This window comes from Corynebacterium tuberculostearicum (assembly GCF_046097255.1).
Classification (GTDB): Bacteria; Actinomycetota; Actinomycetes; order Mycobacteriales; family Mycobacteriaceae; genus Corynebacterium; species Corynebacterium tuberculostearicum_J.
In genome coordinates, this window is the sequence record NZ_CP175770.1 from 55,878 (window position 1) to 112,020 (window position 56,143).

The 56,143-nt window shown below is 61.6% G+C and carries 54 protein-coding genes and 1 pseudogene (1 of these 55 running past the window's edge); 12 read left to right on the plus strand and 43 right to left on the minus strand.

What is annotated here, in order from left to right:
- Nucleotides 1-976 carry the 5' portion of a DNA polymerase Y family protein gene (locus ACKFRY_RS00275; protein WP_408922965.1) on the minus strand. The gene continues 548 nt to the left of window position 1, outside the view, so 976 of the gene's 1,524 nt are visible here — the first part of the coding sequence; it begins with the start codon at nt 974-976; the stop codon falls past the left edge of the window.
- Complete coding sequence (locus tag ACKFRY_RS00280) at nt 973-1,569, minus strand: hypothetical protein (protein WP_408923435.1); 597 nt, start codon at nt 1,567-1,569, stop codon at nt 973-975. The genes ACKFRY_RS00275 and ACKFRY_RS00280 overlap by 4 nt, the downstream gene beginning before the upstream one ends.
- 130 nt (nt 1,570-1,699) lie before the next feature.
- Between ACKFRY_RS00280 and ACKFRY_RS00285 the strand changes: the two genes are divergently transcribed.
- Together ACKFRY_RS00285 and ACKFRY_RS00290 are read left to right on the plus strand one after the other, a co-directional pair.
- Nucleotides 1,700-2,119, plus strand: coding sequence for a hypothetical protein (locus ACKFRY_RS00285; RefSeq protein ID WP_150851532.1), 420 nt, complete (start codon nt 1,700-1,702; stop codon nt 2,117-2,119).
- A 137-nt stretch (nt 2,120-2,256) separates the two neighbouring features.
- Entirely contained in the window at nt 2,257-3,294 is a 1,038-nt protein-coding gene (locus ACKFRY_RS00290) for an HNH endonuclease signature motif containing protein (protein ID WP_005326818.1), read from the plus strand.
- Between the two features lie 67 nt (nt 3,295-3,361).
- On the opposite strand, the gene guaA is transcribed toward ACKFRY_RS00290, so the two are convergent.
- A complete protein-coding gene (guaA, locus tag ACKFRY_RS00295) occupies nt 3,362-4,936 on the minus strand; it encodes a glutamine-hydrolyzing GMP synthase (RefSeq protein ID WP_005322684.1) in 1,575 nt (524 codons plus the stop codon).
- Nucleotides 4,937-4,969: 33 nt separating this feature from the next.
- Here guaA and ACKFRY_RS00300 point away from each other — a divergent pair, with 33 nt between their 5' ends.
- Complete coding sequence (locus ACKFRY_RS00300) at nt 4,970-5,341, plus strand: hypothetical protein (protein ID WP_005322686.1); 372 nt, start codon at nt 4,970-4,972, stop codon at nt 5,339-5,341.
- Between the two features lie 111 nt (nt 5,342-5,452).
- Here the strand turns inward: ACKFRY_RS00300 and ACKFRY_RS00305 are convergent, their stop codons facing one another.
- A complete protein-coding gene (locus ACKFRY_RS00305; protein WP_250408761.1) occupies nt 5,453-6,616 on the minus strand; it encodes a GuaB3 family IMP dehydrogenase-related protein in 1,164 nt (387 codons plus the stop codon).
- Between the two features lie 7 nt (nt 6,617-6,623).
- On the minus strand, nt 6,624-8,144 hold the full coding sequence (gene guaB / locus ACKFRY_RS00310; protein WP_408922966.1) for an IMP dehydrogenase: 1,521 nt from the start codon (nt 8,142-8,144) through the stop codon (nt 6,624-6,626).
- Nucleotides 8,145-8,263: 119 nt separating this feature from the next.
- On the opposite strand from guaB, the gene ACKFRY_RS00315 reads away from it, so the two are divergent.
- Entirely contained in the window at nt 8,264-8,635 is a 372-nt protein-coding gene (locus ACKFRY_RS00315; RefSeq protein ID WP_005326826.1) for a DUF5319 domain-containing protein, read from the plus strand.
- A gap of 3 nt (nt 8,636-8,638) precedes the next feature.
- On the opposite strand, the gene ACKFRY_RS00320 is transcribed toward ACKFRY_RS00315, so the two are convergent.
- Nucleotides 8,639-9,394 carry a hypothetical protein gene (locus ACKFRY_RS00320; RefSeq protein WP_250408759.1) on the minus strand — a complete coding sequence of 252 codons (756 nt, stop codon included), beginning with the start codon at nt 9,392-9,394 and terminating at the stop codon, nt 8,639-8,641.
- Between the two features lie 65 nt (nt 9,395-9,459).
- Nucleotides 9,460-10,032, minus strand: a complete 573-nt coding sequence (locus tag ACKFRY_RS00325) for an RNA polymerase sigma factor ShbA (RefSeq protein ID WP_250408757.1) — start codon at nt 10,030-10,032, stop codon at nt 9,460-9,462.
- 306 nt (nt 10,033-10,338) lie between these two features.
- Here ACKFRY_RS00325 and ACKFRY_RS00330 point away from each other — a divergent pair, with 306 nt between their 5' ends.
- Nucleotides 10,339-10,641 (plus strand): WhiB family transcriptional regulator, encoded by a 303-nt coding sequence (locus ACKFRY_RS00330; RefSeq protein ID WP_005326832.1) that lies wholly within the window; start codon nt 10,339-10,341, stop codon nt 10,639-10,641.
- A 9-nt stretch (nt 10,642-10,650) separates the two neighbouring features.
- Here ACKFRY_RS00330 and ACKFRY_RS00335 read toward each other — a convergent pair whose 3' ends face one another.
- Nucleotides 10,651-10,848 (minus strand): daunorubicin resistance protein, encoded by a 198-nt coding sequence (locus ACKFRY_RS00335; RefSeq protein WP_179387409.1) that lies wholly within the window; start codon nt 10,846-10,848, stop codon nt 10,651-10,653.
- Between the two features lie 345 nt (nt 10,849-11,193).
- Here ACKFRY_RS00335 and ACKFRY_RS00340 point away from each other — a divergent pair.
- A pseudogene (locus ACKFRY_RS00340) lies at nt 11,194-12,455 on the plus strand (IS3 family transposase).
- A 63-nt stretch (nt 12,456-12,518) separates the two neighbouring features.
- On the opposite strand, the gene groL reads toward ACKFRY_RS00340, so the two are convergent.
- The 4 genes from groL to ACKFRY_RS00360 form a co-directional block, all read right to left on the minus strand.
- Entirely contained in the window at nt 12,519-14,135 is a 1,617-nt protein-coding gene (groL, locus tag ACKFRY_RS00345; RefSeq protein WP_005326837.1) for a chaperonin GroEL, read from the minus strand.
- An 8-nt stretch (nt 14,136-14,143) separates the two neighbouring features.
- Complete coding sequence (gene groES / locus ACKFRY_RS00350) at nt 14,144-14,437, minus strand: co-chaperone GroES (protein ID WP_005322702.1); 294 nt, start codon at nt 14,435-14,437, stop codon at nt 14,144-14,146.
- 186 nt (nt 14,438-14,623) lie between these two features.
- Nucleotides 14,624-15,865 carry an FtsX-like permease family protein gene (locus ACKFRY_RS00355; protein WP_250411585.1) on the minus strand — a complete coding sequence of 414 codons (1,242 nt, stop codon included), beginning with the start codon at nt 15,863-15,865 and terminating at the stop codon, nt 14,624-14,626.
- Entirely contained in the window at nt 15,849-16,454 is a 606-nt protein-coding gene (locus tag ACKFRY_RS00360) for an ABC transporter ATP-binding protein (RefSeq protein WP_408922967.1), read from the minus strand. The genes ACKFRY_RS00355 and ACKFRY_RS00360 overlap by 17 nt, the downstream gene beginning before the upstream one ends.
- A gap of 112 nt (nt 16,455-16,566) precedes the next feature.
- Here ACKFRY_RS00360 and ACKFRY_RS00365 point away from each other — a divergent pair, with 112 nt between their 5' ends.
- Nucleotides 16,567-17,709, plus strand: a complete 1,143-nt coding sequence (locus ACKFRY_RS00365) for a sensor histidine kinase (RefSeq protein WP_408922968.1) — start codon at nt 16,567-16,569, stop codon at nt 17,707-17,709.
- The gene (locus ACKFRY_RS00370; RefSeq protein WP_408922969.1) at nt 17,706-18,341 is read left to right on the plus strand and encodes a response regulator; all 636 of its coding nucleotides are present in this window, start codon (nt 17,706-17,708) and stop codon (nt 18,339-18,341) included. Before ACKFRY_RS00365 ends, ACKFRY_RS00370 begins: the two co-directional genes overlap by 4 nt.
- An 18-nt stretch (nt 18,342-18,359) precedes the next feature.
- Here ACKFRY_RS00370 and ACKFRY_RS00375 read toward each other — a convergent pair whose 3' ends face one another.
- The 10 genes from ACKFRY_RS00375 to ACKFRY_RS00420 all read right to left on the minus strand — a co-directional run bounded on the left by ACKFRY_RS00375 (nt 18,360) and on the right by ACKFRY_RS00420 (nt 28,259).
- Nucleotides 18,360-19,820, minus strand: coding sequence for a fibronectin type III domain-containing protein (locus ACKFRY_RS00375; RefSeq protein WP_408922970.1), 1,461 nt, complete (start codon nt 19,818-19,820; stop codon nt 18,360-18,362).
- 122 nt (nt 19,821-19,942) lie between these two features.
- Complete coding sequence (locus tag ACKFRY_RS00380) at nt 19,943-20,371, minus strand: hypothetical protein (RefSeq protein WP_005322709.1); 429 nt, start codon at nt 20,369-20,371, stop codon at nt 19,943-19,945.
- Between the two features lie 91 nt (nt 20,372-20,462).
- Nucleotides 20,463-21,506, minus strand: coding sequence for a tRNA (adenosine(37)-N6)-threonylcarbamoyltransferase complex transferase subunit TsaD (gene tsaD / locus ACKFRY_RS00385; RefSeq protein WP_005326850.1), 1,044 nt, complete (start codon nt 21,504-21,506; stop codon nt 20,463-20,465).
- Between the two features lie 9 nt (nt 21,507-21,515).
- Nucleotides 21,516-22,004: a ribosomal protein S18-alanine N-acetyltransferase gene (gene rimI / locus ACKFRY_RS00390; RefSeq protein ID WP_005326852.1), complete on the minus strand. Its 489-nt coding sequence runs from the start codon at nt 22,002-22,004 to the stop codon at nt 21,516-21,518.
- The gene (gene tsaB, locus ACKFRY_RS00395; protein ID WP_005326854.1) at nt 22,001-22,708 is read right to left on the minus strand and encodes a tRNA (adenosine(37)-N6)-threonylcarbamoyltransferase complex dimerization subunit type 1 TsaB; all 708 of its coding nucleotides are present in this window, start codon (nt 22,706-22,708) and stop codon (nt 22,001-22,003) included. The genes rimI and tsaB overlap by 4 nt, the downstream gene beginning before the upstream one ends.
- The gene (locus ACKFRY_RS00400; RefSeq protein WP_005326856.1) at nt 22,708-23,217 is read right to left on the minus strand and encodes a hypothetical protein; all 510 of its coding nucleotides are present in this window, start codon (nt 23,215-23,217) and stop codon (nt 22,708-22,710) included. Before ACKFRY_RS00400 ends, tsaB begins: the two co-directional genes overlap by 1 nt.
- A gap of 163 nt (nt 23,218-23,380) precedes the next feature.
- Nucleotides 23,381-24,970 carry an aspartate:alanine exchanger family transporter gene (locus tag ACKFRY_RS00405; protein WP_408922971.1) on the minus strand — a complete coding sequence of 530 codons (1,590 nt, stop codon included), beginning with the start codon at nt 24,968-24,970 and terminating at the stop codon, nt 23,381-23,383.
- A gap of 89 nt (nt 24,971-25,059) precedes the next feature.
- Nucleotides 25,060-25,560 (minus strand): tRNA (adenosine(37)-N6)-threonylcarbamoyltransferase complex ATPase subunit type 1 TsaE, encoded by a 501-nt coding sequence (gene tsaE, locus ACKFRY_RS00410; protein WP_200435863.1) that lies wholly within the window; start codon nt 25,558-25,560, stop codon nt 25,060-25,062.
- The gene (gene alr / locus ACKFRY_RS00415) at nt 25,550-26,653 is read right to left on the minus strand and encodes an alanine racemase (protein WP_200435869.1); all 1,104 of its coding nucleotides are present in this window, start codon (nt 26,651-26,653) and stop codon (nt 25,550-25,552) included. Before alr ends, tsaE begins: the two co-directional genes overlap by 11 nt.
- Nucleotides 26,654-26,735: 82 nt before the next feature.
- A complete protein-coding gene (locus ACKFRY_RS00420) occupies nt 26,736-28,259 on the minus strand; it encodes an ABC-F family ATP-binding cassette domain-containing protein (RefSeq protein ID WP_408922972.1) in 1,524 nt (507 codons plus the stop codon).
- A 666-nt stretch (nt 28,260-28,925) separates the two neighbouring features.
- Here ACKFRY_RS00420 and ACKFRY_RS00425 point away from each other — a divergent pair.
- Nucleotides 28,926-29,999, plus strand: coding sequence for an IS30 family transposase (locus ACKFRY_RS00425; protein WP_234447260.1), 1,074 nt, complete (start codon nt 28,926-28,928; stop codon nt 29,997-29,999).
- A gap of 118 nt (nt 30,000-30,117) precedes the next feature.
- On the opposite strand, the gene glmS is transcribed toward ACKFRY_RS00425, so the two are convergent.
- Complete coding sequence (gene glmS / locus ACKFRY_RS00430; RefSeq protein WP_408922973.1) at nt 30,118-31,989, minus strand: glutamine--fructose-6-phosphate transaminase (isomerizing); 1,872 nt, start codon at nt 31,987-31,989, stop codon at nt 30,118-30,120.
- Nucleotides 31,990-32,084: 95 nt separating this feature from the next.
- Entirely contained in the window at nt 32,085-34,889 is a 2,805-nt protein-coding gene (locus ACKFRY_RS00435; protein WP_408922974.1) for an FAD-binding and (Fe-S)-binding domain-containing protein, read from the minus strand.
- Between the two features lie 206 nt (nt 34,890-35,095).
- Here ACKFRY_RS00435 and ACKFRY_RS00440 point away from each other — a divergent pair, with 206 nt between their 5' ends.
- The gene (locus ACKFRY_RS00440) at nt 35,096-35,929 is read left to right on the plus strand and encodes a dienelactone hydrolase family protein (protein WP_200436228.1); all 834 of its coding nucleotides are present in this window, start codon (nt 35,096-35,098) and stop codon (nt 35,927-35,929) included.
- 4 nt (nt 35,930-35,933) lie between these two features.
- On the opposite strand, the gene ACKFRY_RS00445 is transcribed toward ACKFRY_RS00440, so the two are convergent.
- From ACKFRY_RS00445 to eccCa, 11 genes are all read right to left on the minus strand, one after another.
- The gene (locus tag ACKFRY_RS00445; protein ID WP_150851285.1) at nt 35,934-36,194 is read right to left on the minus strand and encodes a hypothetical protein; all 261 of its coding nucleotides are present in this window, start codon (nt 36,192-36,194) and stop codon (nt 35,934-35,936) included.
- Nucleotides 36,194-37,993 (minus strand): hypothetical protein, encoded by a 1,800-nt coding sequence (locus ACKFRY_RS00450; protein WP_408921512.1) that lies wholly within the window; start codon nt 37,991-37,993, stop codon nt 36,194-36,196. The genes ACKFRY_RS00445 and ACKFRY_RS00450 overlap by 1 nt, the downstream gene beginning before the upstream one ends.
- Nucleotides 37,990-38,304, minus strand: coding sequence for a hypothetical protein (locus ACKFRY_RS00455; protein WP_408921513.1), 315 nt, complete (start codon nt 38,302-38,304; stop codon nt 37,990-37,992). The genes ACKFRY_RS00450 and ACKFRY_RS00455 overlap by 4 nt, the downstream gene beginning before the upstream one ends.
- Nucleotides 38,305-38,416: 112 nt before the next feature.
- Nucleotides 38,417-39,760 carry a phosphoglucosamine mutase gene (gene glmM / locus ACKFRY_RS00460; RefSeq protein ID WP_179387396.1) on the minus strand — a complete coding sequence of 448 codons (1,344 nt, stop codon included), beginning with the start codon at nt 39,758-39,760 and terminating at the stop codon, nt 38,417-38,419.
- Between the two features lie 48 nt (nt 39,761-39,808).
- Nucleotides 39,809-40,135 carry a type II toxin-antitoxin system HicB family antitoxin gene (locus ACKFRY_RS00465; protein WP_005322743.1) on the minus strand — a complete coding sequence of 109 codons (327 nt, stop codon included), beginning with the start codon at nt 40,133-40,135 and terminating at the stop codon, nt 39,809-39,811.
- A 256-nt stretch (nt 40,136-40,391) separates the two neighbouring features.
- Nucleotides 40,392-40,925 carry a 30S ribosomal protein S9 gene (gene rpsI, locus ACKFRY_RS00470; RefSeq protein WP_204610198.1) on the minus strand — a complete coding sequence of 178 codons (534 nt, stop codon included), beginning with the start codon at nt 40,923-40,925 and terminating at the stop codon, nt 40,392-40,394.
- On the minus strand, nt 40,925-41,368 hold the full coding sequence (gene rplM, locus ACKFRY_RS00475) for a 50S ribosomal protein L13 (RefSeq protein ID WP_034668278.1): 444 nt from the start codon (nt 41,366-41,368) through the stop codon (nt 40,925-40,927). Before rplM ends, rpsI begins: the two co-directional genes overlap by 1 nt.
- 359 nt (nt 41,369-41,727) lie before the next feature.
- The gene (locus ACKFRY_RS00480; protein ID WP_005322746.1) at nt 41,728-42,015 is read right to left on the minus strand and encodes a WXG100 family type VII secretion target; all 288 of its coding nucleotides are present in this window, start codon (nt 42,013-42,015) and stop codon (nt 41,728-41,730) included.
- Nucleotides 42,016-42,084: 69 nt separating this feature from the next.
- The gene (locus ACKFRY_RS00485) at nt 42,085-42,399 is read right to left on the minus strand and encodes a WXG100 family type VII secretion target (protein WP_005328030.1); all 315 of its coding nucleotides are present in this window, start codon (nt 42,397-42,399) and stop codon (nt 42,085-42,087) included.
- A gap of 142 nt (nt 42,400-42,541) precedes the next feature.
- Nucleotides 42,542-43,666, minus strand: coding sequence for a type VII secretion-associated protein (locus tag ACKFRY_RS00490; protein WP_408921514.1), 1,125 nt, complete (start codon nt 43,664-43,666; stop codon nt 42,542-42,544).
- On the minus strand, nt 43,667-47,386 hold the full coding sequence (gene eccCa / locus ACKFRY_RS00495; RefSeq protein WP_408922975.1) for a type VII secretion protein EccCa: 3,720 nt from the start codon (nt 47,384-47,386) through the stop codon (nt 43,667-43,669).
- A gap of 154 nt (nt 47,387-47,540) precedes the next feature.
- Between eccCa and eccD the strand changes: the two genes are divergently transcribed.
- Together eccD and ACKFRY_RS00505 are read left to right on the plus strand one after the other, a co-directional pair.
- Nucleotides 47,541-48,968: a type VII secretion integral membrane protein EccD gene (gene eccD / locus ACKFRY_RS00500; RefSeq protein ID WP_005322755.1), complete on the plus strand. Its 1,428-nt coding sequence runs from the start codon at nt 47,541-47,543 to the stop codon at nt 48,966-48,968.
- Nucleotides 48,968-50,116 (plus strand): S8 family serine peptidase, encoded by a 1,149-nt coding sequence (locus tag ACKFRY_RS00505; RefSeq protein ID WP_408921517.1) that lies wholly within the window; start codon nt 48,968-48,970, stop codon nt 50,114-50,116. The genes eccD and ACKFRY_RS00505 overlap by 1 nt, the downstream gene beginning before the upstream one ends.
- On the opposite strand, the gene eccB is transcribed toward ACKFRY_RS00505, so the two are convergent.
- The 8 genes from eccB to infA form a co-directional block, all read right to left on the minus strand.
- Nucleotides 50,106-51,392, minus strand: coding sequence for a type VII secretion protein EccB (eccB, locus tag ACKFRY_RS00510; RefSeq protein WP_408922976.1), 1,287 nt, complete (start codon nt 51,390-51,392; stop codon nt 50,106-50,108). The two genes, ACKFRY_RS00505 and eccB, sit on opposite strands and share 11 nt — an antisense overlap.
- A gap of 74 nt (nt 51,393-51,466) precedes the next feature.
- Nucleotides 51,467-52,360, minus strand: a complete 894-nt coding sequence (gene truA, locus ACKFRY_RS00515) for a tRNA pseudouridine(38-40) synthase TruA (RefSeq protein WP_408922977.1) — start codon at nt 52,358-52,360, stop codon at nt 51,467-51,469.
- 142 nt (nt 52,361-52,502) lie between these two features.
- On the minus strand, nt 52,503-53,000 hold the full coding sequence (gene rplQ / locus ACKFRY_RS00520) for a 50S ribosomal protein L17 (protein WP_005322759.1): 498 nt from the start codon (nt 52,998-53,000) through the stop codon (nt 52,503-52,505).
- A gap of 72 nt (nt 53,001-53,072) precedes the next feature.
- Nucleotides 53,073-54,083, minus strand: a complete 1,011-nt coding sequence (locus ACKFRY_RS00525; protein ID WP_005322760.1) for a DNA-directed RNA polymerase subunit alpha — start codon at nt 54,081-54,083, stop codon at nt 53,073-53,075.
- A gap of 114 nt (nt 54,084-54,197) precedes the next feature.
- Complete coding sequence (rpsD, locus tag ACKFRY_RS00530; protein WP_005322762.1) at nt 54,198-54,803, minus strand: 30S ribosomal protein S4; 606 nt, start codon at nt 54,801-54,803, stop codon at nt 54,198-54,200.
- A gap of 21 nt (nt 54,804-54,824) precedes the next feature.
- Nucleotides 54,825-55,229, minus strand: a complete 405-nt coding sequence (gene rpsK / locus ACKFRY_RS00535) for a 30S ribosomal protein S11 (RefSeq protein ID WP_005322764.1) — start codon at nt 55,227-55,229, stop codon at nt 54,825-54,827.
- A gap of 3 nt (nt 55,230-55,232) precedes the next feature.
- Nucleotides 55,233-55,601 (minus strand): 30S ribosomal protein S13, encoded by a 369-nt coding sequence (gene rpsM / locus ACKFRY_RS00540; protein WP_005322765.1) that lies wholly within the window; start codon nt 55,599-55,601, stop codon nt 55,233-55,235.
- Nucleotides 55,602-55,784: 183 nt separating this feature from the next.
- Nucleotides 55,785-56,003, minus strand: coding sequence for a translation initiation factor IF-1 (infA, locus tag ACKFRY_RS00545; RefSeq protein ID WP_004566852.1), 219 nt, complete (start codon nt 56,001-56,003; stop codon nt 55,785-55,787).
- Nucleotides 56,004-56,143 lie beyond the last annotated feature (140 nt).

Here is a 56,143-nt window from a genome sequence, read left to right on the forward strand (position 1 = left end):
CCAGCGCTAGGCGGCGAATGGCCGCGCCCTCACCAGTAGCGCGCGTGAGCCAGCCATCGAGCTGCCAACGCACGCGGTCCGCGGTGGCCTGTTCCGTCAGCGCTTCCTGTGTGCGCCATACCCGCGCCAGCTCCTCACCGGTGCCAAACTCCGCCACCACGCGCAGCCGCAGGCACACCTTGCCGGCCTCTTCCAAGCGGGCATGCAGCCGGGCCGCTAACTGGCGAGCTGCGAAGGCGGCCGCGTCCACACGCTCGATGCGCTCTTCCATTTCCACGGCCAGGTCTGGGCGCGCCAACTCTGGGGCCACGCGCCTATCCGCACGGGCCTGGGCCAGTTCGTGGGCGCGCCGGCCAGGCTCGCCAAACCGGGTGGCTACCTGCTTAAACGGCAGCGCGGCTAAGTCGCCCAGGCGTCGCACGCCCAGCTTGTCCAGCTGTGCGATAAACCCAGCCTCAAAGCCCAAGGCCTCATCGGCCGCCAGCACGCCTATGGGCTGGGTAGCCAAAAACTCCCGCGAGCCGCCCTCTGGCACCACCGCGCCCACGCCGCAGTACCGGGCTGCGATGACGGCCGTGGCAATCTCATCGGCGACGCCGAGGGTGGAGTCGAAGCCGGCGTACGATGAGGCGTCGACAAGCATCTCTAGTGCTTTCTCTCCGTGGTAGCGCAGCGCCGCGCCCGCATCCACAATCGCCAGGCCCGGGCGCAGCACCTCCACCGAAGACGCCACCGCATCTAAGCCGGCCGCAACCTCCGCAAACGCCGCACCATCCCGATCCGGATTGGCCTCCACCACTGCGGCCTCGGGGCACAGCGCTTGGGCCTGGCGCAGGCGCATCCCCCGCCGCACCCCCGCCCGGCGCGCCTCCTTATCGCACACCGCCACCGCGTGATTGCGCGCAATAACCATAGGGCCCTGCCCGCCGGCGGCCTGGATGGGCCAATCCGGAAACCAGACGGCCGCTACCCTCATACGGCCTCCAACCGGCGACGCTCACCCACCGTGAGCACCCCGCGCGAGGCCCCCTGCTTCGAGGTCACCTGCACGTCCATGTCCACGCCGCGAATGCGCCCACTGCCCTTGCCGACGCCCCGGTAAGCACTCACCCGTGCCCCTATCCCCACCGCCGTGCCCGGCAGCCGGGTGCCGACCGTAAGCACCGCCGCGCGCCCGCTGCGCACCTTCGCCAGCACCGGCCGCGCCTTGGTAGGGCTCACCTCGCCGGGCGGCCCATGGTGGACAACAAGGTCCAGCCCTTCCGCCAATACTCCCGTCACCATCCAGGATTCCAGGCCCGGATCCGGCACGGTTACCACGCGTTCGATAGCGCCTTCCTCGGCCACTTGTGCGAGTAGCAAATCCGGCCACCCCACCACTCCCACATACCCGCCACGGGCGGTGAGGTGACAGATAAGCTCCACCACCAGCGCCGGGCAGCTCGCACAGTGCACCACCTGCCGGCGCGCCAGGCCACCTGCGGGAAGCAAGCGTGCCAGGCCAGGGAGCGTATCTACCAGCTCTTCTTCCGGACCGCACTCCATAGCGCGCATGCGGGTACGCAGCATCGCCACGCGGTCCGACCTACTTAGCCCGGCCACCGCTTTCTCTAGGCGAACGCTCGTTTGACTCACCCGAATAGTATGAACCCTCACCCGGACACATGCAAGTATATGTTCGAATGGTAGCCTTAGCGGCATGAACTTCAACGCTGCCTACGGCGCCATGCGCGAGCACACCACTCCCATCCCTACTCCGCCATGGGTGCGCTTGGGCTCGTCCATCCTCATCGGTGCGGCCGTGGCACTCTTGGCAAGCCGCGCGCATATCTTTGCCGCACTGGTTGGGGCGCTCGTATGCCTCGTGGCGGCCTTCGTCCTCGTCTTTGCCCACCCCTACCGCCGCGCGATGCGTTCCTATGCCAACAAGCGCAATGTCGCTCTAGTTCCTACCATCGCACAGCTCGTGCCACTGATGATTCTGTGGCTTATGGTGATGCTCGCACCCATCGTGGCCCTGCCCGCGTGGGGCGCCGGGCTGGTGTGGCTCGTGGTCTTTGGGCTGAGCTTTTTCGTCTTCCCCCACGTGGATGGCACGCGCCGGCTCGCGTTTGCCTAATCTATACGACACTTTTCGAGGTTATCCACAGCTTTTTCGGCCCACGGCGGGTATGCGGGCCGGGTTATCCACAGAATCGGCCGTAGCGGTTGCGCCGGCCCTGCGCCGGTATGGGTGCGCGCCGTAGCGTTGCAGGCATGAACGCACTCGAGACCTACCTCACCGCCTTGGGCCCTGGCATGGACATCATCGCTGGGTGCCAAGGCATGTCCGGGTCCGAGCTTATGGACCGCGGCGCGCCCGATGCCATCGCCGCCGATCTGCTGCTTTTGTGCGAAAGCTACTTCGGCCGCACCAAATTTACGCGCCTGCAGCGCCGCGCTATTGCCGACGCCCGCCGCAACACCCACTCCATCGCCACCCTTACCGCCCTAGAACGCATTGTTAACCGCGCGCCCAGCAAGAAGCAGGCCTGGCAGCTGCGCGCGGAATGCTGTGCGATGGCCGGCTCGATGAGCCACATCCTTAAACACGCCCGACGGCGCCTGCGGGAGATGAAAGACGACACCGTAAGCCCAGGCGTGCGCACTTACCGACGCCCCAATGATTACTGGACGCTTGCTATCACCGGAACCTCTAGTTTCATCGCGGATCTCAACGCCGCACTGGCCGCGACCGGAAAGCAATCGCTCGAGGCGGTAGAAAAGATCTTCTTTGACCAAGCTGCGGCCGCGCGGGCAGAAGTGGTGACCAATGCCATCGTGCCGTTAGACAAATTCATCCGCATCCGCGACGGCCGCGGCGATGATATCGAGCTCGATCTGACCAATGGCGCCACCATCACCGGCACCGAATATCTGCGCCGCGTGCTCAACGACGTCGGCTTTGCTGGCGACAAAGAAACCGGCTACGTCACGCTCGTGCACCCCGAAGAAGGTCCAGTCAATCTCTACCGCACGGCGCGCGTGGCCAATGACAAGCAGCGCATTATGGCCGCCGCAGAAAACCCACGCTGCGCCTGGCCGGGCTGCAACCAACCGGCCGACCTCTCCCAAGTCCACCACCTCAAGGCGTGGAGCAATGGCGGGGAGACGAATATGAAAAACCTGGTCATGTGCTGCGCTTACCATAATGGCGTCAACGACGATGACCCCAACGCCCCACCTCGGCGCGGCCGCCTCGAGCGGGTGGGCGGGCGCATTGTGTGGCGGCCACCGTTTACCCCACGCGAGTAAGCGCCGCCCGCTAAAACGAGCGAGAAGGCGCTCAGCACTAAACTGAGCGCCTTCTACGCATGCCGTTTTACTCCCACTCGATGGTTCCTGGTGGCTTGGAGGTGCAGTCCAAGACCACGCGGTTGACGTCCTTCACCTCGTTGGTGATGCGGGTAGAAATCTTCTCCAGCACCTCATAAGGCAAGCGAGTCCAGTCTGCGGTCATGGCGTCCTCCGAGGACACCGGGCGCAGCACAATCGGGTGGCCATAGGTACGGCCGTCGCCCTGCACGCCAACGGAGCGGACATCGGCCAGCAGTACCACCGGGCACTGCCAAATCTGGTCATCCAGGCCGGCATTGGTCAGCTCGGTGCGAGCAATAAGGTCTGCCTCACGCAGGGTTTCCAAGCGCTCCTCGGTCACCTCACCGATGATGCGGATACCCAAGCCCGGGCCAGGGAATGGCTGGCGGCTAACGATCTCTTCTGGCAAGCCTAGCTCGCGGCCGACGGCACGTACCTCGTCCTTAAACAGCAGGCGCAACGGCTCGACCAGTTCGAACTCCACGTCATCCGGCAAACCGCCGACATTGTGGTGAGACTTAATATTCGCCGTGCCATCGCCGCCGCCAGACTCGACAACGTCCGGGTACAGAGTGCCCTGGACGAGGTAGTCGACGGTGGAGCCTGCAGGGGCGTCGTCAAGCACGCCTGCAACCGCGCGCTCAAAGGAACGGATAAACTCCGCGCCGATGGCCTTGCGCTTGGCTTCTGGGTCGCTAACTCCTGCCAGCTTTTCCAAGAAAGCAGCGCGCTCATCTGCGGTCACCAGCTTCGCTCCAGTGGAGGCAACGAAGTCCTTTTCTACCTGCTCGCGCTCGCCGGCACGCAGCAAGCCGTGGTCAACGAAGACACAGGTGAGGCGATCGCCAATGGCACGCTGCACCAACGCGGCCGCTACAGCGGAGTCCACACCGCCGGACAGGCCGCAAATGGCGCGACCTTCCTCACCCACCTGTGCGCGGACATCCGCGATGAGCTGCTCGGCGATATTATCGGCCGTCCAATTCTGCTCTAGGCCAGCGATCTCGGTAAGGAAACGGGTAAGCACCTCTTGGCCGTGCGGCGAGTGGAGGACCTCAGGGTGGTACTGCACGCCGGCCATCTGCTTGGCTGGGCACTCCATAGCGGCAACGGGAGCACCGGCCGAGGTAGCAGTAACCTCAAAGCCTTCGGGAGCGGCAGATACGGCATCGCCGTGGGACATCCACACTTTGTGGGTAGCCTCCAGGCCTTCGTGAAGTACACCGCCCTTAACATTCATATCGGTACGGCCGTATTCACGCTCGCCGGTGGAAGAGACAGTGCCACCAAGCGCATGGTTCATGGCCTGGAAGCCGTAGCAAATGCCGAAAACCGGAATGCCGAGCTCAAGTAGCTCCGGCTTGAGGGCCGGGGCACCATCGGCATATACGGAAGATGGTCCACCCGACAAAATGAGAGCGGCTGGATCCTTTGCTTTGATTTCCTCCACAGACGCGGAGTTGGGGACAACCTCGGAGTAAATCTTGGCCTCGCGCACGCGGCGGGCAATAAGCTGCGCGTACTGAGCGCCAAAGTCCACAACGAGGACGGGGCGCGGGGTAGTATTTGGCTTAGTCACGCCCCATAGTCTAACCCACTAAACTGATAGCTTATGAAGCGCTTGGCTATTGTGCTCGCCGCGAGCCTGCTGTTGTGCGGTTGTGACACCACCCCGACTACGGCCGAGGTGACGTCTGCGCTGGATGAACAAGGCCCGCAACAGGTAACACTTCCGGCCGCGGAAATCTTTGGAAGCGAGTGGGATGAGTGGGTTCCATTGTGCGGCACGCAGCAGGCAGAGCGCGTGGGGCATCCAGAAGTAGCGCAAAATTCGGTGGTTCTACGCGCGAGCAGCGAAGAGAAGGTTGTAGAGCTCAATCCCTCGGGAGTACGCGTGTGCCCAGTCCACAACTCAGGGCAATGGCGGCCAACGACGGACAAGACCACGTGGAGGCGTGAGGGCGGCTGGCAATTGGTTTCCTAAACCACTCTCCTACCTCGCCAACTGGTATCTGTTCGGCGACGAAGGAAGCCCTGAGACAAAGAAACGCGGCTGCGCCAAGAAGGCACAGCCGCGTCAGGACTCTCGCGCGGATTAGTAGCGAACGGCGAGTTCGACCTTCTGGAAGGACTTCAGGTCGGTGTAGCCACACTTGGCCATGGAACGGCGCAGCGCGCCGACCAGGTTGGTGCGGCCAAAGGGCTCGCTGGAGGGACCGTGCAGCACGGTTTCCAGCGACGGGGCGGCCGATTCTTCTGTGGCTTCGGCCGGGGTACCGGTGGTGAGGAAATCGACGTCCAAGTCGGTATCGGCCCCGGAGAACTGGACGAAACCGCGTGGGAAACGCGGGTGGCCGGCCGTGGCAGGCCAGTACCAGCCTTTGCCGCCGGCCTCGCGGGCCTGAGCAAGCAGTGGTCCGAGAACAACACCATCAGCGCCGCAGGCAAAGGCCTTGGCAATATTGCCGGAGTTTTCAAACTCGGTATCGGCGATGATGTGTACGTAGCGGCCGCCGGTCTCGTCGAGGTAGTCGCGGCGGGCTGCGGCGGCGTCGGCAATCGCGGTGCCCATGGCCGAGTCAATGCCTACGGTCTCGGCGTTAGTGGTCACGCCTGCGCCAACGATGACGCCGGCAGCACCGGTGCGCATCAGGTGTAGCGCAGTGGTGTAGTCGGTAACTCCGCCGGCGATGACGGGAACGTCAAGGGAGCCAATGAACTCCTTGAGGTTCAGCGGCTCACCGCCGGTAGCCACGTGCTCGGCCGAGACCAGGGTGCCCTGGATAAACAGCAACTCGGCACCGGCCGCGATGACCTTCGGGGCCATCTCGCGAGCATTTTGCGGAGAAACGCGCACAGCAACGGTAACTCCGGAGTCGCGGACTTGGGAGATGCGCTCGGTAAGGAGGGCATCGTCAAGCGGGGCGGCGTGCAGCTCCTGGATGATGGAGTTATCGCCCGGCTGCGAGTAAATGCGGGCCAGGGCGCCCTCGAGGTCCTTGTGGCGACCCCACAGGCCCTCGGCATTAATGACGCCCAGGCCGCCCTGCTTGCCCATCTCGATGATGAACTCGGGGGTGGCGAGCGCATCGGTGGGGTGGGAAACGAAGGGGATGTCGAAGGTATAGGCGTCGATGTGCCAGGTGGTGTCCACGTCCTTGGAAGAACGGGTACGACGCTGCGGCACGATGGATAGTTGCTCTAGATCGAAGGTGCGGCGGGCCTCGCGGCCGATGCCAATTTCGGCGTATTCACGCATGATATTCCTAGCGGTAGTTTGGTGCTTCTGCGATTTGCTGCAGGTGGTGCGGGTGGGATTCCTTCAAGCCCGCGGCGGTGATTTGGACGAAGCGCTTGGTCTTCAGCTCGGCCAGGGTGGCGGAGCCGGTATAGCCCATGGAAGCGCGCAGGCCGCCGATAATCTGGTGCACGATGGCATCGATATCGCCGCGGAAGGGCACGCGGCCCTCGACGCCTTCCGGAACCAGCTTGTCTTCGCTGCGGACATCGGCCTGGAAATAGCGGTCCTTGGAGTAGGAGCGCTTCTCACCGGAGAGGCCGCGGCCCTGCATGGCGCCCATGGAGCCCATGCCGCGGTAGCGCTTGTACTGCTTGCCCTGGTAGACCACGATGTCACCGGGGGCTTCGGTGGTGCCGGCAAACATGGAGCCCAGCATGACGGTATCGGCGCCGGCCGCCAGGGCCTTGGCGACGTCGCCAGAGTACTGCATGCCACCATCGCCGATAACCGGCACACCGGCCGGGCCAGCTACTGCGGCGGCCTCCATCAGGGCCGTAATCTGCGGTGCGCCCACGCCGGCGACGACGCGGGTGGTGCAAATGGAGCCCGGGCCGATGCCGACCTTGATGGCGTCGGCGCCGGCATCGATCATTGCCTGCGCGGCCTCGCGGGTGGCAAGGTTACCGCCGATGACATCGACCTTGGAACCGAAATCCTTTTGCACGCGGGAGACCATTTCCAGCACGCGGTTGTTGTGGGCGTGGGCGGAGTCGACGACGAGGGCGTCCACGCCGGCGTCGACAAGCGCGGCGGCGCGCTGGTAGGACTCTTCCCCGGTACCGATGCCGGCCGCAACCAACAGGCGGCCGGCCGAGTCCTTGGACGCGTTAGGGTACTGCTCGGTCTTGACAAAGTCCTTGACGGTAATCAGGCCGGTGAGCTTATTATCCGCATCGACGATGGGCAGCTTTTCCACCTTATTGGCCGAAAGCAGTTCGAGGGCTTCCTTCTTGGATACGCCCTCGCGCGCAACGACGAGCGGCATGGCCGTCATGACCTCGCTGACCTTGCGGTCAAAGTCAGGCTCGAAGCGCATATCACGGTTGGTACAAATGCCCACCAGGGTGCCGTACTCGTCTACCACCGGCAGGCCGGAGATGCGGTAGCGGGCACACAGCGCGTCTACTTCCCCGATGGTCATATCCGGGCGGGCGGTGATGGGGTCGGTAACCATGCCGGACTCGGAGCGCTTCACAATCTCTACCTGCTCGGCCTGGTCCTCGGTGGACAGGTTGCGGTGCAGCACGCCGATGCCGCCCTGACGGGCCATGGCAATGGCCATACGCGCCTCGGTCACGGTATCCATGGCGGCCGAGGCAAGCGGGACGCCGAGGCGGATATTGCGGGTAAACTGCGCGCCGGTATCGACCTCGGAGGGCACGATATTGGATTCGGCGGGCAAAAGGAGCACATCATCAAAGGTCAGGCCGCGCAGGGCTACCTTGTTCGGGTCATCTCCACCAGTATGAATACGGTTCTCGCTCATCGAGGTCTCTCCTTAACAGGTTTAGCGGCTAACCCAACTGTAGTGCGTTGCCGGCCGACGACACCATTTGGGCAGGGGGTAAATTGCCTCGGGAGGGTAAGTTCAATAGGCTCGCAGGCGTGAACTTCTTCGCCAATATGCCCCGCGATCCTTTCGCCGATGATCCGAATGACCCCGCCTCCTTCCTAGAGGAAGACGAGCAGGTCATGCCGCTTACCGACGACGACCGGATCGCCATCATCCACGACCTCGCGCTGGTGCAGAAATTCGCGTCCATCCTCGGCCCGCGTGGCATCGATGGCATCTTCTTCCTGTGCGAGGATTGCCAGGAAAACCACTTCTACGAGTGGGACATTATGGCCGCTAATATGCGCGCCACCCTTGAAGGCGAGCTAGCGCCGGTGCATGAGCCAGGCGCCGAGCCGGATCCCTCCCGCTACGTGCCTTGGGACTACGCCTTGGGTTACTTGGATGGCCTAGAGGGCCGCTAGCTTCTACTGCTGCTGGCCCAACTCGATGGTGGTCGTCGGCTCATCCTCAACGTTGGGGTTGGGCTGCGGGTTTGGCTGCACTTGTTCCGTGACCACCACGGTTTCGGTGGCGTATTGAGTTTCGGTCACGGTGACCTGCTCCGGCTGTTGCTCCGGTTGCGAAGCTTCTTCCGCCACGGTTTCGGTGGCAGTCTCCGTCACGGTGTGCGGGGTGGGCTTCGGGTGCGCAGAGCGTTTTTGATCGGCCTCACGGTTGGCGGCGATGGCCTTTTCTTCTTTGCCTTCGGCCTCATCCAGCTTGGCGCGGGCGTCCTTCATCAGTTCGCGAGCGCCTTCAATATCACCTTCGGCCGCGCGAGATTCCATCTCTTCCAGCGTGCCGGCCAGCTCTACGTTGCGGGTCTTATCGCCCTTATCAAAGGTTCCGGCGTGCAGCATGGCTCCACCGGCTCCAGCGATGACTAGCGTTGCGGCCGCCGCACCGATGAGTCCATGCACGAACGGGCCGCCGCGGCGGCGCTTGCGGGCCTGGCCTAGGTCGATGACCTCAGGCTCAGCTTCGGCGCCTTCTACTAGCGGGGCTGGAGGCATCTGCTTATCGACGTCCCCCTTTAACTCCAGCAGCAGCTCCGCCAGGTCATCCTGGCCGTCGGAAGGGTTAGTTCCCTTCGAAAGCTCGGTGAGGAATGCATCATCATCTACCAAGGGCTGGAGCTGGTCTGCAAGGCCGTCATTATCGCCGTGGTGCTTCGGTGCCATGATGGTGTCTCTCCCCCTTCCTTTCTGTTAAGAGATATCTGCTGTAAGAGTCGGCCGCTAGGCCCTTAGCGCGCAGTTTCCTGGGCGGCTTGGAGGGTCTTTCGCAATTGAGCGAGTGCTCGGTGTTGTGCGACACGAACCGCACCTGGGGTGGAACCCACAATTTCCGCGGTCTCTTCTGCCGACAAACCGTTGAACACGCGCAGAATAACGATGTTTTTCGCCTTGTCACTTAACGTATCGAGCAAGGCGCGCATTCTGTTACTACCGTCGGCCTCCAATGCCCACTCTTCAGGGGTGGCGTCATTCGCGGAGTCTTCTGGAATTTCTTCGGTAGGGGTGGACTTATCGCGCCCCATCGCACGATGGGCATCGGTGACCTTATTGAACGCTATGCCGTAGACATAGGCCATAAACGGACGTCCCTTGTCCTCGAAGGAGCCAATAGAGGTGGCCACTGCAAGACAGATCTCCTGGGCTACGTCCTCCGCGGTAGGTTGACGGCCGCCGCCGATGCGGGCGCGGCAGTAGCGCAGCACCTGCGGGTGAATGATCCGCAGAACTTCTTGCAGCGCTCGACGGCTGCCGTCGACGGCATGCGGGACGAGATCCGCTAGCTCCTGTTCCTTATCACTCACGTATGCACCCTCTGACATGTTTTAAACCGGTAACTAACCATATTGGCACAGGGGAAGTTTATGCAAAGGCAACGCGCGGCCCCAGCACGTGCGCAACCCGAGCGGAAGAAAATTCACAAACCGTTAACCTTTGCTGTTTCCGCTGGTAAACCGCGGTGCCGGAGGGGTGATCAAAGGAAGAATACCTAAAAGTCAAAAATAGGTAACCCATCGTTAACCCACGCGCGAAACACTACGTGAGGTTGCTTCCCGCGACACTGCGGAAGCCGCACTAGAATTCTCGCCCTTACAAAGGAGCTAAGTAACGTGTCTCAGCCTCATTTGCTTCCCGGTCCCACCGCTGACCTGTGGGATTGGCAGCTACAAGGCGCCTGCCGCGGAGAAAACTCGGACGTGTTTTATCACCCAGATGGCGAGCGCGGCCGTGCCCGCGCCCAGCGCGAGAACCGCGCCAAGGCCATCTGCAATTCCTGCCCGGTCATTGATCTGTGCCGCGAGCATGCCCTGCAATCCGCCGAGCCCTACGGCGTCTGGGGCGGAATGAGCGAATCCGAGCGCGTCGTTGCGCTGCGCCAGCGCCGCCGCGCCGCCGCGCCGGTCAACGCTTAAGGCAGAAGATTAGGGGGAGACGAGGGCGTCGGCAAGAAAGCGCCCCGTCACCGAGTCTTTCTGCTCGGCTAACTCGGCTGGGGTGCCACGAAAGACCAGCTGGCCGCCGGCCGAACCGGCGCCGGGGACCAAGTCGATGGCGTGATCCGCATGCGCGAGAACAGCCAGATTGTGGTCGATGCAGATGACGGTGTGGCCGGAGTCCACCCGCTCATCACGCCTTGCTCCACGTAGACCGCACCCACACCGCTGCGCTTGGAGCAGGCACCCTCGGAATGCGCGGAAAAGAGTGCGGGTTTGATGCCATTGGCCTTGGCGAAGGCCTTGCGAATGGGGTCGGTATCAGCGGTGCCTTGATGTATTCCACGGCCCTAGCTAGGTACAACAAAACCCGCCACGCGGGGAATGAACTGCTCCCCATTAGTTGGACTGAGAAATCAGTTGCCAACAACTAGTGGGGAGCATTTTCTTTGAGAGCACGTAGTTCGCTGAGTGAAGTTCAGCGTGAGCAGTTAGTGGAGCTTTTCGAGCAGGGAATGGGTTGCCGAGCCGCTGCTCGTGTTGTCGGTGTCTCGAGAGACGCAACGCGTAGACTTTATCGCCGTTTCCAACTGCGTGGCAGACTATGTCTCGTGGAGAAACCAAACAAGCAGCACTACTCCTTCGAGGCGAAGAAGGAAGTTGTAGAACGTCATCTTGCGGGTGAGTCGATGATGGATTCTTGCCCGAGAGTTCAATCTTTCATCCGACCACCTCGTCAAGGACTGGGTGGCTAAGTGGCGCAGAGGCGGCGACGAGGCTCTGCGCCCGAAGCCGAAGGGCAGGCCCAAAGGATCGGCTGCGCCGAAACGCCTCACGGAAGAGGAAAAGCTTCGCCGCCAGGTTGAGCGGCTGGAAGCGGAAAACGCCTACTTAAAAAAATTGCGAGACTTGAGGAACCAGGGACACGCCTGAAAGCCCAGGCAATCGTCATCCTCAAGTCACACCACCGCTTGGACTACCTCCTGGATGCGGCCGGCATGGCACGCTCGACATTCTTCTACCACCAAAAACGACTCACCGCACCGGATAAACATGCCGAGCTCAAACAAGCGATCCGGGACAGTTTTCAGCGCAACAAACACCGCTACGGCTACCGGCGGGTACTGCTCGACCTGCGTAACCAGGGCTGGGTGGTCAACCACAAACTTGTCTACAAGCTCATGCGCGCCATGGGCTTGAAAGCCAAGATCCGCCAGCGCAGGCCCTACATCTCCTACACTGGCACAATCAGCTACATCGCTGAGAACACACTCGAGCGCAACTTCACCCCCGATAGGCTCAACACTGTCTTCGTCAGCGACGTCACCGAGTTCAAAGTCGCTGGCCGCAAGGTGTATCTCTCACCGGTGATGGACCTGTTCGACCGCTCAATCGTCGCCCACACAGTGGCCACATCGCCGTCTACGGCGTTTACCTCGGCTTCGTTGGCGCAGGCGATCAAAGCGTGTGCTCCAGAGCCGGGCTGGATGATCCACACCGATCAAGGATTCCAATACAAGCACTCATCATGGCGCACCCTGATTAGCCAGCACCAGGGAGTCCAATCGATGTCACGCAAAGGCAACTGCTACGACAACGCGGTCATGGAGAACTTCTTCGGCCACCTGAAAACCGAGATGTACCACGGAGAAGCCTTCGACACCGTCGCAGAGTTCAACCAGGCAATCGACGAGTACATCCGGTGGTACAACACCGAACGCATCCAACAACGACTCAAGGGTCTAACCCCGATGCAATATCGAAATCAGACCCTTGAAGCCCTAACCGCCTAGAATTAAACCAGTCCAACTTTCGGGGGGCAGTTCAGAAGCGGGGCGGGTTTTGTTGGTAGCCGTTTAGTGCTGGTGGCCGTGGCCGGCGTCAGCAGGCTGCTCTTCCTGTGGCTTTTCCACCACGGAGGCCTCGGTGGTCAGAACCATGCGGGCCACGGAGGTGGCGTTGACCACGGCGGAGTGGGTGACCTTCACCGGGTCGATGATGCCGTTATCGATGAGGTTGCCGTACTCGAGAGTATTGGCGTTGAAGCCCTCACCGTTGGACATCTCGGCGACGCGGGAGACGACGACGGCGCCGTCGAGGCCAGCGTTTTCGGCGATCCAGAACGCCGGGCGGGTCAGGGCGCGGGCGACGGCGAGAACGCCGACCTTAGCCTCGCCCTCGAAGCCCTCGGCAAAGGACTCGAGTTCCTTGGAAATCTGGACCAGCACGGAGCCGCCGCCGGCGATAACGCCTTCTTCGACGGCCGCGCGGGCCGCGTTGATGGCGTCTTCGACGCGCAGCTTGCGCTCGTTGACCTCGGTCTCGGTAGCCGCACCGACGCGGATGACGGCCACGCCGCCGGAGAGCTTAGCCAGGCGCTCCTCGAGCTTTTCCTTATCCCAGGTGGAATCGGTGCGCTCGATGTCGCGGCGAATGTGCTCGCGGCGCTCCTCTACTGCTTCAGCGGTGCCGCCGCCATCGACGATGACGGTGTCATCCTTGGTGATGGTCACGCGGCGAGCGGAACCGAGCACGTCGAGGCCAGCCTCGTTGAGGTTGACGCCCACCTCTGGGTCGATGACGGTAGCGCCGGTAACGACGGCCAGGTCATCCATGAATCCCTTGCGACGCTCGCCAAAGTACGGAGCCTTCACGGCCGCGACCTTGAGCACCTTGCGGATGGAGTTGACGACGAGCGCCTGCAGCGGCTCGCCCTCGATGTCCTCCGCGATGATGAGGGTCGGGCGGTTGGTCTCGGCGATCTTCTCCAGCAGCGGCAGGAAGTCCGGCAGGGAGGAGATCTTGTTGCGGACGAGCAATACTGCGGCGTCATCCAGCACGGCGTGGTAGGTCTCTTCCTCCGTAGCGAAGTACGGGGAAAGGTAGCCCTTGTCAAAGGAAATACCCTCGGTGACATCGACGGCGGAGTCGATGGTCTGGGATTCCTCGACGGTGACCACACCGTCCTTGCCCACCTTGTCCATGGCGCCGGCAACCATCTCGCCGACCTCCGGGTCGCGGGAGGAGACGGTGGCTACCTGGGCGATTTCAGAGGAGGAGTTGACCGCGGTGGCGCGGGCCTTAAGCTCCTCGACGGCCTTTTCGGCCGCCGCCGCGATGCCGCGGTTGAGCTCGATCGGGTTGGCGCCGGCCGCCACGTTGCGCAGGCCCTCGAAGATGAGCGCCTGGGCCAGCAAGGTAGCGGTGGTGGTGCCGTCACCAGCGGTGTCATTGGTCTTGACCGCAACGGACTTGACCAGCTGCGCGCCGAGGTTCTCGAACGGCTCCTCGATGTCGATATCGCGGGCGATGGTCACGCCGTCATTGGTGACGGTGGGGCCACCGAAGGCCTTGGACAGCACGACGTTGCGGCCGCGCGGGCCGAGGGTGACCTTGACGGCATCAGCCAGCGTATCGACGCCGCGCTGGATTCCCTCGCGGGCTTCTTGGTCGAATGCAATGAGCTTTGCCATAAGTGGGCCTACTTCTCGATGACGGCGAGCAGGTCACGGGAGGACAGCAGCAGGTACTCCTCGCCGTTGTACTTCAGCTCGGTGCCGCCGTACTTGGAAAAGACCACGGTATCGCCCTCGTTGACGCCTACCGGGGTGACCTCACCCTTGTCGTTGGTGCGGCCTGGGCCTACGGCAACGACGGTAGCTTCCTGCGGCTTTTCCTTGGCGGAATCCGGGATAACCAGGCCGGAAGCGGTGGTGGTTTCAGCTTCTACGATCTGTACGAGGACGCGGTCCTCGAGAGGCTTAATGTTTGCCATGATGTTTCCTCCGTAGTGTTCGTATGCGCGCCGGTATGGCGCGCGCGTGCCGGTTGTGGATGTCCAGCACAGCCGTCGTCGCGGGTGAACAACTGTGGGTCAAACAACCTGATTAGCACTCTACCCTCGTGACTGCTAACCCTCAACAATGACCCGGCCCACATTCCGACCCCCTCAGCGATCCCTTCAGCGCTCTCGTTGCCCGGCGCGGACAAAGCCGGCCAGCGCCAGCTTGACGACGCCCACGGCGATAAACATGGCACCAAAAATCACGGCGAAGGCCGGCCACCACAGCTCGTCTACCAGCGTTCGGCCGAAGGAAACCTGTGGGGTGAGCAGGTGGTGGAGTGGGAGGAGCGTCGCCAAGCACAGCGCCCAGACCACGCCGGCCGCAGTCAGGGTGAGGCACGCCGCCTCCCCTACTTGCACGCGCGCCCAGGCCGAGGGAGTGGCGCCAGCCAGCGTGAGGCCGCGGATATCGGAGGCGATGCGCCCGCGCATGAGCAGTGAGGTAAGCACGGCGCCCACGATGCTGGGGGCAAAGACCGGCCCTAAAAGGGCGACAAAGACCTGCCACGAGGACAAGGTGCCGCCGACGCCTGCATCGTTTCCAAAGCGCAGGCCCGAGCCGACGGCGACGATAAAGCCGCCGAGGAGCACCCACGGCACGATGTGTGGGGTGGAAAAGTGCCGGCGCACCCGCACGTTGGCCCCAGCGATGCCGGCCGCGCGGGTCCATTGGTCGATACCGGGCATGAGCCAAGGTAAGAAGAGGGCGACGAGGATGACGAGCCCCATCTCGGCCGACAAGAGGTCACCCGGGTCATCGATGTGCAGGCACCCGTAGACCGTGCCGCCGATAGCCGCGGCCGCAAGCAGGAATTTCACCAGAAGCCACATCGGGTGTGCGGGAGTACGCGGCCGGAACACGCGGCGCAGCGGAGGCAGCGCACCAACCAGGGCCGCGGACGTGCAGACGGATACCGCAATGGCGGTGACCTGGCCGGTAACGGCGATATCCGGCATGGGGATGCCGTCGCTGCGCAGGGCGCGCACGCACGGGTCAAGCAGAGGTCGGGCCGGCAGCACGCCGAGAAATCCGGCAGCCGCGCTGACCGCTGCGACTTGGCCCAGAATGAAGGCAACAATCATCCACCCGGGCATGCCCACCATGCGCCAAGAACGGTAGACCGGCTCGCGCTCGGCGATGATAAGGCGCATCTGCGATAGCGTCACCAACACCACCACGCACAGGGCCATGCCCAGCACCGTGCCACCCAGCGGGCCGGCGGGATTTTCTTCGGCCCCGGAGGAGGCAACCAGCATGGCCAGCGCCAGGGTGCACGAGGTGGAAGACACCACCAGGGTCAGCGCCACGGCCAGCCACGATAGCCAATTGGACTGTAAGTCCTTAAGCCACACCAGCATGGGCCACCTCCTCTAAGGAGATGATCCTGTCGGCCGCCTCAGCGGCGAGGTGCGAGTGGGTCACCATGACCACGCTGGCGCCATCGCGGGCGGCGGCGCGCAGGTGGGAAAGGACGGTGGATGCGGTGGCGTCGTCAAGCGCGCCCGTAGGCTCGTCGGCGAAGATATAGGGCGCCTGGGCCAGCAATGCCCGGGCGACGGCCACGCGTTGCTGCTGCCCGCCGGAAAGCTGCGCGGGCAGGCGGCGCTCCAGCCCAGCAAGGCCGAGCGAGTCAAAGACCTCCGCCACCTTGCCGCGTGTAGGGCGCCGGCCGGAAAAGCGCGCGGTCAAGGTGGCATTGCGCTGCGCGTTGAGGGATTCCAGCAGATTATAGTCCTGAAACACAAAGGCCCGCTGCGTGCGCCCCGGCGCGTTAACTCGGCCGGAGGTGGGCTTATCTAGCCCGGATAGCAGGTTCAGGAGCGTGGTTTTTCCGCTGCCGGAAGGTCCCATGATGGCGACGAATTCTCCTGGGGCGATGGACACATTGACGCGATTGAGCACGGTGTGGCGGCCGTAGCGCTTGCTGAGGTTGTCTGCTTTTAACATGCCTTTGATTCCACTCGGCCGCGCAGAAGAAAGACATGGGGCGGGCCGCCCAGAAAATGGTAGAGCTAGCTCTACTGCCCCACCCTGGGTAAGGCGGCTAGGCTCATGGGTTATGCGAACCCTCAAAGCCTGCGCGTGGAGCCTCGTCCTCGGCGCGCTATTTATCCCGGCGTTGGTGGTTTCGGTGCTGATGCTGCCGTGGATTCCGCTGGTGGGACGAGCCGCGGAATTTGTCGGCCGGTTGGGTGCGCAGTGGATGGGTGTGCAGATCCCACCCCGGCGCGCGGGCCGCTGGTTTGATTGGCAGCAGTTTTATCACCTTATTGTGCAGCTATTGATTTCGGCTGCCTGCTTTGCCGCGTGGACCGCCGTGGGCTTTTCGGCGGGCGTGCTGGCAATTGCGCCGTTCGTGCCAAAGACCGAATTCTACTTTGGCGAGTGGTCCACCACCAACCGGCCGCTCATTTTCTTCACCTGCTGGCTCACCGCGGCGCTGCTGGTGGCTTTATTGGTGGGGCTCAACCGTCTGTTGGTCTTGGCGTCTACCTCGCTGACCCGGCTGGCGTTGAGCCCCTCGGCCGAGGAGTTGGCGGCCTCGCGCGCCACGCTTATCGATGCCTTTTCCGGCGAGCGCCGCCGCATCGAACGCGAGCTGCACGATGGCCCACAGCAGTACCTCACCGCACTCAAGCTCAACCTGGCCGCGGCGAAATTGCAGGCCCCTCCCGAGGCGCAACCGGCCCTGGCCGATGCGGAACATAATGCCTCATTGGCCTTGGCCTCCCTGCGGGCGACGGTGCGCGGCATTGCCCCGCAGGTGCTTTTCGACGCCGGATTAATCCCCGCCCTCGACGAGCTACTCGCCCACTCCGGACTGGAGACCGAACTACACGTCGAAGGTGCTGAGCGCTCCGTGGATGAAACCACTGCCCTGCTGGCTTACCACGCGGTGGCCGAGGCGCTTACCAATGCTTCCAAGCATGGCGCGGCCACCCAGGCGACGGTAACGGTTGCTTTCGGGCAGACGTTGCGCCTAGACATCGTTGATAATGGCACCGGACCCTGCCCCGGCCCCGGAGCTGACTTCGGCCCCGCAGCCAAGAAGCCAGGTGAGCCGGGCACCGGTCTCGCCGGGCTGCGCGAACGCGCCGCCGCACTGGGCGGAACGGTGAACTTTTCGGCAGCAGATGACGCGGCTGCGCGCGAACGCGGTGGCCGACTGCAGGTCGAATTACCGCTGAAGGAGGCCGAATGAAACTACTACTAGCGGAAGATTCCGCGCTGCTGCGCGCGGGGCTCGAGCAGCTACTTAGCACCTTGGGCCACAGCGTTACGGCGGCCACGGATGCCGAAGAACTGCGCGCTATTGCCGGGCAGGAAGATTTTGACCTGATTATCAGCGATGTACGCATGCCACCGACCATGACCGACGATGGCTTGCGCGCCGTGCATGACCTGCGAGCAGCCAATCCCACCCAGCCGGTGGTGGTGTTGAGCCAATACGTAGCGGCAAGCTACCTCGACCAACTCTTGGAGCACGGCGGCTTTGGCTACCTGCTCAAGGAGCGCGTTTCTGATGTGGAAGAATTCGTGCGCACGCTAGACGAGGTCGCCCGCGGCGGCACCGTGGTGGACCCCGAGGTGGTCACAGCGTTACTGTCGGCGCGGCGTACTGGTTTAGCCCAGCTCACCGCCCGCGAGCGGGAGGTACTGGGGCTTATGGCCCAAGGATTGAGCAATAAAGAAATTGAAGACACGCTCGTTCTTACCGCCGGAGCGGTAAGCAAGCATGTCTCCAATGTGTTTATGAAACTCGGGTTTCGGCCCGAGGACGCCAACCGACGGGTCAAGGCCGTATTGGCGTGGCTGCGCCATACAGAGCGCTAGCCGCTGAGGAGACGCTCGCTACTTTTTCGAGCTGAGCCCGCCGAAAATATCGCTGGAGCTCAGGGAGCTGCCGCCCTCCGGATCCTTGGGCACCTCTGGGGTGTCTGGGTCGGTGGACTCGGTGGAGTCGGCGGGGTCGGTGGCGTCGTCGGCAGGCGCAGCGCCGCGATCCTTCTTCTTGAGGGAAACCTTGTCCACCAGCGTGTTATCGCCTTCGTTGAAGGTGGTGAAGGTGAGCTTGTCATCGGAGACGTCCACGCGCATGTAGTCCTCGGTGTAGTCCTGGCGCCACATGGCGGTGGACTCGTGGGCAAGCTTTGGATCGATGGTCTCCATGCGCGCGCCCTTGTGCTTTTTGTTATTCACGTCGGTGAAGTCGTAGTACTTGCCACCGCCCGCGGTGGTGGTGGTCAAGTACAGCGCCTCGCCATCCTTGGGCTCGAGAACGTCGCCGCGCTGCGGCTTCTTTTCAGGCAGGACCGGCTTATTGTTCTTCATCAGGTGGCTGCGGGTGTAGATGTGGTCGTGGCCGGAGAGCACGGCATCGACATTGAGTTCAGACAGCACCGGGGTGAGCTTCTCGCGCAGGTTGGTGACGTCCTTATCAAAGTGATGCGAGCCCTGGGAGTACGGGCCGTGGTGCATGCCGACGACGATCCAGTCATTATCCGCGCCGCGGGATTCGATGGCCTCGCGCAGGAACTGCTCGTGGCGGGCGATATCGGCGTCGGAAGAAGCATTGGAGTCCAGGCCGATGAAGAGTACGTTATTGCGCTCGAAGTAGTGGTCGCGGATATCGTCCGCCTGATGCGGGTTGGAGAAATGCTCATCATGATGCTTCATGGTAAGGTTATAAGTCTCGTGATTGCCCGGGACCGTGTTGGTGGGGATGTGACGAATCTCCGGGGCGGAGAAGTACGCATCGTACTGCGGTACCTGCGCACCCCAGCCCTCAACCTGGTCACCCAGCGACCAGATCATGCTGGCATTCGGCACGTGGGAGGCCGCGTGACCAATGGTCTTGCGCCACTGTTCGGCTTGGTCATCCACCTTGAGGTCCACGCCGATCTGCGGGTCGGCGACGGTAAGGAAGGACCAGTCATCGCCATTGGAGCCGGTGTTGAAGGTCTCTGGTTCGGACCAGCCGCCTTCCTCGGAACCAACGCGGTAGGAGTACTCAGTATCCGGCTGCAGGTCGGTGGCGGTGGCGAACTGGGACTTGTACAGCAAGGCGCCAAAGTCGCGCTCGTCGGCCTGGAAGGTGGTGGTGCCTTCTGGGCCGGTAACCTCGAGGACCTCGTCTGCCTTGGACTTGGTGCGCCAGGTGACCATGACCTGGGATTCATCCTCGCCCGGTTGCAGGATGGTGCGGTAGATGGGCGAGTCAGCGGCCAGCGCCGGGGTGGCGGGCACGATGGCGGCGCCACCCACGGCGAGGGCGGTGGCGAAGGAGGCGACGAAGCGCGATGAACGAAGCATACAGTTTTCACCTTTGGAGTCTTAGAAGAAGCGGTACGGCTCCCTAGAACACCATAAGAATGTGAACACCGTATTACGAGCGCGCGAAAAGCGTTTGAACCCTACCTGTGAGGGGCTGGGGTTTAGAGGCTCTTATCGGAGTTGATAACGGCCGCGCGCCAGAGGGTGTATTCCTCCGGGTTATCTTCGCGGTAGTTCTTCACTGCGCGAATGCCCTGTTCCACGGACTCGATGACGGCATCGATGGTGGTGTCTTCGCCCTCAGCATCGACAAAAATGACGGGGCCGCAGATGGAGCGGATGGGATCCTGCAGGAAAGCGGCGTTTCCAGTGGCAGCCGCGTTGCGCGCCAGGGAGGCTACCGGGTTCGGCTCGGCGCCCTCGGCCTTGGCTTCGGGGTTGTAGAGCGCGGCGTAGGTGGTGCCATCTTCCTGGAATACAACGGAGACGCGGTCCTCGGTGGTGCCGCCCAGGAACTGGTTGGCGTGTTCCAGCTCGAACTCGAGCTTGCGGCGGGTGAGATCAGGGTTGACAAGGAAACCGACGGTCATGAGAGAAAGCTCCTTCAGAAAGCCAAGAGGGCATGAACGCTCTTTAGAGTACCGGCCCACTGCCCCGCCTGCAGCGCGAGCGAGAAGAACTTTAGGTTAACTGCGGCTCTTCTACATCCAGCTGGGTATCGGTGCCTACGCCGAGACCAGAGGGCTGGGCGCCTTCGTGGATGAGCTGCGCGCCGATGGCCGCGATCATCACGCCGTTATCGGTGCACAGGGAAAAGCGCGGCACGCGCAGTTCCACCCCGGCGGCGGCGCAGCGCTCGGCGGCCAGCTCGCGCAGGCGGGAATTAGCGGCCACGCCGCCTCCCAATAACAGCACGCGGGCGCCGGTGTCCTCGCAGGCACGCACGGCCTTGGCAGTCAGGACATCGGCCACGGCTTCTTGGAAACTGGCGCATACATCTTCCACGCTGATGGTCTCCCCTGCCTTTTCGGCGCGTTCCACGTAGCGGGCCACGGAGGTCTTGAGCCCGGAGAAGGAAAAGTCGTGGCGGTGTGGGCCGCGCAGATCCTCGGCGCGGGACATGCCGCGTGGGAAGTCGATGGTGGCCTCGCCGCGGGCAGCGAGCTTATCAATCACCGGGCCGCCCGGGTAGCCCAAACCAAGGAGGCGGGAGACTTTGTCGTAGGCTTCACCGGCGGCGTCGTCAAGCGTAGAGCCCAACTCGCGCATGGGCTTGCCGACGGCCTCTACCTCCAACAGCTGCGTATGCCCGCCCGAGACCAAGAGGGCCACCGAGTGCGGCAGCTCTTCGCCTTCCAGGTTGGCCACCGCAACGTGGCCGCCGAGGTGGTTAACGCCGTAGAAAGGCACGCCCCAGGCCGCGGCATAGGCCTTGGCGGCCGAGGCTCCCACCAGCAAGGCACCGGCCAGGCCAGGTCCCACGGTGGCGGCGATGGCATCCGGCTTTTCGATGCCCGCCTCATTCAGCGCCGCTTGCATGACCTGCGGCATGGCCTCAAGGTGGGCACGGGAGGCGATTTCCGGGACGACGCCGCCGAAACGCGCATGCTGCTCCATGGAGGAAGCAACGGCGTTAGCGATGATCTCCATGTGGCCGTCCTCGCGCAGCTCGACGATGCCCACGCCGGTTTCATCGCAGGAGGACTCGATACCCATGATCTTCATGACTGCTCCTTAATCTTCTGGGCGATCGGACTGACGCGGGCGCACCATCACGTGCGCATCCGCCCCGGAAGGTTGGTAATAGTTCTTGCGGATCCCCTGCTTGGCAAAGCCGTAGCGCTCATACAGGCCAATAGCGGGATCATTGCCCACGCGAACCTCGAGGAAGACCGGGGCGTCCTTGAGATCCGCGATATGGCAGATATTGTCCATCATCATCCGCGCGATGCCGCGGCGCTGCGCGGCGGGGTCGACGCCAATGGTGTGGATTTCAAACTCCGGGTCCGCGGCCGGGCCCATCATGCCGATGCCCGCATAGCCCAACAGCTTTACGGGCGTTGGTTCCTCGATCGCGCCTTCCACCCCGAGATAGAAGTTGAAGGGCTGGGCCATTTCTTCCCGGAAGATCCGGCTGGACCACGGAGTTTCGCCTGGAAAAAGGACCTCTTCCAGCTCGGCGCACCGGGGTGCATCGGCCGGGGTTAGCTCGCGCAGCCTCACAGCTCGACCTTCGGGATGGCGGCAGAAAGCTGTTGCTGCTTTGGCGGGACCGCATCTGGGCGGCGTAGGTACAGCGGCACGACGGGGGCCGGTTCTGCCTCGAGGTCGGCCGCGGCAACGAGGGCCGACGCGGTCGGATGGGCCGCGCGGTGCGGGAGGGCGGCGAATCGCTCGGGAAGTTGCCCAGCAAGGCGGTCAGGAATGATGACCTCGGCGGTGGAGGCAAGTTCCACCTCGAGTTCGGCCGGTTTCGTCACCGCAGGACCAGAAATGCGCTGCACGCCGGAGTCGGTAGCGCGGTAAGTGGCCCAGTAGATCTCTTTGCGGCGGGCGTCGGTAGCCACCAAGGCGGTCGCCTCGTCGGCCGCGGCGGCAGGTTCTACGTGGAGGTCGGCGGCGGCCGCGATGGCATCGTGGGTACAGATGCCGTGGAGGGGGATAGAAAGGGCGTCGGCAAGCGCGGAGGCCGTCGCCATACCCACGCGCAACCCGGTAAATGGTCCCGGGCCCACGCCGGTGACCACCGCATCGAGGTCGGAATATTCCATGCCCGCCTCTGCGAGGACCTCGGTGATGGTAGGAATGAGCAGCTCATTATGCGCGCGGGTATCCTCCAACACGCGCCCGGTGGTCTGCCCGGTGACGGTATCCACCACCCCGGTAACCAGGGCGGTGGTGGCCGTGTCGATCGCGAGGACGCGCATTAGGCAACCATCTTCCAGGTGCCATCCTCGCGCTGGAAGCCCAGCGGCTGGGTGCCCTGGATCATGGGAACGCCGCCATCAAGGCTCTGGCCCTGCTGCTCCATGGCCTTGACCTGCATGTCAATCATCTCGCACACCTCCACCTTTTTCGGATCCAGCTCTTCGATGAAGGGCTTAGCGCTCTGGGAAATGGCTACCGCGTAGCTCTTGCCTTCCGGCACCGCACCATCTTCAAAGGTGATGTTCTCGGTATCGATCTGTGCCTCTTTGACCTTGTCTTCGCGCATGCCCGGGCAGATGAAACCAATGGCGGGGTACTCCTCGCCATAGACATCGGTAGGCATGACGGTCATGACCTCCAAGTTATTTGGCGCCTTGGCCAGCGTGGAGGAGAGGTTGCCCTCCAGGTGGTTTTCCTCGCGCAGCGTGGAGGAGGCAAGAAGAACCATCATGACAACGATAAAGATGGCGATGATGACGGCAGTGAGGTTGCGAGCGAATTTAGTCATGGGGTGAGTATGGCTCCTTGAAAAATGTTTAAGTTTCAGGCGGGCGGCGGTAATTCTGGCAACCGATGCTACCTGGTTCACCGCAACACAAAACCCACAGGGTAGTGCCTGCCAGTGTAGGCGGGCGACCCTGTGGGTGAGTAATTAACGCGAGATATTGCCGCTATAGCAACAGCAAGAGCAATACCTGCGAGGCAATAATCTTGCCGATAATTGTGGTGGGATAGACCGTGGCCCATCCGCGGCCGGCCAACTCGGTGCCGGTTTGATCACGAATGTAGGCAAAGACTGCGGGGTTGGTGGTCATGCCGGCCGCACAACCCATGGCCTCGTCCCACTTCAGCTTGAGCACCAGCATGCCGATGACGCCGATCAAGATGGCGGAGACTAGGGTGATGATAAGGCCCACGCCCATGATGGTCAGGGAGGATGGATCCGTCAGGGCATCGCGGAAGGAGGCGCCGGCCGAGGTGCCCACGCCGGCCAGGAACAAGGTAAGGCCCATATTGGACAAGGTCTCACGGGTGTGGAATGGCATCTGCCAGTTCAACGGGCCGGTACGGTTGAGGTAGCCCAAGAGCAGGCCGACAACGACGGGGCCGCCACCGAAGCCCAGCTGCAGAGTAGAACCGCCCGGCATCGGAATCGGAATGAGGCCAAGCAGCATACCCAAGGTCAGTCCGATGGCCAGGGACAGCAGGTCAGCGTTGCCCAATGCGGCCTCAGAGTCACCGAGGTACTTGCGCACATACGGCAGGCGGCTCGGGCTGGTGACCACGCGAACGCGATCCGAGTAGTTGAGCACAGTGTCCGGGTGCGGGACGAGGTCCTTATCGCCCTTACGGATACGAGCGATAATAAAGCCGTGGTCGAGGGCCTTGATCTCGCGGATGGACTTACCGGCAATTTCCGGGTTGGACACGGTAACGCGGGTGTATTTAAGCCCAGCGTCCTCGGTCAGCTCCACTGGGTGTTCTTCACCCAAGATCTCAATGGCCTTATCGACGGCCTCTTCGGAGCCGTTGAGCAGGTAGGCCTCCCCCTCGCACAGTGGCATTTCGGGGACGGCGAGGCGGTGGCGCTCTTCATCGGAGATGATACGAGTAGCCACTACGGTCTGGCCGGTAACGCGGTAGATATGGCCAGCGGTGTCATTGAAGTTCTTGGTCAGGCGCACGCCTTTGGCTACGAGCTCGGCGGGAATCATGCCCTCTGCGCGGGCATCTTCCTCATGGTTGGCTTTGACAACCTTGGCGCCAATGGCGGCAACGAGAATCGCGCCAATCACCGCGCCTGGGTAGGCCAAGGAGTAACCGACGACCGGGGTGGAATCGCCCACCATTTCCACCACGGCAGCCATGCCCGGCGTGGAGGAGAGCGAACCGGCGAACATACCGACGGCCTCTGGCACGCTCATGCCAAAGGCACGGATAAGGCCATAGCCAACGGCGACCAAAATAACCAGCATGCCCAGCATAAAGACGGTGAGCTTCCAGCCGCGGGTTTTAAACTCACGGACAAAGGAAGGCCCGAAGTTGAGGCCAATGGCATAAACGAAGATCGCCAGGCCAAATTGATAGACCAGCGGCGGAATTTGGATTTCCGGATTGGCAGTAGACAGACCAAGTGCCACAAACATCGCGGCCGCGGCACCGAGAGAGATGCCGAAGATCTTGATCTTGCCAATCGCTAGACCCACCGCCATGATGACGAAGAGAGATAGCAAAGGACTTGAGGCGAGAAAATTCAACACCTTAATAGAATTACGTAGTGGTTATACCCGGATCAAGTTTGCTTTCTGGGATATTCATCACTTAATCCCCCTTAAGGTCAAGATATGTGCTATACAACACCTTGCCAAGACCATGTGAAGCGGCGAACATCCTCTTCTGCGCCGGCATAGTCCACCGGCTCGCGGTCAATGCTGATAAATAGGTAGCGCTCCGCAATCTGTTCCACGAGTCCCCCGCCCCATTCGGCAATAACCACGGCGTCCTCTAGCTCCGTGTCCAGATCCAGCGCGTCGAGCTCCCCTAGCGGGTCCCCGGAATTAGCACCGCCTTCATCGAGCAGGCGGTAGGCATCCACGTGCACAAGGTCCGGCCCGCCCACAGTAGAGCGGTGCACGCGGGCGATAACGAAGGTTGGCGAGGTAACGCGACCTTTAACTTGCATGCCCTTGGCGACGCCCTGCGTCAGCGTCGTCTTTCCAGCCCCCAACGGCCCATCCAAGATCACTACATCGCCGGCTTCAAGCGCCGCACCCAGCTCTTCACCAAAGGCATGGGTTTCTTCCACCGTGGATAGGTCGCGGCTGCCGGATTCGGGAAAGCTACTGCGCATCTTCTTCTCCTATATATTCGCGTTCGGTGCGGCCATCGGGCAGGCACACCACCTCATAGTTGATGGTGCCTGCTGCTGCGGCGAGATCCGTGGCCGATACTCCCCCGTTGCCAAAGATCACGGCATCTTGCCCCGTGTCCACGCCATGCGGGTTCTCACCTAAGTCCACCACGATCTGATCCATGCAGATTCTTCCTACTTGCGGGTAGAGGTGCCCACCAATGCCCACGTGCAAGTCGCCCTGATAGCCGCGCGGCAGGCCATCGGCATAGCCACAGTCCACCGTGGCCAAAAATCCCGGCTTATCCGCCTTCCATGTGAGTCCATAGCACGTGCCCTCACCCGCTTGAATGGGCTTGACGTTAAAAATCTGACCGGACCAGGTCATGGCCGGGCGCAGGCCATGCTCGCGCCCCTCGATGGGCTCCAAGCCATAGCAAGCGGCGCCGACGCGCACCTGCTCGAAATAAGAGGACGGACGTGTCAGCACTGCGGGCGAATTGGCCAGGTGATTGACCGGGCATTCCAAGCCAATCTCACGCGCGAGCTGCAGGGCCGTGCGGAACGCTTCCTCTTGGGCGTCATTGTGCGGATTATCCGGCTCATCGGCGCACGCAAAGTGGGACATGAGCCCAAGCACCTTGATGTGTGGGGCATCGCGCAGCACCTTAAAGGTCTCTGCCCAATCCCCTTCGTCCACACCGGAGCGGTGCATGCCGGTTTCCACCTTGACGTATACCTCGGCAGGAAAATCGGCCTTGACCAGCTTATGCGCCTGCTCAAGGGAGTTGACCGCTACCTCGATTCCATTGGCCAAGGCTTCTTCGAGGATTTCATCTGTTTGCCAAATCCACGCCACGATGGGCGCATCCACGCCCGCGCGGCGCAGGTTCACGGCTTCCCGCAGGGTGGCCACGCCAAAGCAATCCGCGCCGGCGCGCGCCATCACCGGCACAACCTTGGCCGCGCCGTGCCCATAAGCATCGGCCTTGACCACGCACATCAGCTTGACCTCCGGACCCACCTTTTCCTTGATGAGGCGGACGTTGTGCGCAATGGCGGAGAGATCAATCGTGGTTTTCAGCATGCCCACCATTGTGCCACTGCTCACCCTTGGGCTGAATTCGGGCAAGGTGTGCCGCACTGACTCGCGATACCTCCACCTTGGAGTCGGCTCATCCAATGTCCTCTATAGAAACTTGCCTCGTAAGTTTGATCCGCGAGCAGAAATCTTCATCATGGCTAACCACTAGCAATGCGCCCCGATAGTTTTTCAAAACTGAGACCAACCAATCAACAGTTGAAATATCAATGTTGTTAGTCGGCTCATCGAGCATTAGCAATTGCGGCGCCGGATCCGCTAAGAGCACTCTGGCGAATTCCGCCCTAAATCTTTCGCCTCCCGAGAGGGTCCCTGTCAACGCATGAACCGAGTCAGATTGAAACAACAACTGAGCTAGCTGATCACGGATGAACTGCGGATCCTCTCGTGGATTCGCGTTGGTAACCACGTCCCATACGCTTAGAGAAGGATCTAATCCAATTCGTTGACGCAAATACCCCGAGTTGCCGATCACGTAGCCCGCCTCACCGGAGTTAATTCGGTTTAAGAGCGTGGTCTTGCCACTTCCATTTGGTCCTGACAAGCGCACCCGTTCTGGGCCGACAATCGTCAGCCCAGGAATCGAAATAACCCGCTTTCCTTCCGGCAGCTCAGTTTGTGGCAGCTCGATATAGACCGAATCATCATCTCGTATGTTTCGCTCAGCTCGAGCTAAAGAGCGTTGGGCCGCTTCAACTGCGCCTGAATGGATCTGCGCTCTGCGCGATGCCGTCTTTTCGGATCGCTGCTTATCAAGCTTCATCGTCATGCCTGGTTTGCGCTTCGACTCCGCGAACTTCTTTCCACGGCGCGCATCACGCGCAATTCGTGTTTGCATTGCTTGTTGTTCGCGGAGTTGCTGCTTATAAGTCGCCTTGGCGGTAGATACTGCTTTTTGAGCTACTTCCTGTTCTGCATTAATCGTGGCTAGGTAGTCGGAATAGTTGCCTTGGAAGAAGCGTAGGTTCCCATCCCTTAATTCCGCTACCTCGGAAACTACATCCAACAGGTCTTTGTCATGGCTTACCACTAGCACCGGCGCCGCGGCATTTACCAACATATCTTTCAGATGCTTCTTAGCAGTTCCGTCGAGGTTATTGGTCGGTTCATCGAGGATAATGAAATCCGGCTCAGACAAGAACACCGCCACCAAAGCGACGCGGACCGCTTCACCTCCAGAGAGGCTTTTGATAGGGCGGTCCAACGGGATATCCAATCCGGCGGCGGAAAGGGCAGCGGCAATGCGCTCGCCGACGTCCCATTGCTCCCCAATTAACTCATAGAGTTCTGGTTCATACTCACCGGCTTCGACTGCGGAAATCGCCGTGAGCACTTGGGTGACACCGAAGATGTCTGCTACTACATCATTTTCATTCCAAGCAAGGTCTTGTGGCAGGTACGCTATCGATTCCGGCTTTTCCACCGTTCCAGCAGTAGGTAAGATTTTGCCAAGGATGACGTTTAACAGAGTTGTCTTTCCTGCACCATTATCCCCAATCAGCGCAGTTAAAGGGCCAGAAAAGGCACCGTTTAGGCCACTGAAGCAGGTTGTACCATCGGGCCATACTAGGGAAAGGTCGTTCAATAAAATAGGCATGCTTAAATCCGTTCTTTCTTTAGTGTTTTACGCAAAAACACGACGGATGAGCACTGCCTACTCCTTTCACCGACAACAATTGCTCCCAATAGCATAACAGATTCAAGCTTGATTTCTAGCGGTCGTGGAAACACCTGACATGGGTTGGGTGATTGTGTGGAGTCGAAATGGGTTCCGGATTCTGTTGTCGTGGCGCGGTTTGCGTCGTTGGTTCGGGCTGGTAGTTCAATACGGGCGGCTGCTGGTGTGGTTGGTTTACCGCGGTCGGTGGCTTATCGGCTTGCTGGTGAGTTGGACTTGCCGCACAAGCGCCGCAGGCGTATTAGCTCGGCTGACAGTCAGAAAATAGCTCGCCTGTGGCTTGAAGGTGTGGCACCAATGGATATTGCGCGCCAGCTTTCTATAGGCTCTACTCCGGTATATCGAATCGGTATTGAGCTTGGTTTGTGGAAACGCAATCCGTACGGCCGCAAAGCTGCGGCAACAATTCGCCGGTGTAGTTATCTGCAACTGCGTGTAAATGCTTTAGGACGCAAAGATGCCGCTTTAGCCTGTGGCATTCATCCGCGTAATGCTGCTGATATAGACAAAGGCGTCATTAAGCTTTCCACCGGGCGTGTGCCTTTTGTCCCGGATGGCCCGGATGTGGCGCTGTATAACAGGCTTATGCAGGTACTCGAGTACGTTGATGGTCGCCAAGCAGTTCCAGTCCAGGTTATTTCCCAACAGCGTATCGATAGGCGTATTTCTTCGCGCTATCTATCGATAGAAGAGCGCGAGCTCATCTTTGATCTTGACCGGCAAGGCAAAGGTGTACGTGAGATAGCTCGGCGTCTTCAGCGCTCTGCTGGAACTATCAGCAAGGAACTTAAACGCAACCGGGATGAGTTTGGGGTATATCTTCCCACGTATGCGCACCGTAAATCGGTGTTGCGTAGGTTTAGACCGAAAAAGCGCAAGATTGATACCAATCCACGCTTGCGTGAGGTGGTTTGGGAAATGGTGAAAGACAGGTACTCGCCAGAGCAGATTTCTGGGCGGTTGCGCAGTTGCTACCCCGGTGATGAGACTATGTACGTGTGTCCTGAAACGATTTATCAATCTCTGTATTTCCAGGCTAAAGGCGAGTTGAAAAAAGAAATCGCTGCTGCACTGCGTCGCGGTCACGCCCAACGTCGACCTCGTGGCACGCGCAGCGCCCGTAAGCGGTTTGTTGACCCTATAGTGATGATTTCCGACCGGCCAGCAGAAGTAGATGACCGAGCCGTACCAGGTCATTGGGAAGGCGACCTCATTTTAGGCGCGGGCAATAAGTCTGCAATTGGAACTCTCGTAGAACGAACCACGCGCTATGTCATCTTGCTGCATCTACCTAATGGGCATAATGCTACCGAAGTAAATGCAGCACTTACTAAAGCGATCGCTGGCTTGCCAGATCATCTCAAAGGCTCACTTACCTGGGACCAGGGAAGTGAAATGGCCTGCCATAAGGCCTTTTCTGTAGCGACAAACTGTCCCGTGTTCTTTTGCGATCCTGGCTCGCCGTGGCAGCGGGGCACCAATGAAAACACCAACGGACTACTTAGGCAGTACTTCCCCAAAGGAACAGACCTAAGCCTCCACAGTGCAGCGGACCTAGAATTCGTCGCCATGCAACTCAACCGCCGCCCCCGCAAAACCCTGGGCTTTCAAACACCAGCCGAGAAAATGGCAGCACTGATAAACTCAACCGAAACATAGGAAGTGTTTCCACGACCACTAGAATCCGCCAAGCTTCAAAGAAATGCCAAAGCCCCCTTACCTCCCACGCAAGAAACGCGGCAAGTAAGGGGGCTTAACTAGTACCGTTCGGCGTGGATTACTCCACGGTCACGGACTTGGCCAGGTTACGTGGCTGGTCAACGTCGTAGCCCTTGGACTTTGCTACATGGGCGGCAAAGATCTGCAGCGGCACGGTGGCCAGCAGCGGCTGCATGAGGGTCGGCGCCTTCGGGATGCGGATGACGTGGTTAGCGTAATCCTCCACGGCGGTATCGCCTTCTTCCGCAATCACGATGGTGATGGCACCGCGGGCGCGGATCTCCTGGATATTGGAAACGACCTTGGAGTGCAGGGAGTCGCGGCCGCGCGGGGACGGCACGATGACGAAGACCGGCTGGCCTTCCTCAATCAGTGCAATCGGGCCGTGCTTGAGCTCGCCGGCGGCAAAGCCCTCGGCGTGCAGGTAGGCGATCTCCTTGAGCTTGAGCGCGCCCTCAAGAGCTACAGGGAAGCCGACGTGGCGTCCCAAGAAGAGCACGGATTCCGCATCCTTCATGGAGTTGGCCAGGTTGGCCACCTGGTCCTCTTCGTCGATGACGTTTTGGACCTTGTCCGGCATGTGGCGCAGCTCAGCCAGAACGCTCTGGATTTCATCGGCGAACATGTTGCCGCGCAGCTGAGCCAGGTAGAGGCCGAGCAGATAGGTAGCGGTAATCTGCGCCAGGAAGGCCTTGGTGGAGGCCACGGCGATTTCCGGACCGGCGTGGGTGTAGAGCGCGGCATCGGATTCGCGCGGGATGGACGAGCCCTGGGTATTGCAGATGGCAATAACCTTGGCGCCCTGCTGACGGGCGTGACGCACGGCCATCAGGGTATCCATGGTCTCACCGGACTGGGACAGCGCGACGACGAGGGTCTTCTCGTTCACGATCGGATCGCGGTAACGGAACTCGTGGGCGAGCTCGACCTCGGTAGGAATGCGGCACCAGTGCTCGATGGCATAGCGCGCCACGTGGCCGGCGTAGGCGGCGGTACCGCAAGCGATGACGATGATCTTGTCGATGGACTTCAACACGGTCTCATCGATGCGCAGATCATCGAGGGTCAGCTGGCTCTGTTCGTCGAAGCGGCCGAGCAGGGTATCGCGCACAGCGGCGGGCTGGTCGTGGATTTCCTTTTCCATGAAGGAATCGAAGCCGCCCTTTTCGGCAGCGGCGGCATCCCACTTGATTTCAAAAGGCTTGCCCTGTGCAGGGTTGCCCGCATAATCGGTGATCTCTACCTCGTCGGCGGTGATGGTCACGACCTGGTCGTTGTCCATCTCCACGGCGGACTTGGTGTAATCGATGAAGCCGGATACGTCAGAACCGAGGAAGTTCTCGCCCTCGCCCAAGCCGATAACCAGCGGCGAGTCACGGCGAGCGGCAACGATGCGATCGGCCTGCTCGGCGTGGATGGCCAGCAGGGTGAACGCGCCCTCCAGGCGGGAGCAGGTCAGCTGCATTGCCTTGGTGAGGTCCCCAGCGGCCTCGTTGTGGAAGACATCGCCCAGCAACGTAGCGGCAACCTCAGTGTCGGTCTCGGAAACGAAGTTGTAGCCCTTGTTCAAAAGCTCGGACTTGAGCTCGGCAAAGTTCTCAATGATGCCGTTGTGCACCACGGCCAGCTTGCCGCCATCGACCACGTGCGGGTGCGCATTCAGGTCGGTAGGGCCACCATGGGTAGCCCAGCGGGTATGGCCAATGCCCAGCACGGAGTCTGGCAGCGGGCGGGCCTCAATCTCAGCATCCAGCGCAGCGACCTTACCGGCCTTCTTGCGCCAGCTGATGTCCCCATCGGCGTACATTGCTACGCCAGCGGAGTCATAGCCGCGGTATTCCAAACGGCGCAGACCTTCTAGAACTACGTCGAGGGCGAAGTAATCACGGTCACCACCAGCGTGACCAATATATCCAACAATTCCACACATGGTTGCTGATTTTACAGCACGGGGAAGAAACCTCTAGGCGGACGGGGCGTCGACAAGCGGGGCATAGTGCCCCACCCGCTAGTGCGCTGGGAAAACTAGCGCGTCGCCTGCTCCAAAAGTTCCAGAATGTGGTGATAATCCTCGCCGGTAGCTCGGGTCAAGCCGAGCTCGCAGGTGCGGTTGGTCGAGGAGTGATACTGCGCCCCGATTTCCTTGACTTGCGCTGCTTCGGCGCGCGTTGCGGCGTCGGTTAGCTCCGGATGCAGCATGCCGCGATCGCCGGCATAGCCACAGCAACTCCAGTCAGTGGGAATGTGTACCTCGGCCGCGGCGGCGCGGGCTACCTTCTCCACATCTTCCATCATGCCCAGCTGGAAGGCAGAGCAGGTGGGGTGCACGGTCACGGAAGCCGCGGGGTTCTTGACCGCAAGCTGCGGCAGGAGGGTATCGGCCGTAAAGCTAATGGCGTCAAGAACGGTAATGCCTACCGACTCCAGCATGTCCTTAAATCCGGCGGTGCAGCTGCTGGCGTCCACGATGACCGGCAGGCGCGCACCATCGGTGGCCTCCATGACGATATCGCGCACGCGCTGCTCCATCGCATCGTGGCCGGCCTGCATGCCCTTGGACGCCCATGGGGTGCCACAGCAGAGCTTGTCGATGCCCTCCGGAACCTCCAGCGCTACCCCGGCGCGCTCCAAGAGAACCACGAAGGAATCGGTCGTACCCTTGCCACCACCCTGCGGGCCAAACATGGTGTTTACGCAGGCAGGAAGGTAAATGCCGGTGGTCTGCGCGTAGCGGTCACCCACGCGCCCGGCCAAGCGGCCGCGGGACTTGCCGCCCTTGCCCAGCTCCGGCTGGTACTGCGGCAGGTTATCGGTGCCGATGAGGCTGCGGCCCACGTCGGTGACCTTCTTGACCAACTCAGTGGGCAGTAGGTGCGCGCCGGTAAGCGCCAGCCCGGCTCCTTGGCTAACGACCTGCCAATTCTTGGCGGCAGCGCCCCACAGCTTCTGCTGCGCTGGTTGGGCCTCCTCACGGCGCAGGCGCTTGATGAACTTGCCGGTATCGATACCTACCGGGCAGGCGGTGCGGCACATGGAATCCACCGCGCAGGTCTCGATGCCCATGTATTCATAGGCCTCATCCAGCTCGGCTACGAGCTGGCTATCGCCGGCTTCTTCCGCGCGCTTGCGGGCGCGGCGCACCACAATGCGTTGGCGTGGGGTAAGCGTGAGATCGCGCGACGGGCAGACCGGCTCGCAGTAGCCGCACTCCACGCAGCGGTCCACTTCCTCTTCCACGGTGGGGTTGAGCTTGATGTTCTTGATGTGCGCATCGGGGTCATCGTCCAAGATGACGCCCGGGTTCATCGTGTTGCTGGGATCGCAGGCCCGCTTGAGTTCTTGCATAACCGCGTAGAGCTCGTCGCCATACTGGCGGCGTACATACGGCGCCATGGCGCGGCCGGTGCCGTGCTCGGCCTTGAGGTTGCCCTCGGCCGAGAGAACCAAGTCCACCATGCCCTCGTTGAAGTCGTTATAGCGGCCGATGGCATCATCGCCTTCAAAGCGGTCCGTGAGCAGGAAGTGGATATTGCCGTCCTTTGCGTGGCCGAAGATAACGGCGTCGTCATAGCCATAGCGGGCAAAGAGTTCCTGCAGGGAAGAGCAGGTATCAGCCAAATCCCCCACGGGCACGACGATATCTTCCAAAAGCGCGGTTGTACCGGACGGGCGCGCCTCAGCGACCTGGGCATACAGGCCCTTGCGGAAGCTCCATGCGGTATTGCGCGAAGCGGCATCGGCCGAGAAGGCAGCCGGCGATTGCAGCGGCAGCTCGCGCAGGAGCTGCGAGCCCTTGCCTTCCTTCTCGCGCAGTTCTTCTTCCGCGTCAGCGTGGTACTCAATGAGCAGTGCGGCCTGCTTGTCCACGTCGAAACCGGTGATGGCCTGCGGAACCTTGTCAAAGCCTTGGCCCACGCGAATGGAGGCAGAGTCCATCAGCTCCAGGGTGGCCGCCCCGGTATCTAGCAGGGCCGGCAGGGACTTGGTGGCGGCGGTGAGGTCATCAAAGACAGCCACCGTGGTGGTGGTCAGCTTGGAAATGGGCACCGTGCGGAATACCGCTTCTGCAATGAAGGCCAGGGTTCCCTCCGAGCCGATGAGCAGGTGCTCAAAGAACTTGACCGGGCTATCAAAATCTAGGAAGGAATTGAGTCCATAGCCCATCGTGTTTTTCAGCTGGAAGTGGCGGCGGATGATGTCCACGGACTCCTGGTTATCGCGCACGCGGCGCTGCAGGCGGGTGAGCGTTTCCACCAGCTCCGGTTCCTGCTCTTGGAACTGCCGGTCTGCATCCGCATCGGCGGTATTGATCACGGTGCCGGTAGGCAGCACGAAGGTTAGCGATTCCAGAGTGTTATACGTATTGAGCTCGGTACCGCAGGCCATGCCGGAGGAGTTATTGGCCACCACGCCACCGATGGTGCAGGCAGATTCACTGGCCGGATCCGGGCCGAGCTTGCGGTTGCGCAGGCCTAGGCGGGCGTTGACCTGGCGCACCGTGGCGCCGGGCTGGACGCGCACGCGCTTGCCCTCATCCAGCACCTCGATGCCGCGGAAGTGCTTGCGCACGTCCACCAGGTAACCATCGCCGGAAGCCTGGCCGGCAAGGGAGGTACCGCCGGAGCGCAGGGTGACCGGAACATTCTGCTGCCGGCCCGCGCGGAAGATGGCGGCCACGTGCTCGGCCGAGCGGGCCTCAATGACTGCCTTAGGGGTGTACAGGTAGTGCGAGGCATCGGAGGCATGTGCCACGCGGTCAATAACCTCGGTCTTTACCTCCATCCCATAACGAGTAGAAAGTTCTTCTACATCAACGACGCCGGTAGTCATGTACCGCAGCCCGCCTTCCCAGAAATAAATAGAGTATGTAGTTGCCCACACATTGCACTCCTCTGCGCAAAGGCGCGCAAGTTAGGAGGGGCTTAGGAAAGCCTTTCCACCACACCCGCGGCTCGGCTGGGTACTACGCAGACATTTCTCAGATAAACCCGCACCCTTTCCCGCCTAGCGGGTGATCTTCATCTATCCTTGAATGCGTGTCTGCGAATTTGAATAAACATCTAGCAACGTTGTCGAAGCGCGGTCGCAACCGAGTTTTGGTTGGCGACCTTGACTATGCCGGAGTCACCGGCAAGGTTTATACCCCTGCGGAGGGCCAAAGCCTGCCCGCCGTGGCCTTTGGCCATGACTGGATGCACAAGATTAAGGATTACCACGCCACCCTGCGCCACCTGGCTAGCTGGGGCATCGTCGTGGTAGCCCCCGATTCCGAGACCGGCCCCTTCCCTAACCACCGCAACCTGGCCGCGGATATGGAATCCGCGCTGCAGATTGCCGCTGGGGTAAAGCTTGGCGCTGGCAATATTACGGTCTCCCCGGGCAAGCTCGGCATGATTGGCCACGGCATGGGTGGTGGCACGGCCGTGCTTGGCGCCTTGGATAACCAGAAGGTCGCCGCCGTCGCCGCGATTTACCCTTCCATCACCGCGCCGTCTGCGGTGCAGGCAGCCCGCCGCATTACTACCCCGGGCTTGGTCATTGGCGCCGGCCAGGAAGACATTTTCAATGCCGGCAACCCCGCCAAGCTGGCCCATAACTGGAATGGCCCAGTCTGCTTCCGCGCCATCGACAAGGGCAGCCACGCCGGCTTTACCGAAGATCGCCTGCGCAAGCTGGCCATCGGCACCGCCGCCTTCCAGTCCGGCCCTACCGAAATCGCCCGCGGCTTGCTCACCGGCTTCCTGCTGGCCACCCTCAATGGCGATTCCACCTATGACGCCTTTGCGGATCCAGAGGCGAGCGCCAAGAAGGTCGAAAGCCTCGTAGGCGAGGACTTGGCCGAGCGCGCCGGCGTCACCCGCGACGCCTAAGGTATTAGCCCCGCCGCAGCACAGATTGCACCTGCCCCGACGCGTTCCTTGAGCGCGCCGGGGCAGCGCCATATCGGGGCCTTGGCATCGCCGCCGCTTGCCGACGCCCCACCTGCCCCTTCTCCCTTCGCGCCTCCTGCATGGCTTTATCCGCGGACTTTTCTAGCTCGTCTTGCGCTTTCGCCAGCGCTTTTTCAAATTCCAGCAGGCGTTTAGCGGTCCTTTCCCGAAAGCCCTGCGCAAATTCTGCGAAGTCGTTATTCATTACCACTGACCTGCCTTTCGTGCCTTAATGGTTGGTTCTTCTGGCGCGGGTGCCGCCTCCTGCTGCGGCGCTGGTGCCGGTGCCGGTGCTTCTTCTGGAGCCGGCTGCGGTGCCGGGGCCGGTTCCGGTGCCGGTGCTGGTTCAGGAGCCGGAGCTGGGGCTGGTGACGGTGCCTCTGCTGGACCGGCCGCCTGGAGGTGTGCCACCTTTTCTGGTGGCGGCGTTGGCTCCTCTACCTGAGACAGCTCAGGAGGCGGCGCCATAACGCCATCATCACTAGCTGGCTCGGGTTCGGGGCATGGCTCCGGCTCCGGCTCGGGTTCGGGCTCAGGTTCCGGGCAGGGATCAGGTTCTGGTTCTGGCTCAGGTTCAGGGACGGGGTCCGGTTCGGGCTCTTGCACCGGACAATCCGCCTCGGACATGTGCTCCAGGCACTGCGCGGCGCCTTCCACAATGAGGCCCACGCCTACTAAAGCGATTCCGGCCCCTACCAGGCCGAGGCTGCCGCTGCAGGAGGATTCAATTTCACAGCCTTCTGAGCTGGTTTGGGTCGTTTCCACACATTCTTCGGTACTTTCCGCGGTGTTTTCCGGGCAGAGCGTTTCCTCGCCTGCGCCCGATCCAGAAGCGGGTTCCGTATCCATGTCTGGTTTAGGTTTCGGCTCTGGCTGAGATTCAGGTTCCGGGCACAGTTCTTCTACTTGCTGTGGCTGTTCTGGCGGCTCCTGCGGCGGAATGATCTCCGCCTGCGCCGGCCTGGTGATCTCTACGTCGCGCTGGGACTGTGATGGACGCTCGGTAAATGGTTGCTCGGTGCACTGATTGCAGTGGCAGCCCGCGCCGTGTTCTGCAGTGGTCTCCGTGTGCACTTCCGTCTTGGATGATTGCTCCGGCTCGGGCTCGGGGCATTCCTTTGGCGGAACAGGTGGTGGCGAAGGAGGCGTCGGCTGTGGCGGCGCGGAAGTCGTCTGGCTCGATTCTCGCTTTGAGTCAGGCTCCGGCATGGGCTTGGGCTCTGGTGGGCACTCCACCTGGGCCGGCTCGGTGGGCTGCGAGGGCGGGGGCGGGCACTCTTCCTTCGGCATCGGCTTAGTGGGAGTAGGAGTCTCCGGGCATTGTTCTACCGGTGCGGGGCAGGCGTCATCTGTAGGTTTAGCTGGCGTCGGGCATTCTTCCGGCATTGGGCGCTCACAGACGCATTCGCAGCGCGATTCAAACTCGTTATAGCAGGACTCAATCGCATCATCGCGGTCACGGCAGGTGCTAGCGATATTGTGATTCGTCTCTTCGATAACGCGCCCGCCGATGGTGGAAAGAATCGGGATGATAAACCTGGCCAGCGGGTGCTTGGTAGCCACCATGGACAAGATATTCAGCAGTGGGATGACCGCAGAGATGAGCTCGGTAAGGGCGGTGTCGGAAACATCGACGACGTCGGCAATAGCGCCCGAGCACTGCTCCGCCGAACTGGTGAGATGGGCGGCATCCTGGCGGTCAATGTCGAAGTCTTCCTGCACGCCGCACAGGTGCTCGCGCATGGCGCCTTGAGCAACCTCGGAATCATCTTGCTGCAAATAGCCCGCTAGTCCAGCACCGCCTCCCTTCGGGCGGTTACCGCCTACGGCCGCAACGGTGTTTTTCACCAGGTTTTCGGGCGCGATGCCATCCACCGCACCGACTAGCTCTCCCAGTAGGTTCATCGGCATGCTGGGGCCCGAGTAGCTTCCCAAGCATGCGAACTGGAATTGGGAAATCGCGTTGGAATAGTCCCCCAACAGGGATTTTGTCAGCGTACTCACTTGCTGTCCGCCTCCCCGCCGCGTGCAAAGGAGCTGCCGAAGGACTCATCAAAATCAGCAATGGCGCGCACCTGTTCATGGGCGGCGTGGGCGGTGGCGGATAAATTATCCAACCTCTGCCCGCCGCGCTCATGGATGCGCACCAAGACATCGCGAATGCGCTCACCGTGGCCGCCAAAGTTGCGTCCCGCTGCGGCCACCGGAAAATCCGGTACCTCGGCCCGGTGGGCATCGCGTTGTTCGTCGTTATCGGCTACGACCTGCCGTAGTGCGGACATCGCCTCCGAGGGGCGAAGAAAAACCTCAGACACTGGTGTATTCCCCCAAATCCATATGCGGTAAAAGTTCTCACCTTCATTGGACTGGGGATTGCGCCAAATGGTTCCCTAGGATGCCAAAATTCTTCCGCACCCGGCGGTTGCGCTAGACCGAGGAAACGATGGCGGAAAGCCTGCCGGCAACCTTGCGGGCCTGCTCCTTATCGGCGGCCTCCACCATGACGCGGAAAACCTCCTCAGTGCCGGAGGGGCGCAACAGAACACGGCCGGTTTCGCCGAGTTCTTCCTCGGCCTGGGCAATGGCTTCTTGTACCTCGGGGGCGTCCATGATGACGCCCTTATCAGAAACCGGCACGTTAATGAGCACCTGTGGCAGCACGGTCATTACCGATGCCAATTCCTTTAGGGACTTCCCGGACTTGGCCATGCGCGCCATGATGGACAGGCCAGTAAGCGTGCCGTCGCCAGTCGTGCAATCATCTGGCAACACGACGTGACCAGACTGCTCGCCGCCCAAGGAGAAATCGCCGCGGTTGAGCTCTTCCAGTACGTAGCGGTCGCCTACTGCGGTATGGCGCACTTCGATGCCTTGCTCCTGCATGGCTAGCTTCAGGCCCAGGTTAGACATGACGGTTGCTACCAGAGTGTTGTAGCGCAGGTCATTATCCTCCTTCATGCCTACGGCCAGCAGGGCCATAATCTGGTCACCGTCCACAACATTGCCCTCGGCATCCACAGCCAGGCAACGGTCGGCGTCGCCATCGTGTGCCAGGCCTAGATCGGCGCCATGCTCGACGACGGCCGCCTGTGCCTTTTCAATGTGTGTCGAACCGCAGTCCTCATTAATATTGAAGGCATTCGGCTTGTTGTGGATAGCAATAACCTCTGCACCAGCCGCCTCGTAAGCGATCGGAGCAACCTTGGAGGCCGCACCATTGGCGGTGTCTACGACCACCTTGATGCCGCCCAGGTCGGTGGAGACCACTTCCTTCAAGTGGTTGAGGTAGCGCTCGCGTCCGTCCGGAGCCTCCGAGATGATGCGGCCCAACTTGGTGCCGGTCGGGCCATCCTCGGTGAGGTTTTCCATGGTGGCCTGAATCTGATCTTCTACCTCGTCTGGTAGCTTCTTACCACCTGCGGAGAAGAACTTGATGCCGTTGTCTGGCATCGGGTTGTGGGAGGCGGAAATCATCACGCCCAAATCCGCACCATAGTCATCCGTCAGGTAGGCAATCGCCGGCGTCGGCAGCACGCCCACGCGCACCACGTCCACGCCGCGGGAAGCCAGCCCGGACGCAATCGCTGCATCCAGCATCTCGCCAGAAACACGCGGGTCGCGGCCAATAATGGCCAGCGGCTGGCGCTCGTAGGATTCACGCTTGGCGGTAAATACCTCCGCAGCGGCCTGGCCTAGTTGCAAGGCCAGAATTGGGGTCAGCTTCTTGTTCGCGAGGCCGCGAACGCCATCGGTTCCAAAAAGTCGAGTCATGCAGTCAATTATGCACTCCTGTGCCCATCGATTGCATGTTGGGGCGGTTTAGGCGGAGGCGAGCTTCTGGTTTATCAAGGCATTGAGTGAAATTCCTTCCGTCCTTGCTTCCATCACTAGCTTGCGATGCAGCGACGGAGAGGTTCGAACGTTGAATTTTCCCGAATATGACCGAGCCCCCAGCGGTTGTGGGATGACTTCCCCTGAAACCTGCATATCTTCTACTACTTCCGCGACCAACTTCAGAAGTTCCTGCTCTGCACAGCTACGATCAGAATCCAGCCACGATAGTGAAGGAAACTCGGCAACCGTCGCCACGAACTCATTGTCCTCTTCAGACCAGAAGACTTGATAGGTGTATTTGCTGACGTCCATTTTTATCTTCCTTCTTGCTCGGTTTGAAGCATTTGTACAGCTTGAAGAAGTTCCGAAAAGGTGGCTTTTGCTGGACTTCTTTTCTTGTTGGCCAAGATTTCTTCTACGCTGCTACCCACAACTAATCAGTACCGCATATGGTACTACCATGCAGAGGTGTCGTTCTCCCCTGCCGAAGCTCAAAACGACGAAAGCCGCCGCCTCCCAAAGGAAGCAGCGGCTTTGCGTTGCGCTTGCGCGCGCAGTAGAAGCGAGATTAACGCTTGGAGTACTGCGGTGCGCGACGTGCCTTGTGCAGACCAGCCTTCTTACGCTCAACTGCACGAGCATCTCGGGTGAGCAGACCAGCCTTCTTGAGGGCGGTGCGGTCAGCCGGGTTGTAGATGTTCAGTGCACGAGCGATAGCCAGACGCAGGGCGCCAGCCTGACCGGTTGGGCCGCCGCCGTTAACGGTGACCTTGAGGTCGAACTGGTTCTCGCGCTCCAGCAGGGTCAGCGGAGTGAGGATATCCTGCTGGTGCAGCTTGTTCGGGAAGTACTCGCCGAACTCGCGGCCGTTAACCACGATCTGGCCGGAGCCAGCAACGAGGCGAACACGGGCGACGGCGCGCTTACGGCGACCGACGGTCTGGATCGGGCCCTCGTGTACCGGAGCGGCAGCCTCGACCTCTTCGGTCTCGGCCGGTGCGATGGAATCACCGATGGTGTTGGTGAACTCTTCGGTAGCGGCGCTTGCTGCAGCGATGTCAGCAGCGTCGGCTACGTTGTTGTCGATGTTCTGCTCAGACATTACTGTGCCACCTGCTTAAACTCGAAGGTTTCCGGCTTCTGGCCGGCGTACGGGTGCTCTTCGCCTGCGAAGACGTGCAGCTTCTTGATGGAAGCGCGGGAGAGCTTGTTGTGCGGCATCATGCCGGCAACGGATTCTTCGATAACGCGAACCGGGTTGGCGTCCAAAGACTGACCCAGGGTCATGGACTTCAGGCCGCCCGGGTAACCGGAGTGACGGTAGCGCATCTCGCGGCCGCGCTTGGTGGAAGAAACGTGGATCTTGTCAGCGTTGATGATGATGACGTGGTCACCAGCATCAACGTTCGGTGCGAACTGTGGCTTGTGCTTGCCGCGCAGCAGGTCTGCAACGGTGGAAGCGAGCTTGCCCAGCACCACATCAGTAGCGTCGATGACGTACCACTTGCGGGTGATGTCACCGCTCTTTGGGTGGAAAGTAGACAATTTGACTCCTTGAAAGTCTGTCTCGGAACTGCCGGCCAGCGCTAAGCATCCATTCACTCCCGTACAGCGGCCGGTGGAGACCTGCAGGGAGCGCTTCGCCAGCTGCTTGCCGACGAGCGAACACATAGGTTTCCTACCCTACTTGCTCACCTGCCCAAAGACCAAAACACCGAAACCGGCACCTTCCGCCGCTCAAACGGGAGGTGCCGGCTCGTGGGTACGGACTAGAAAAAGGAATAGCCACGCTGGTTTCTTGGCCAAGGCTGCGGCTGCGTCCGCCTCCTGCCACGCGGGTGTGGTCAGTGTGGCACCGCAGCCCCGACGGGGACAGCGTGGAACTGTGCAAACAGGGTGTGGTTTTAACCCCAGCTTGCGGCGGCGCGACGGTTGACGTCGCTCATTGCATCGTTGCCTTGCGAAACGGTCTTGGAGATGGTGGCCAGCACGGTGTTGAGTTCCTGGGACGCCTTATCCCACTTGGCCTGCGCTTGGTTATAAGCCACGGCGGACTCGCCCTCCCAGGTGCTTACCATCGGCTGCAGGCGCGCCTTCAGGTCTGCCAGAGTGCTGTTGATGCGGCCAGAGGTGGCGTTGATATCGGCTGCGGCGGAAGAAATGGCACCGAATTCGTACTTGATCTCGGACATGTGGTGGTGGATTCCCTTCTGTGAATCTATAGCTTTGAGGCTGCGGACTAGTGAAGTGTGCGGTGCGGTTTAGAGGGCGAGGCCGCCGCCCACGTTGGAGAAGGCCTGGGTGTTTTCGGCTTCCACGTTGTCGAAGTTGTGGGCGTTGCTGCGGATATTGTCAGAGATTGAGGCCAAGGCCTCGCGCAGCTGCTGTGCAGAGGTGTTGTAGCGCTGCATCAGGTCATCGAAGGAGACCTGGGCCTGGCCAACCCAGCTGCCGCGGACGGAGTCGACGACGCCCTGCAGGCGGGTGAGCTCGCCTTGGACTTCATCGTTGGTGTTATCGACTTTGCCAGCGGTGGCAACCATGACATCGGCTTGTGTCTTGAAAGTCTGAGACATAAGAGTGCGCCCCTCCTTAGGGCGGATGAGATTGTGTGTATTTCCCCCGAAAAAGCAGCTGTGCTTCGCATCTGTGCTTTCTCACCTTTATTGGACTGAACTTTCCGCCAAACGGTTCCTGGCTGAGGCAAAGTTTTTGAGACTATTTTTTAACCAGACTTTCCGTGGCCATGCGGCAGGCAGCCTTTTGAACGGCGTTGGAGTTATGCCGGGTATGGCACCCCACGGACATCTGGTGGCCTCGGTCTTCCCAAGTGGTCCATTCCACCAAGGAGCCGTCCCCGGGGTCTTCGGTATAGGTCAGGCGCCCTGCCTCATCGGTGGCATCGCGAAGCGTCGGATCTTCGTCGACCTGCGCGTGAATTTCTTTGAACAGGGCATCCGCCGGCACGTTAAACATCTCATCCGCCGCCAGCAGGATGCGTAGGTTCGGGTCTTTCCCGGTGGCGGTGACCAGACCATCTTCTACCTTGGTGTGGAACCCACTGGGGACTACTACTGACATTCCTTCCACGTCTAAGCGCTTTTCGCCTGGGTTCAATTCGTCGCTGCCGGATTCCGGCGCATCCGTCGTACCCGGTGGCGGCGAGGCCGGCGCGGACTCCGCCGCACCATCGCCGCTTGGCTCGGCAGCGCGGGGTTGCGGGCGCGCTGTATCCGAAGCGGCGTCGTCATCGTCTGAAGCTTGGGCACCGATAGCCCACCAGGAAGCTCCGGCTACGGCGATGATGACCACGGCAATTGCGACATGAAAGATATCGATGGCTCCGAGCCAACCGCGCAGGCGGTCGGTCCAGCGTGGCGTTACCGGCTCGTCATAGGCAGGCGTCTCCATCACCGTAGTGGGAGGTGCCGAATCAGTGGCTTCAGTAGCCGGGTGAGGAGGCGGACCGAGTGGGTCCGGGGCCGCTAGCGGGGAGACGGTTGGTTCTGGGTCGATGAGGCGCACCCCGGTGACTTCCAATTGCCGGCAGATGATAGAGGTGGCTTCCTGCGCAATTCCCGTGCCGGAAGAGTCTGCCACCACGCAAGCTTCCACGTCGGGCCAAGACGGTCCCGCCATCTTGGATATCTGATCCATGACTTGGCCCAAGGCCCAGCCTTCCACAATGCCGGTTCCCGGCAGGTCGTAGCGGTACACCGTTTCGGGCCCTTCAAAGATGGTGGCCGCGTCCAAGATGGTGACGGTAATGGGGACGGCGGTGGTCTCCCCACCAGTAGGGATAGGGGTCTCGGTTGGCGTATGCGCGCTGAGATTGGTGGTCATTTACTTCTCTCCTTCTAGGTACACCGCTTGGGCGACGCCGAGGTTTTCACCGCGGATGCTCCACTGACCGCGGCCGGGTGGTTGGTGGCAGGGCTTGAGGCCGAAGATGGTTCCTTCGTCGCGGTCGGCGTCGAAAAGCAGCAGCGCCGGCTGCAGATCGCGCACCGCGGAAAAGAATTGGCCAAAGAGGGCACGGCCGATGCCGCCGGATTTGCGAGCGATAACAAGGTGCAATCCAATGTCGCGGGCATGTGGGAGCAATTCCAGCAGTGGCGAGAGAGCAATATCGCTCAGCAGGTCCGCATCATCGATGACTAGGTAAATGTCTGGGCCCTGCCACCAATCTCGTGCGGCGAGCTGCGCCGGGGTAATATCCGGGCCAGGCAGGCGAGATTCCAGGGTCCGGACTGTATCGACAATGGTCTCTTGCGCACTCGACTGCGTCGCAGCGTAGGCAGCAACCATGTTCTCGTCCAAGGTTCCCAGATGGGCTCGGCGCTGGTCGATGACCACGAGCCGGGCGTCTTCCCGCGCAAAGGCGCTAATGCCGCGCATGATCTGCGCCAGGAAGGTGGACTTGCCACAACCCTGCGCCCCGATTGCCACCAGGTGCGGCTCACGAGACGGATTCCAGGTCAGCGTATCGAGGTCGCGCCCGCCAATGCCCCAGGCGATCTCGCCGGTGGGCACACCCCCTTGAGCCGCAAGTGCGGACGGGGTAAGCACGGCGGGCAGCATCTTGAGCTGAGGAACCGGCTGAGCCTCCGCATGAACGCGGCAGATGTGAGCGATGTCCTGGTTAGAGGTGCGAGCTAAGAGCATATTCTCACCCGTCAAGGTGAGCCCGCGGCCCGGCGCGCAGGGAAGCTTTTGCTGTAGTTTGCGGTCGATGAGCGAATCCAAGGCCTCGCCTAGGCGCAGCTCGAGGCGGTTGGCAATGAGATCGCGGATAGCGGGGCGCATCGTGGTCCACCGCGAAGTGGCAATGATGACGTGCACGTGGGCGGAGGCGCCATCGGCGACGATCTCGGTAACCTTCTCCGCTATGTCTTCAAACTCCGCATTCGAGGTACCGATGTGGTGCCAGCCATCAATGACAAGGAAGGTTGCGCACCGTTCTGGACGGCGGATAAACCCAGCTACTTCGTCGACGATGCGCCGTACCTTTTCGCCCTCCTCGCGCCCGGCAACTCCGGCCACGTGGGGCAGTCGCTCCAGGGATGCTAGCTGACCGCCGCCAAGATCGATGACGTAGAAGCGTGCCGCCTGCGGATCATGCCGTAGAGCCAGCGCAGAGACGATCGTGCGCAGCGCACTCGATTTACCGGACTGTGGACCGCCACACAGGGCCATGTGTCCGCCGTGCTGGGTGAAATCAATAATCAGCTCGTCCTGGCGTTGGTAGTACGGCCTATCGATAATGCCGATGGGCGCGCGCAGCGACCCTTGGTCCACTGCGGGCGAGACTGCACCCGCGTCATCTGCACCGGAAAGCCCCGGCAACGCGGATAGCTCAATGACCGGCGGTAGCGGCGGCAGCCAGATGCGGTGCGCCGATTGATCGCGCAGGTGGGCCTCTTCCGCCGCGGCGCGCACGACCTCGGTAAGCACAGTGGTGGAGTCATCGAGAACCACCGCAGCGCTAGTATTGTCCTCTTCCTGGGACCAGCCATGAAAGAGCTGCACGCGGCCGTGGGAGGCTGCGGGGTGGTCCGGGGAGGCGTCGGCAAGCGCCCGGCGCGGCAGGGGCCCGGACACGTAGGAAGCTTGGAAGCGGGTCAAGGCCTCGGCATCGGATTTGAGGTAGCCCGCGCCGGGCTGGCCGGGCAGGTGGTAGGCATCGGTCACGCCCAATACCTGGCGGGATTCCGCTGAGGAGAAGGTTTTCAGGCCGATTCGGTAGGACAAGTGGGAATCGAGCCCCCGCAAGCGGCCTTCTTCGAGTCTTTGGGAGGCCAAAAGCAGGTGCACGTGGAGACTGCGCCCCAAGCGGCCGACGGCGACAAAAAGTTCCGCGAAATCCGGGTGCTGGCCCAAAAGCTCCGAGAACTCATCGACCACAATGACCAAGGCCGGCAGAGGCCCGTGCTCACGCACCGCGGTGGCAGAGGCGTTGTACTCGCCGACATTGGCAAAGTTTCCGGCGGTACGCAGCAGTTCTTGGCGGCGGTTCATCTCGCCGGAGATGGCATCATACATGCGCTCTACCAGCGTAGATTCCTCCTCCAGGTTGGTAATCACCGCGGAGGTATGCGGCAGGCGGTCGCATCCTAAGAATGTCGCGCCGCCCTTGAAATCCACGAGCACGAGGTTAAGCTCGTCCGGGCTATGGGTAGCCGCCAACGCGGTGACAAGGGTGCGCAGCAGCTCCGACTTGCCGCTGCCGGTCGCACCGATGCACAAGCCATGCGGCCCCATTCCGCCGTGAGCAGATTCCTTGAGGTCCACCGTGACGGGCTGGCCCACCGTATCGATACCGATGGGCACCATAAGACGTGCCGAGCCCTCCCGGCCATGCCACATGCCACTGGCCGCTAGCTCTTCCACATCGCGATAGCCCAGAAGGCCCATAAGGTCACTGCCGCACCGGCCAGAAGTGCTATCGGGGCGGCGGTAGGAGGCCATACTGCGCGCGAGCAACGTCGCGCCGGCCGCACTCATTCCATCGGGAGAACCAAGGTCTTCCACCCCTGCCGCGGTGACCACCTGCAGCTGCTCCCCTGCCACGAGGCTTAGCCCTTCGTGCTCGGCGCGTACCCCCAGCGCCGAAGACGGCGCCCCACCAACCTCAATGATGGTGGTATAGGAATCATCGTGGAAGAAGTCTTCGGTGCCCGTGGTCAGCACGCCATCGACTATGAGGATGCGAAAGCGCGCCTTTTCCGGTGTGCGCGCATGGGGCAGCCACTTCAGCCACTCCCACTGGCCACCGATGGCCTCGATACCGCAGGTTTCCGGGCCATGCGCCAACGCCATCTGCAGCACCATTGCGCGCACCATATCGCGGGAGGGATCTGCGGGCTCTTCGCCCCGAGTCGACGCCATTCCGGACACGGACAAGAAGCGAAAGGCCTGCAGTTGGATAACCACTGGCATATCGGGAACGGTGCCCACCGCCTTAATGGTCTGGCGCATGCTCACCGCACATACCGGGTCTAGGTCTTCCGTGGCGCCCGAATCCGGCACGTTGATAGGGGTGCACAAAGTCGTTGGTCCAGTTCCCACGCGTACCTCGAGGGCGTCCGAGTCATCCGGGCCACGCTCCCACATGCGGCGCGAGCCGACTAGAGTGCTAAGTTCCACCGGTGCCGGGTGGCGATAGCTTTCATGTGCACGCTGCGCCGAGGCATTGCGCAGCGCCTTTTCCCGCAAGGCTTTGATGTGGCGCAGGTAGGTACGCCGGGTTTCATCCGGATCCTGCCCACTATTATTGGGCCCAAACATCATGGCCATACTCGCCAGCATCATCAATGGAAACATCAAGGCCATCGGGCTAATCTGCCGGGAATCCCCAGCGCCTAACACCATGAGGGCGACCATGCCGAGCATCGCCGCAATCATCACCACCGGCAGCAGCAGCCGCACCAGCGGCACCGGTTGTGGACGCACCGCCTCTGGGACCTCCTCGGCCTCGATGCTGCCGGTGGGCAGCGGCGGCGCAGCATCCCGTAGTGGCATGGTCAACGGCTCAATGACGCGGGTATCCCCGATCCCAAGCATGCCTAAATAACCTCCCCCGAGCCACGCGCCAAGCGCCCTTGGCCCCCTGCCAAGATTCCCCGCGCTGCGGTGGACACGTCGCCACTAGTAAGCCACAATATGTGGCATTGGGCAAGGGGGACGCCCACAATCCATACATTTTTCGGGGGACATCATGACTACTGCAACGGCGCATCATCTGCGCCTTACCGTTCGCATTCATGCCGGCACCTTCCACAAGGAGGCGGACGTGGCGCTACCGCTAAGCTCCAGCGTGGGCGAGCTTTTGGCGGAAATCACTGACTTGGTGGATGCGCCCACCATTTCTGAGCCTTGGCGCGCGAGCACAGCCTCCGGCCGCGCCATCGATCTCACCGCCCCATTGGCTGCCACTGCGCTCACGGAAGGCTCCATCCTGGTTATTAGTCCGCGCGAGCGCCGGCCTGCACCGGTGATTCGGGATGCGGCGGAATCGCTCGCCGCCGCGGCTGAGGAAGATACTACCGCCGCCCTTCCCACCGTCTGGGCATGGGCAGGAATGCTTGCCGCCTTCGCCCTCGTGTGGGTTAGCACCCTTCCCCTCGCGGCGTGGGCGGCGTTGACCGCTGGAGCCCTGTTGCTCGCCTTGTGGACCCGGGCCTTATCGCTGGTACACCTTAGCCTGGTAGCCGGCATGGCGTGTGGCTGGGTGGTGATTTCGCCCTCGCTTGGCGAAGCCCCCTTTGCCGCACTCACCGCCTGCGTCGCCCTCCTCATCGTGCTGCTTGCCTGCCACGTCACCGGGTTGAGCACGGTTCGCACTACCGCCGTGGCACTCACCGTCTCGGTGCTGTTGTTGGTCGCGGCTTTGGGCTACCTGCTACCCGGACCAGGGACGGGTCTCCAGGGCAGCCACGGTACGGCGGCAGCAGCCTGCGTGGTGATCACCGGAATTCTCCTGTTGGCCGCAGCTCCTGCGCTGACCGTTGCCACCGCTGGACTCAAAGTCCCGCAGCTGCCCACGGCCGGCCAAGACCTCGCGGTTTCGGATGCCGTCCAGCCGGATGTCGATATCCGTGCCCGGCGCGCCGGCAGCGCCTATGAGGGAATGTGCTGTGGGCTGGCGCTCTGTCTCATTCCGGCTCTTTTCGCCCTCTCGCTGACGGGCAGTGGTCCGGCCTTGGCGCCGACGAGCGGCGCCCCTGATTCTCTCGCCGAGTACGTTGCGGTGCTCTTTGGTGCTGAGCACACCGGCGCGGGCTTCGTCCAAGCACTCTGCGTGACCACCGCGGGTGCCGTCGTTATGCATGCCGCCCGGCACGGTCGTGCGTTGGCTAGCTGGGCCCTGATGCTGCTGGCGATGACCGCCTGTCTCGCTACATGCTTGTGCGCTACCCACGCGGTGGCGGATTCCGGCCTTGCCGATGCCTGGGCGCCAATCCTTGTTGCCTGCCTGGTTCTCCTCGCCATGCTGAGCGCCCCGCTGTGGGCACCCAAGGTGGCTGGGCTCGAGCCCACCACCATCGCGTGGTTTGAGCGCATAGAATCTCTGGCCATTGCCGCTAGTTTGCCGCTGGCCGCGCACCTTGCCGGTGTCTTCGTGCTCATTAGGGGGCTTGGATAATGCGCGTGCTACCTGCCGCTTTAGTAGTTGCATTCGCTGCAGGACTGACTGCTGCACCCTACGCGGCCGCGCGCGAGCCGGACCGCGAATGCGCCGCCGCGCATTCCTCACCGCTTTCGCCCCAACCGAGCGAGGAGCAGCTAGACTACCGGGCCCGTTTACATTCCTTTGCTACCGGGGAAGGCGTCAAAGTAGCCGTTATCGATACTGGCGTGGCCCGTCACGACCAACTGCGGCATCTCAGCAGTGGCGCGGACCTTGTCGCGCCAGAGGATCCAGAGCCGCATCGCGATTGCGACCTGCACGGCACCGTCGTGGCCGGTGTCATTGCCGGACACGATATCGGTATCGCCCCGCGAGCAGAGATTTACGCTGTGCGCCAGACCAGTGCGCACTACCGTCAGGAAGCCGAGGACAGTACCACCGGCTCGCTGGACACCTTGGCCCGCGCCATTGATGACGCCGCCGCTGCCGGTGCCCGCGTCATCAACATTTCGGTTGTCTCCTGTGTCCCGCCGGATGTGGCCGCGCAGGTCGATACTTCCCGATTGGACCGTGCTTTGGCGCATGCGGAAGACTCCGGCGCCGTGGTGATTGCAGCATCCGGCAATGCGTCCTCTGGCAGCTGTGAGATGGGTGACCGCGTCTTTCCGGCGGATTCGCCCACGGTGCTCTCGGTGAGCGCCCAAGCGGATTCGCACGAACTCGCTGACTACTCTCTGAATTCGGCCGATGGCCCCCAGCTTGCTGCGCAAGGATTCATTCCGCTAGCGCTCAACCCCGCGGGTGGATGGGCCGATGGTAAGGAAGGCACGGACGGAACGGCGCAGTTCCATGGCACCTCCTTTGCCGCGCCGGTGGTCAGCGGCACCGCTGCCCTCTTGGCACAGCGCTTTCCAGACGATAGCCCGGCCGCCCTCCGCAAACGCTTGGAGGACGCCGCGGAGCCAGGACACGGCTTCATCGACCCGCTCACCGTGCTCACCCACGTGGAAGCGGGCCCGGGCGTCGATACCCGAGCTATGACCATCCACCCCGCCGACGAAGTCGACTCGCGCGCCCCCACACGCAGTGCCTGGGTGCTGGGTGGGTTAGCGCTGGCGCTTGCTGCGTGGGCGGTGTGGCGCGGGCTGCGGCCTAAGAACTAACCTGCAGCGCCTGCTCACGGTTGAGCGCGGAGCCTTCCGGCAGCAACCGCAGGATCTCCCACGGCACCTGCGCGCCCACTCCGGTGCCAAGGGCTTCCAAAGTCTCTTTGTCCTTGACCTCGTGCCGCTGCCCCGTGGGTGAGACCACGTGATAGCCATGGCCGCTGTCTACGCCTACGCCACCAGCGTTGAGCCCACCAAAGCGATGGGCCACCGACTCACCTGCCAAGGCGACAGTGCCCGCTTGGGCAGGTACCACTACCCCGCCGCCCTCGTTAGCAGCACACATCCAGCCATCGTCCGGGGTTAAGAAGCGGAAGGACGTGGAGGGAAGGTTGAGGTTTAAGGGGGCGTCGGCAAGCGCGGCAATCTCCTGCGGTGTAGCAGTTGTCTCCTTGGCTCCGACGCCAGTGAGCATCTCCGCCTGCGTAGGCGTGAGCTCAGCTACGCCCTCGGACGTACGCGCCCACAAACCTTGGCCGGTATCGACGACCTCGGGTGGTTCGGCCGGAAAGTTCAGCGGTGGCAGCTCCGCAAAGGCATTGAGCAGCTCGGGTGGCACGGGCCAAGTGTGGGTACTATCGTCCACGCCCACCGCCCGACGCACGACACGCCCTTCGGTGCTGGAGGGATCTGGCAGCGCCACGCGGCCTTCCTGGGTGACAAGCCACTGCGTGCCCTCGGATTCCACCAGTGCGGCGCGCTCCTCACCGAGGCTTTTCTGCTCGGGCTCGGCAAGGACAATAACCTCCTGCGACGCTACCTGGTGACCGCCAATGCTGGTCGGGTTATCTGTAGACGGTGCCTCATCCTTGCCGGCCAAACACGCTGCCCATCGCTGCTGAGGAGTCTCGCCCGCCGCCGCGAGGTACCCCGGGGCGTCCGAGATACCCACCGGTGAGCCCAGTAGCGCTTCTTGCAGGTGCTCATCCCCAATGGTCTGCGCCTCGGCCGCCTGCCCGGCGATAATGCGCGCCGAAGCCAGGTTGAATACCGGGTGGTAGGTGTCATTGACATCCACAAAGAGCTGGCCCTGCTCCGAGCGAACAATCGGCGCATCGCCCGGCTGCGGGCTCGGCTGCAGCCATGCCAACATGCCGGACCCCACCGCAAGGAAGGCGACGCCGACCCCGCCGAAAAGGAGCGCTTTGCGGCGCCTAGCCAATGGATCGTGAATCATGCGGATATCGCCTAAAACAAGCCCATGCTCGACGCGGCGGCGCAAGAATTTATGGCCCGATACCTGGGCCTTGGTAGTAGGCAGCGGACGTGCCATGATTTTCCCCCGAAAAGTCTGTGTACACCCAGCACACAGGCTATCCCAGGTAGGCGACCGCTGCCACTTGGGCGCTAGTCGACGCTGCGCCTTTCGCGGGTGACCTCGGCGCGGGCGGCTAGCTGGTCCGCCGCCGGGTAATCAACGGCGACGAGCGAGAGCCCCTTTGCCGGGGCCACGGGGATGCTGGAAGAGCGCTTCGTCTCCTGCAGCAGTGCCGCGGCGAAATCGGCATCGCGCCGCCCCTCCCCCACGCGCAGGCAACAGCCCACCAGCGAGCGCACCATCGACCAGCAAAAAGCATCGGCGCTTACGCGGGCCTCAAAAAGCTCCGGTTCTTCCGGCGTGGAAACGTCGCGCCAGGAAAATTCCTGCAACTCACGGATGGTCGTGGCATTCGGCTTGGCCTTACAAAAAGCCGCAAAATCATGCAGGCCCACCAGGGCGGTCGCGGCTTCTTGCATGGCATCGATATCCACCGGCTTAATCCACTCGGCCGTATCCCGCGCACGGGTTGGCAGCGCGCCGCGCGGGTTGGTGGTAATCCGATAGACGTAGTGGCGCCGCAGCGCCGAAAATCGCGCGTCAAATCCCGCGGGTGCGAACTCGCACCCGTGTACCCGAACGTCTTCTGGCAGAAGCTTTGCTAGCCGACGCACCAGCTTTCCCGGCTCCCCCGCCACCGAGCGCTGCGCCAGCATCTCAGTGGGAACGTCCACGTGCGCCACCTGGCCACGAGCGTGAACGCCGGCATCCGTGCGCCCAGCTACGGTAAGCGGCACCTCCGTGCGCGCAATCATCGCGAGCTTCTCTTCGAGGACGCCTTGCACCGTGCGCAGACCGCCCTTCTGCTTGGCCCAGCCATGAAAGTCCGTGCCGTCATAAGCCAAGTCCAAGCGCAGGCGAACAAACCCGTCCGCCGGCCCTTCGGGGGAAGTCGATGCTGCATCTGTCATAGTGGGCTTCATGCTACCGGAGGGTTTACTGCCCGCCGGCGCTGGGTCTGGGGCGTTCGAGCGGTGAGTCCCTGTTGGGTGCGGACATGAAAAAGCCGCCGCCCCTCCCACAGATGGGGAAAGGCGGCGGCGAAGCGCCAGGGCCGAAGGGGAATTACTTCTCCTCGGACTCCTCAGCTGCGGTCTCCTCGGCAGGTGCCTCGGTCTCAGCAGCCTCGTCTGCCTTAGCTTCCTCAGCCTCAGCGGCCTTGGATGCGGCAGCGCGGGTAGCGCGGTTAGCCTCGGAGGTCACGGTCTCCTCGAGAACGAGGGAGATCTGGGACATCGGGGCGTTGTCACCGGCGCGGTTGTCCAGCTTGATGGTGCGGGTGTAGCCACCCTCACGGTTCTCAAACTTCGGGGCAACCTCGTCGAACAGGTAGGAAACAACATCCTTGCGCGGGATGAGCTTCAGAACTGCGCGGCGGTCAGCAATGGTGCCGGACTTAGCCTTGGTGATGATCTTCTCGATGTACGGGCGAAGAACCTTCGCCTTGGCATCGGTGGTCTTGATAGCGCCGTGCTCGATCAGGCTGGCTGCCAAGTTGCTCAGCATGTGAGCCTGCTGCTTGGCGGAGCCGCCGAGACGGGCACCCTTCTTAGGGGTTGGCATTGTGTACTCCTCGTATGCGGTAAAAGTTGAGCGCGCGGCAATTAGGTTATTGCCGCAAGTCAGCGGGGTTCTTTACTCGGAATCCTCGGCAGCCGGATCCTTGAAGTCACCGGTTTCTGCGTCGTAGCCCTCGAGCTGGGTCGGGTCGAAGTCCTCAGGGGTGTCCTTGAGAGCCAGGCCCAGGTTAGCCAGCTTGATCTTTACCTCATTGATCGACTTCTGGCCGAAGTTGCGGATATCCAGCAGGTCGGACTCGGTGCATTCAGCGAGCTCGCCCACGGTGTGGATCTCCTGACGCTTCAGGCAGTTATAAGAGCGGACGGAGAAGTTCAGGTCCTCGATCGGCATGCCATAAGCAGCGATGTACTCGGTCTCCTGCGGGGAGGGTCCGATCTCGATGCCTTCGGCAGCGTTGTTCAGCTCGCGAGCCAAGCCGAAAAGCTCGACCAGGGTGCCGCCGGCGGAAGCCAGGGCGTCGCGTGCAGAAATCGAGTTCTTGGTTTCGACGTCGATGGTCAGCTTGTCAAAGTCGGTGCGCTGCTCAACACGAGTTGCCTCGACCTTGTAGGAGACCTTGAGAACCGGGGAGTAAATCTGGTCGACCGGGATACGGCCAATCTCACCGGAGGTAGGAGCGGCTGGGACATAGCCACGGCCGCGCTCGACGACGAGCTCAATGTCCAGCTTGGCGGTGTCATTCAGGGAAGCGATGTGCAGATCCGGGTTGTGGATCTCCACACCAGCCGGAGGCTGGATATCGCCCGCGGTGACATCGCCCGGGCCTTCCTTGCTCAGGTACATAACAACCGGCTCATCGGAGTCGGAAGAAAGCACCATGCTCTTGATGTTCAAGATGATCTCGGAAACGTCTTCCTTCACACCGTTGATGGTGGTGAACTCGTGGAGAACACCATCAATCTTGATGGAGGTTACCGCTGCACCCGGAATGGAGGACAGCAGGGTACGACGCAGCGAGTTACCGAGGGTGTAGCCAAAGCCCGGCTCGAGCGGTTCGATGACGAACTTGGAACGAGACGAGTCGATGAATTCCTCGGTGAGCTGAGGACGCTGGGAAATGAGCATTGAAATTCTCCTTTTCGGCGACCGCTATTTGACGCCGGTAGAGGGGTAAAAATCTTCGGGATTGAAGATTCCTGGTTATCCGCCAGGCCAATACAGGCCGTGCGGTATAACAGTTTACTTCGAGTAAAGCTCGACGATGAGCTGCTCCTGCAGCGGAATGTCGATCTGAGCGCGCTCGGGCAGCTGGTGCACGAGGATGCGCAGGGTATCAGGAACAACCTGCAGCCATGCCGGTACGTTGGCATCGATGAGGGCGTCCTGAGCATCTTCGAACCATTCCATCTTCTTGGAGCGGTCACGGACATCGATGATGTCGTACTGGGTGACCTTGTAGGAAGGAACGTTGATGTTCTTGCCGTTCACGGTGAAGTGACCGTGGGAGACAAGCTGGCGAGCCTGGCGGCGGGTGCGTGCCAGACCTGCACGGTAAACTACGTTGTCCAGGCGGGACTCGAGCAGGATAACCAGGTTATCGCCGGTCTTGCCCGGGAGGCGGTTAGCCTCCGCGTAGTAGCGACGGAACTGACGCTCCAGCACACCGTAGGTGTACTTTGCCTTCTGCTTCTCCTGGAGCTGCAGCAGGTACTCAGATTCCTTGATGCGGTTGCGGCCAGCCTGTCCCGGTGGGTACGGGCGGCGCTCGAATGCCATATCGCCGCCGACCAAGTCGACGCGAAGACGGCGGGATACGCGGGTAGCGGGGCCAGTGTAACGAGCCATTTTCTTACCTCTTCCTTTCCCTTAAACCTTGCGGCGCTTGGTCGGACGGCAGCCGTTGTGCGGCTGTGGGGTTGCATCCGTGATCGAGGAAACCTCGAGGCCTGCAGCCTGCAGGGAACGGATGGCGGTCTCGCGGCCGGAGCCCGGACCCTTGACGAATACGTCAACCTTCTTCATGCCGTGATCCATTGCCTTGCGTGCAGCGTTCTCGGCTGCCATCTGAGCGGCGAACGGAGTCGACTTACGGGAACCCTTGAAGCCAACGTGGCCGGAGGATGCCCAAGAGATAACAGCACCGGTCTGATCGGTGATCGAGACGATGGTGTTATTGAAGGTGGACTTGATGTATGCGTGGCCGAGGGCCACATTCTTCTTTACGACGCGACGGCCGGAACGGCGCGCGCCGGAACGAGTCTTTGGAGGCATGAATTACTTCTTCTTTCCTGCGATCGTCTTCTTCGGACCCTTACGAGTGCGCGCATTGGTCTTGGTGCGCTGGCCACGTACAGGCAGGCCACGGCGGTGGCGCAGACCCTTGTAGCTTCCGATTTCAATCTTGCGGCGGATATCAGCCTGAACCTGACGGCGGAGGTCACCCTCAACCTTCCAGGTAGCCTCAATTGCGTCACGGAGCGCCGACAGCTGGTCATCATCCAGGTTGTCAGTGCGCAGGTCAGGAGAAATGCCAGTCTTTTCTAGCAGTTCCTTGGCACGGGTTGGACCGATGCCGTAGATGTAGGTGAGAGCGACCTCCATGCGCTTATTGCGGGGAAGGTCAACACCAGCTAGACGTGCCATATGGCGTGTCCTTTCGGGTTGTTACGGCGGTTTTCTCCCCATCCGTCCCGCTCCATGCAACGCTTCGCCCGGACCGTGCCGGGAATCCTTGGGTTGCTTACCAGTGCGGGCTCAGGCCACCGTAGCCTGAGGTGGACAGGGTGAACCTACAGGTTCACCCTTGGGTGAGGAGGCTTACTGTCTTTACTTGTAGCGGTAGACGATGCGTCCGCGGGTCAGGTCATAAGGAGACAGCTCTACAACCACGCGATCCTCTGGGAGGATGCGAATGTAGTGCTGACGCATCTTGCCAGAAATGTGTGCAAGAACCTTGTGTCCATTGTCGAGCTCGACACGGAACATTGCGTTGGGCAAAGGCTCGATAATGCGGCCTTCTACCTCGATTGCGCCTTCCTTAGCCATAACCTCTACTTTTCTGGCGACGGACAAGTGCGCCGTCACCTGCATGTTTGTTGTCTACTGCGGTGGCGTATCCGCGCCAGCCTCGCTGACGCTATACACCGACTTAACAGCATACGCTGCAGCGACACGTTTTCCAAACC

Bases quoted from the DNA above. Each gene is read 5' to 3' on its own strand.
- ACKFRY_RS00280 (WP_408923435.1), bottom strand. From the start codon at position 1,569: ATGCTGCGTACCCGCATGCGCGCTATGGAGTGCGGTCCGGAAGAAGAG.
- ACKFRY_RS00285 (WP_150851532.1), top strand. From the start codon at position 1,700: ATGAACTTCAACGCTGCCTACGGCGCCATGCGCGAGCACACCACTCCC.
- ACKFRY_RS00290 (WP_005326818.1), top strand. From the start codon at position 2,257: ATGAACGCACTCGAGACCTACCTCACCGCCTTGGGCCCTGGCATGGAC.
- ACKFRY_RS00300 (WP_005322686.1), top strand. From the start codon at position 4,970: ATGAAGCGCTTGGCTATTGTGCTCGCCGCGAGCCTGCTGTTGTGCGGT.
- ACKFRY_RS00305 (WP_250408761.1), bottom strand. From the start codon at position 6,616: ATGCGTGAATACGCCGAAATTGGCATCGGCCGCGAGGCCCGCCGCACC.
- guaB (WP_408922966.1), bottom strand. From the start codon at position 8,144: ATGAGCGAGAACCGTATTCATACTGGTGGAGATGACCCGAACAAGGTA.
- ACKFRY_RS00320 (WP_250408759.1), bottom strand. From the start codon at position 9,394: ATGGCACCGAAGCACCACGGCGATAATGACGGCCTTGCAGACCAGCTC.
- groL (WP_005326837.1), bottom strand. From the start codon at position 14,135: ATGGCAAAGCTCATTGCATTCGACCAAGAAGCCCGCGAGGGAATCCAG.
- groES (WP_005322702.1), bottom strand. From the start codon at position 14,437: ATGGCAAACATTAAGCCTCTCGAGGACCGCGTCCTCGTACAGATCGTA.
- ACKFRY_RS00355 (WP_250411585.1), bottom strand. From the start codon at position 15,865: ATGCTGGTGTGGCTTAAGGACTTACAGTCCAATTGGCTATCGTGGCTG.
- ACKFRY_RS00360 (WP_408922967.1), bottom strand. From the start codon at position 16,454: ATGTTAAAAGCAGACAACCTCAGCAAGCGCTACGGCCGCCACACCGTG.
- ACKFRY_RS00365 (WP_408922968.1), top strand. From the start codon at position 16,567: ATGCGAACCCTCAAAGCCTGCGCGTGGAGCCTCGTCCTCGGCGCGCTA.
- ACKFRY_RS00370 (WP_408922969.1), top strand. From the start codon at position 17,706: ATGAAACTACTACTAGCGGAAGATTCCGCGCTGCTGCGCGCGGGGCTC.
- ACKFRY_RS00375 (WP_408922970.1), bottom strand. From the start codon at position 19,820: ATGCTTCGTTCATCGCGCTTCGTCGCCTCCTTCGCCACCGCCCTCGCC.
- ACKFRY_RS00380 (WP_005322709.1), bottom strand. From the start codon at position 20,371: ATGACCGTCGGTTTCCTTGTCAACCCTGATCTCACCCGCCGCAAGCTC.
- tsaD (WP_005326850.1), bottom strand. From the start codon at position 21,506: ATGAAGATCATGGGTATCGAGTCCTCCTGCGATGAAACCGGCGTGGGC.
- tsaB (WP_005326854.1), bottom strand. From the start codon at position 22,708: ATGCGCGTCCTCGCGATCGACACGGCCACCACCGCCCTGGTTACCGGG.
- ACKFRY_RS00400 (WP_005326856.1), bottom strand. From the start codon at position 23,217: ATGACTAAATTCGCTCGCAACCTCACTGCCGTCATCATCGCCATCTTT.
- tsaE (WP_200435863.1), bottom strand. From the start codon at position 25,560: ATGCGCAGTAGCTTTCCCGAATCCGGCAGCCGCGACCTATCCACGGTG.
- ACKFRY_RS00420 (WP_408922972.1), bottom strand. From the start codon at position 28,259: ATGCCTATTTTATTGAACGACCTTTCCCTAGTATGGCCCGATGGTACA.
- ACKFRY_RS00425 (WP_234447260.1), top strand. From the start codon at position 28,926: ATGCAGGTACTCGAGTACGTTGATGGTCGCCAAGCAGTTCCAGTCCAG.
- glmS (WP_408922973.1), bottom strand. From the start codon at position 31,989: ATGTGTGGAATTGTTGGATATATTGGTCACGCTGGTGGTGACCGTGAT.
- ACKFRY_RS00435 (WP_408922974.1), bottom strand. From the start codon at position 34,889: ATGACTACCGGCGTCGTTGATGTAGAAGAACTTTCTACTCGTTATGGG.
- ACKFRY_RS00445 (WP_150851285.1), bottom strand. From the start codon at position 36,194: ATGAATAACGACTTCGCAGAATTTGCGCAGGGCTTTCGGGAAAGGACC.
- glmM (WP_179387396.1), bottom strand. From the start codon at position 39,760: ATGACTCGACTTTTTGGAACCGATGGCGTTCGCGGCCTCGCGAACAAG.
- ACKFRY_RS00465 (WP_005322743.1), bottom strand. From the start codon at position 40,135: ATGGACGTCAGCAAATACACCTATCAAGTCTTCTGGTCTGAAGAGGAC.
- rpsI (WP_204610198.1), bottom strand. From the start codon at position 40,925: ATGTCTGAGCAGAACATCGACAACAACGTAGCCGACGCTGCTGACATC.
- ACKFRY_RS00480 (WP_005322746.1), bottom strand. From the start codon at position 42,015: ATGTCCGAGATCAAGTACGAATTCGGTGCCATTTCTTCCGCCGCAGCC.
- ACKFRY_RS00485 (WP_005328030.1), bottom strand. From the start codon at position 42,399: ATGTCTCAGACTTTCAAGACACAAGCCGATGTCATGGTTGCCACCGCT.
- ACKFRY_RS00490 (WP_408921514.1), bottom strand. From the start codon at position 43,666: ATGACCACCAATCTCAGCGCGCATACGCCAACCGAGACCCCTATCCCT.
- eccCa (WP_408922975.1), bottom strand. From the start codon at position 47,386: ATGCTTGGGATCGGGGATACCCGCGTCATTGAGCCGTTGACCATGCCA.
- eccD (WP_005322755.1), top strand. From the start codon at position 47,541: ATGACTACTGCAACGGCGCATCATCTGCGCCTTACCGTTCGCATTCAT.
- ACKFRY_RS00505 (WP_408921517.1), top strand. From the start codon at position 48,968: ATGCGCGTGCTACCTGCCGCTTTAGTAGTTGCATTCGCTGCAGGACTG.
- eccB (WP_408922976.1), bottom strand. From the start codon at position 51,392: ATGGCACGTCCGCTGCCTACTACCAAGGCCCAGGTATCGGGCCATAAA.
- truA (WP_408922977.1), bottom strand. From the start codon at position 52,360: ATGAAGCCCACTATGACAGATGCAGCATCGACTTCCCCCGAAGGGCCG.
- rplQ (WP_005322759.1), bottom strand. From the start codon at position 53,000: ATGCCAACCCCTAAGAAGGGTGCCCGTCTCGGCGGCTCCGCCAAGCAG.
- ACKFRY_RS00525 (WP_005322760.1), bottom strand. From the start codon at position 54,083: ATGCTCATTTCCCAGCGTCCTCAGCTCACCGAGGAATTCATCGACTCG.
- rpsD (WP_005322762.1), bottom strand. From the start codon at position 54,803: ATGGCTCGTTACACTGGCCCCGCTACCCGCGTATCCCGCCGTCTTCGC.
- rpsK (WP_005322764.1), bottom strand. From the start codon at position 55,229: ATGCCTCCAAAGACTCGTTCCGGCGCGCGCCGTTCCGGCCGTCGCGTC.
- rpsM (WP_005322765.1), bottom strand. From the start codon at position 55,601: ATGGCACGTCTAGCTGGTGTTGACCTTCCCCGCAATAAGCGCATGGAG.
- infA (WP_004566852.1), bottom strand. From the start codon at position 56,003: ATGGCTAAGGAAGGCGCAATCGAGGTAGAAGGCCGCATTATCGAGCCT.